Consider the following 55636-nt stretch of genomic DNA (forward strand, 5'->3'; position numbering starts at 1 on the left):
TCGACACCGGCGCGAAGCCCTCCCCCGGACCCCCACCCGGAAGCTGACCTTCACACCGTTGCGCACTATGGCCTGGCAGCAATCAGGCTGGCCTCCGCCAGCTCTTGGGTCAGCGCTACGGCCAGCCTGATTACTGCCTACCGTGGGCGTCCATCGCCGACCTTACTGCAAAGTTGCGAGCGGCGCAGACTGTCCAGATAAGGCGACCAGTTCTTCGAACGCATAGGCCTTGTCGCCGAAGCGCTTGCCGAAGGTCCGTGCGAGTCGGCTGGAATGGCCCGACCAGTGGGTCTTATGCCGATATCGGCATAAAGGGCATAATGCCGTAACCCTGATTATGCCGCATGGCGTTGGCTAGGACTTGTTTTTCGGCCATCCGCCATGCGGCACCTCGGCATAATCAGAGCCCTTCGAGGAACGCGAGGAGCTGATCGTCGGGTTTGAACCGACCTGTCGGCACGTCCGGAGCAGCGACGCGCGCCAGTGCCTTTTCCTTTAAGCGCATGTCGGCGTGGATGTAGACCTGCGTGGTCTCGACCGATTCATGACCCAGCCACAGTGCGATCACGGCCTGATCGACACCATGGTGGAGCAAGTCCATCGCGGTGCTGTGGCGCAAGGTATGCGGCGTGACCCGCTTTGCGCCGATGCTCGGACAGGTGCGCGCTGCCGCCAGGCAATGCTTGCGTACCAAATGTTCGAGCGCATCGCGGCTTAGCCGTTCGCCACGGATCGACGGGAACAGTGGTCGATCGCTGTTGCCATGCTCCCCAATCCATACCTTCAGGATCTTGGCGGTTTCCCGCCTGATCGGTGTGGACCGTTCTTTTCGTCCCTTTCCTACGCATCGGACGTGGGCGCCGGTGCCGAGCACAACATCCCGGTATCGCAAGCTGATCAGCTCTGATGCCCTGAGGCCCGTTTGCAGCGCGAGCAGCAACAAGGCGTGATCGCGCTTTCCGGCCCATGTCGAGCGATCCGGCACGGCCAGCAGTGCCGCGATTTCGTCTGCGGTCAGGAACGTGACCGCGCGCTTAACATAGCGTTTGTTAGGCATGGCAAGGATGCGCTGGCAGTTCAGCATCCATGTTGGATCGGCCATCGCCACATAGCGGAAGAACGAACGGATCGCCGCGAGCCTGGTGTTACGGCTACGTGCACAGTTGCCCCGTGCTGTTTCGGTGTGGACCAGAAAGTCGGCAACCAGATCGACGTCGATATCTTCGACCGTGATAGCGACTGGTCGTTTGCCAAGGCGCGAACCGGCATAGCGCAGCAACAGGCGGAACGTGTCGCGATAGCTCGCGATGGTATGATGGCTTGCTTCCATCTGGACGCACAGTCTGTCGGTGAAGAAGCGTTGGATCAGCGCTGGCAAAGTCATGGAGGTCATCGCTGCGCCTCCCAACCAATGCGCGTGGCGCGTGCCATCGCCAGCTCGAGCAGTTCGGGCACCGCCTCAATGTACCAGAACGTATGGTCGGGGCTGGCATGGCCAAGCCAGGTCGTCAGCCTGATCATCTCCCGCGCCGGATCCTTGCCCATACGATACCAGTCGATCATGGTGCGAACTGCGAAGGTGTGGCGAAGGTCGTGTATGCGTGGTCCTTTGCCGTGCCGCTTGAACCGTGAGTATTCCCGCAACCCGATCGCTCGACTTACTCGTGCGAAGCTGGCTCGTGCCGACCATTCGCTGAGCCGGTCCCCATTACATCTGACAAAGAGGGGGGTGGATGCTCGACCAAGCAGCCGATTACGTTCTGTGGTGTAGGTGATCAACCGGTCTACGACAGTCGGGTCGAGTGGCAGCAGGCGCTCCTTTCCCAGCTTTCCGTGCCTGACACTCAGCACACCGGTTGCAACATCGAGGTCGCTCGTGTCGAGCGCCAGCGCTTCGCTGATCCTGAGCCCCGTTACCGCGATGAGGCCGAAGAATGTCGAACACGTCAGCCCCCGCATTCCGTAGGTGGAAGGCAGTTCGCTGGCGGCTGCGATAATGTCACCGATTTCGACTTTGCTGTAGATGTATGGCCGTTTGCGGATTGTGCGATCCGGCAACAACCCGCGCGGCGGCGCTTCATGCGCCAAGTCGACACTGCTCAACCAAAGAGCGAACAACCGTACCATACCGAGCCGAGCGGACCGGGTGGACGACCCGGCAGCAGGCTGACTTGCGTCCCAGCGCAGGAACAGGTCAGCGTCGATATGCTGCGCACCCGCATCGTCGGCAAAGCGGATAAAGCGGCGTAGCACCCGTTCGGAAGTCCTGAGATCATAGCCGAGGCTACGGCGAACGGCGAGATAGCGGTCAAGCTGGCTGGCGAGGCTCATTGTGCACCTCCCGCGACGGGCCAGGGCTGGGCAATGGATCGCAAGCCTTCGATCTCAAGCCGGGCGTAGATCATGGTGGAACCGCGCGACCGGTGGCGCAGCATGTCGCCGACCTCGTCGAGTGAAGCGCCACGATTTATGAGTTGCGTGGCAAGGCTGTGGCGTAGAACATGCGATCCCACATAGGGCGTAGCGGGCTTCTGACCGGTCGCATCGAGCGCATCCTTGATGATAGCGTTGACGATCTGGCTATCCTTGAATGGTCGATGCGGAGCGCGCTGGGTGACGAACAGGGTCCGGCAGTCAGTCGGTCCGCGCTCCTCCCTCAGATACCGGCTTAGGGCTTCACCGACCTCGGCGGTGATGGGCACACGGTCATGCACTTTGCCTTTGCCGCGCACAGTCAGTTCGCCTGAACGCCAGTCGATATCGTCGAGTTCGATCCTGGTGATTTCCGGCGCGCGAAGCCCAAGCCGTGCCATGATCAGGAGCATCGCATAATCGCGAACGCCGTGCCGGGGATTTCGGCGAACCCAGTCAAGCACGGCTTCGACGCCTTCGGGCGACAGATGTCGGGGAAGGCGCTTGTCGCGAGCCATCGCTGCTTTGGGCACGCTTAGGGCAAGGTTGGTCGCGGTGACGCCTCGTGCGAACAGGTACTGGAAGAACGTGCGCAGATGCGTCACTGCACTCTTGTCTCGGTATGGCCGCCCCCGCGACAGCAAGTGTTGAACGAACCCGACGGCGTCAACGGGTCGTAAACTGGTCAGGTCGAACATGTCCGCACCAAAGCGGTGGTCCATGAAGCGGTTGGCAAAGCGGAGCGTATGGTGGATGCTGCGCGGACTGAGGCCGCGCTGTTTGGTGAGATAGGTTTCGAAGTCGGCCAGCAGTTCGGCGCGGGCGACCTCAGCGGGAGTCGGTGCAACCGGCTTGGCAACGCATATCTCGATCAGGTGCGCAGCGAATTTGCGCCCCAGGCTGTAAAGGCGGATCGTTCCTGTTCTCTGCGGCTCTGCTGCCCGACCCAGCTTTTCCGCAAGATCGGGCGTCAATGCCGATGGTGCAATGCCAGCCTCATCCATTGCCAGTCCAAATCTGCGGATCAGATTTCGGTATTCTTTGATCGTGGCGTGTTTGTAGTTCGCCTCGGCAAAGCAGCGCATGAAGCTGTCGATGTACGGCTCAATGCAGGTTTTGGTGATTATCGTCATGGTTTTCGTGCTCCATAGGGTTGGAGCGCGATCCGGGCCTTGTCGTCGCCCTGACTGCAAGATTATCAGTTGTGTTGGTTTCAGATATGCGGAGTGGGCATGAAGCAGAAGACCAAGGTTTTGGGTGATGCAGCCGTAAAGGCGTTGATCGAGAAGTACGACTGCCCGGTGCCATTCCACGAAGTGCGCACCCGGCTTCTGGGCAATATCGCAACCCCGGAGCTATCGGCCTCGCCCTTGCAGATGATTCAGGATTTATGGGGCGGTGAGTTGCCCGTGTTCGACAGCGTGGACGAAGCCAACGAATTGATTGGTGCTCTGATCGACGGCCTTTGGAATGGGCTGACCCGGCACCAGAAGCGTAGTCAGCCATTCAGGCTGACACGTGTGTCGATGGACCCAACTGCTGCAAATCTCGGACACTACGGGCTGATCCGTCTTGAGGAACTGGATGGCTTCATCGAAGGTCTGTTCAACGGTCATGATATCATCGATCTACCCGAACGTGCTCATGGCGCGATCGGCCAACTTGCCGAGCTCCGTGCGATGATGGGCGGTATCTGCGAACTCGTGGAACGTGACCCCAATGCGGATGATCGCACCCAGCTTGACACGACATTCAAGCACCTGCGCGAACTGACCAAAATCATGGAGACCGAAATCCACGAGACTGTGCTGGCTTGCACTCGTGCACGGCGACAGATGCTTGAAGGCATTCTCACCGAGAAGCCGACGGTGCATTGATCCAATGTCCGAGGAACGTCTCCGCGAGAAGCTGCGCAAGATCGAAGCTCTCTATGCCGGCGCCACGACCGCCGGCGAGCAAGCCGCCGCAGGTGCCGCTGCGGAACGCATTCGCCGCCAGTTCGCAACGGCCAGCAAACAAGAACGTGCCGAGGAGTTCAAGTTTTCAATTTCTGACCCCTGGTCACGACAGCTCTTCATCGCTCTGTGCCGCCGCTATGGCATCAAGCCATTTCGCTATGCGCGCATGCATCGTCAGACGGTGATTGTTCGCGCGCCAGCGAGTTTCGTTCGGATGACGCTATGGCCAGAGTTCGAGGAACTGAGCCAAGCCCTGACCTCGCATCTGGATGAAATCACGCAGAAGATCATCAGAGAAGAAGTGCACGAAGCCACGCAGGATGCGGAAGAAGTGAGCGAACCGCGTCAGTTGCGCTGAACGTTCCCACATTCCAGCGGATTACCTCCCAGGCACCAGGAATATGCCGAAGCGGCACGTCACCAAATCGCGGAAACACGAGATCCTACGATGCCATGCGGCATAATCCGGGTTACGGCATTATGAACCGTCTCGTGGCAACGCGTGGACGCATAGTGATCCATGCTGCGGAAGGCCGTTCGGTTCGGCAGCTGGATATGATCGAAGGTCGGTGTGAAGTAGGCTTGGTTTCCGCCATGGCGAACGTCGGCAGGGATTCCCGTGAAGAAGGCGTCGATCGCCGCCTGCCGCTCGGACGGGATCAGAGGCTGCTCCGGTTCGTCAGAGGGGTAGAAATAGGCTGGAAGACCGTCGATCTGATCGGCGTTGAACACGATGTAATGGCGCAGGAACCGGATGCTCCGCTCCACTTGCTTGCCGGTTTCGGGGTGCTCCTCACGCTTCTTGAACGAGGAATAATAAACCGAAAGCGCGCCGGTTTGACCCTTGCGGACGTGCCCGCCTAGCGTTTCCGCCTGGCGCCAGGTCATCCAGTAACGCGAACGATAACCCTGGGCATCGCCGAGCGCCCAGAGATAAAGCGTATTGATGCCCTGATACGGCGTGCCGCAATGACGCAGCGGGCGTCCGCCCGCCCCGTTCAGCCGCCAGGGCCTCGACCAGGGCGGAACACCCTCCTCGAGCTTGCGGATGATGAGGTCGGTGATTTCGGCGGCGACATCGCGGCTCGTGCGTTTCGCAAGGGACATGGCGCTTCTCCGTGCGGAAGGGGAAAAGGCCGCCGGCACGGGACCACGCGCCGGCGGCAAGGCATCCAGGAGAAAGCGGCGTCAGGCCGCGAGAGCGTCCTGATCGGGCGATTCCGCTTCGATTTCGCAGGCACCGGACACTGTCTCGTCGACGCCAGCCACGCCAACCTCTTCGGCATCCTCGGGCTCGACGATCGCCTGCTCTTCAGGATCGCCTTCGGCGGGTTCGAGATCGTCCGCCTCGGTCTTGTCGAGGAAGCGCATGGCGTCGGGCACCCAGGCAAGCGCCGCGTCCCGGACCTCGGGCTCGACGATCGCTTCGCCCGCGAAGAGCTTCGCGCACGATTCCGAGATCTCCGACTTCTTCATCGTCGCGTGGCGCGCGGTCAGCGCCGCGCCGCCGACATCGGCGAGCAGCGTCAGGATCGAGCCCTTGCTGATGCGGTCGAAGAAGTTCTCGGATGTCGGCCGCCACCAGCTTGCGACATCGACATCCATGATCGTCGCCAACCGGTTGTGGAGCGGACACTGCTCGGCGCGGTAGCTCGCCTTCGCTTCGAGCGACATCGCCACGATGTAGGCGAGCCAGGCCGCCTTGCTGTCGTCGTCGAGCGCCCGGAACGCCTCGAACCGGTCGACCTCGGACTTGTGCTCCAGCCAACTCGCATCGAGCCCGTCATGGGCTTCGGCGAGATAGCCCCGCGCGCGGGTCGTCGGCTGGTCGCCACTCACCGGATCCTGCGGCGAGCGAGCGCGAATGGTCGAGCCATAGGCGCTGAACGTGCTGGCGCGATCGTCAATCATGACGAAGAGCGCATAGTCGAGCGCCAGGGCCGGATGGCTGAGCAGGGTCGCTGCGAGCACGTCGCGCCGCTGCATCGCCAGCTCATCGTAGAGCCGGGCGCTGAGCGGCTTGCCGCCCGGGGCGATCGCTTCGGGCGGCGGAGCAGGCGGCGTGTAGCTGCCGCCCGGGCCGGTCGAACCGCCACCGCCGGCACCATCGCCGTGGTCGTCCTCGCCGTTTTCATCAGCGCCGCCGATGCTGACCGGTTCCTCGCTATAATATTCGGTGTCGAGGACCATCTCGCCTCTGGGCGTCAGCTTGAGAAACGCGCCGACGAGCGGCTTGATCTCGTCAGGCAGCACCGGCGGGATGTTGTGGAGCGCGTGTTCTTCCTCGGACAGGGCATCATATTCCTGGTCGAGCGCCTTGTAGGCATCCTCATCGATGGTCTCGTCATCCATCTCCTCGGCGATGGCTTCCTGCCGCTGTGCAATCGCATCGAGGCGGGCCAGCTGCGCCTCGGTGAAATCAGGCTGCGGCAGGATCACCCGGTAGAGGCCGGTCGCCGCGCTATGCGTGTAGTTCGACGCAATCGGCCGGATCCAGGCGAGACCGAGTTCCTCGCCGATCCGCTTGGCTTCCGCTTCCATGATGTCCGCGGCGAGCCGCTGCGCGATCTCGGGGTTCACCCACTTGTCGCCGCTGTCGCTGAAAAGGTCGCGGTCGATCTTGCCGCCAGCCTCGGCATAGCGGTCCTCGCCGACCAGGATCGCGACCGGATCGGTCGACTTCATCGTTTCGTTGGCGATGACGCGGCGGATAGTGTCGGCATTGGCATAGCTGGTGCCGTAGCTGTTCCAGACGAGAAGCTGCTTCTCCTGGTTTTCGGTCGAGGCATAGGCCTTGGCGACGTCCAGCGTGATGGTGCCTTCGCTCAGCGCCTCGAAGATGGGCTCGGCCAGGGTCGCGAGCCGCAGGCGGCCCTCGACGAACCGACGGGTGAGGCCGAAGCGCTTGGCGACACCGTCGATATCATTATTGAGACCGATGAAATACTGGAACGCGCGGCATTCCTCGGCAGGCGTCATCTTGAGCTGATGGAAGTTGGCCGCGGTCGAGGTCTCGGACAGGGTCGCCTCGTCGCCGACGAGAACCTTGACGGGAACATCGTAGGTTTCAGGGTCGATGGTGCCGCGCTCGGCGAGCATGAGCAGACCGCGCAGGCGGCGACCGCCATCGAAGACCTCGAAAGTGCCGCGCGGCTTTTTCACAGGCGTGACGAGCAGGTTCTGGAGTACGCCGCGAGCTTCGAGATCGGCGGCCATCTGCGGTATTTCCAGCAGGTCGTCGGGCCGCCTGCGGACATTGATGGGAGAAAGCGTAAGCTTCGAGAGCTTAACGGTCGTGGTCATCGGAGGAACTCCTTCTGGCATCCGGATCAGCCCGGACACCAGCATCACTCCCCCTTCCCTCTCGAACCCCGGGGCGCCCCGTGGGCGTGGCTTTTTTCCGCCGGACAACCTACATTGTCTTCTCTTCCGGCCTCGAAAGAATATGATCTGCGGTGACCTCCACGACGCTCCGTTTGAACATGCCGCAATGGCAGGGTGGCGATGAACCCGCCTATAGCTTTGGTTCCGAATTGTTGCGCTGGCTTGCCCCGCCGCATGACGGCCCCGAGGAAACCGTGGCGGTTCCGGAACCGGACGGAAGCTCCCCGCCGGTTAGCCGTGGCATCAAGTGGTGCGCCGCCCTCTTGTCTCAAGCAAGAGCGGCGCGCGAAGCCATCGAGCGGCATGCGCCCGATCGGATCGTGACGCTTGGCGGCGACTGCCTGGTCGATCTTGCGCCGATGGCGTATCTAAGCCGCAGATATGGTGAAAAGCTGGGCGTTCTCTGGCTCGATGCCCATCCCGACGTGATGAGCGCTGCCGAGTTTTCGCACGCCCATGCCCATGTGCTTGCCCTGCTGCTTGGCCGGGGCGACGAGGCTTTCACGGCAGAAGTGCCCCGCAAGCTGGACGCCCGGCGTGTGATGATCGCCGGCATGCAGGGATGGAACGCGGATGAAGACCTGATCCTGAAGGAACTGGGCATCCGGCATATCCCGCCAGCCGTCCTTGCTGACAGCAGCCGGCCGATCCTCGACTGGATCGAGACCGAGGGAATCACGCATCTTGCGGTACATTTCGACCTCGATGTCCTCGATCCGGCTCATTTTTCTCCGCTGCTGTTCAACAGGCCGGGCATGCCGGAGGGGGCCTTCGATGGAATAGAGCAAGGCCGTATGCAGCTGGACCAGGTGGTGCGCCTGTTGAAAGAGATCGGCGCGGCAGTGGATATGGTTGGCCTTGCCATCGCCGAACATCTGCCATGGGACATGCTGCGCCTGAGAAACAGCCTTGCCGAGTTACCCATCATGAAATCATGAAACTCACTGTGGGCTGAAACCGCCCCGAGTTTCGGAATACCAATGGCGCACCACTCGCGAAGCTATCCTCGCCGCTTTGGACACGCCCTCCCCCCGATCTCGAGGTAAACGTCGTCACCGCTACGCGATGCTTCACAATCTGAATGTGACGGACTTCTCCTGTGAGAGCGGCGCTGACCGCCGATGAGACGTCATTAGAGGGTGTCAATGACCAACGAAACCCGCAGTGCCGACTGTTTCGGTGACATCTCGTGCTTGATGCAGAATGCACACCAGCTGCGCTTCGTCATTCAGGATCGGAACGGACACCGTCTGCCAATAGCGCTCGAGAAACCGGCCATCGGAACCCCGCAGGTCATAGCGCTGTGCTTTCATGGCATGCTGGCGCCGTCCCTGTGCCGCGATGCGGATGGAATCAAACAAGCCTGCGACGCCGGTTGCATCCTCAAGATCCGGATTATCCGGAAAGACGTCAAAGAGCCTTTCTCCGGCCACTCTGCTGCGCTCGGTATAGGTGATGGCAGTATGCGCATCGTTGACGTCGAGGATTCGCATACCAGCCCTCGGATCGATGATCATCGTAGGCTGGGTAGAGGTCTCCGTCAGGCGTTGAAAAAGGCTCCGATCACATGATGATAGCGCGCCAAATTCAATAGGATATCTCTGCACGCCAAGTGCGGCGGCGTTGAGCAATGCAAGCTCGCGTTGAATTGAACGGATCTGCTGCAGCAGATAGCTGCGCTCGGTGTCGGCAACGTCTGCGCCCAGGCAGGCCCTGAATTTCTTCAAGTTTTCGTGCAGGATGAAGCGTTGCACATTACCCCCTAAGGTTTCAATTGTGCCTCGGATCTATGAACTTCTCCGGTCCCGAGAAGTTTCCCCGACTCGCTGGCATCTGCAACGCAATAAATACACTGAATGACCTCTGAGCACAGGAACGTCTCCGAGCCATAGTGGGTAAAGGATGACCACATGATTCGCCCAGCGAATGTCTGTCTGGGCCTTGTGAATGGCGGCGGCGGGCGCATTGTCCCGCCACTCCCCGGCCGATCGCAAGATAGGGAAATCAAGTTCTGCAATCTCGATCCGGCGCACTTCATGGCCTGCCGCCTCGCCGCCCGCCGCATAGGCATCCGCAAGCGCATGAACGTACCGGGTCCCGTTTGGGTCGGGATGCCCATCGATAATCGTGATGCGGGTCATGACATCTCCTGAATCCGCCATCCACGCATCGTCGTGCAATTGGGATTATCCCGGAGTGTCGGTGGCGACAGGCACCGGCCAGCCGAGATGAAATCACTTGAGCTATGAGGGGGAGCGTTTCTTCCTCGCAAGAGTCGGGAAACTGGCGGAGGAACCCTGATTACAATACATGCGACTGTGCGGAACGCATGGCCAATAGCTCTGCGGCCATGTTGGGGGTGTTCTCCCATGGGGCACTACACAAACGGAGGATCGCGGTGACCCAGAGAATATCGCCGCTTTCGAGGGGGGAAGAGTTTTGAGCGATTTTCGTTTCCTGCATGCCGCCGACATTCATCTCGACAGCCCGCTCCATGGCCTGTCGAGATATGAAGGTCTGCCCGAGGACGACATAAGAGGAGCCACCCGCGCGGCTTTCGACAATCTGGTACAACGCGCCATCGACGAAGATGTCGATTTCGTCGTGATCGCTGGCGACCTCTTCGACGGTGAGTGGAAGGACATGAGCACCGGCCTCTATTTCGCCCGCGCCATGGGCCGCCTGGATCGGGCCGAAATCCCGGTGTTCCTTCTCGCCGGCAACCATGATGCCGCCTCCGTCATCACCCGCAGCATTCCCTGGCCGCCCAATGTCCGCCTGTTCAGCGCGCGCCGACCGGAAACCCATCTGCTTGCCGAGCTCCAGGTCGCGGTCCACGGACAGAGCTTCTCGACACCGGCTGTCACCGACAATCTCGTTCCGTCCTATCCCGCCGCTGCGGAGCATCACTTCAATATCGGGATGCTGCACACCGCGCTGGCAGGCCGGAAGGGCCACGCCGATTACGCGCCCTGCAGCCTGGATGATCTCAAAGCCAAGCAATACGACTACTGGGCGCTCGGCCATGTCCATCAACACGAGATCGTGTGCGAGGCGCCTCATGTCGTCTTCCCGGGCAACATCCAGGGTCGCACGATCCGCGAGACGGGCCCCAAGGGCGCGGTGATCGTCACCGTGGAGGATGGTCAGGTTTCCTCCATCGATCGATTGGATCTGGATGTGATCCGCTGGCTCGCGGTCGATATCGACTGTACCGACGTGCCGGCCGATAGCATTGCGGAACGCATGCGCTCGGCGCTTCTTGAAGCGTGGCAGCACGGCGGCGATGGATTGCCGCTCGTTACGCGGCTTGTGCTGACGGGCGAGACCGACAGCGCCGGCGCGCTCATCGACAGCGCCGCGGACCTGCGCGACGTCGCGCGCGCCGTGGCCGCTTCGATCTCGCCCAATCTCTTCATCGAGAAAGTGAAGCTGCTCGTGACGAAGCCCGCCGCCGCCGGTGAGGTGATTGTCGGCGACGATCTCGCTGCCTTGATCGATCGGGCCGCCACCGATCCTCAACTGCACGAACTGCTGGCCGCGGACCTTGCGCCCTTCCTGCTCGCGGCGCAGAGCCTGCTCCCCGATGCCGACGAAGCGGACCTTCGCCGCTATGCCGGCGACGGCAAGTGGGACGCGGTCATCGGAACCGCCGCCCAGGCGCTCCGCTCGCGTTTGACGAAGGGGGACTGAGCGATGCGGTTCGCCACCCTGTCACTCGAGCGTTATGGTCGTTTCGAGGATTGCGAGCTTTCCTTTCGCCAAGGCGAGCCCGATCTTCACGTGGTGTACGGCGCCAACGAAGCGGGAAAATCGACCTCGCTTGCGGCGGTCTCCGATCTGTTGTTCGGTTTCCCGGCACGGTCTCCCTACAACTTCGTCTACGACTACGCCCTGCTGCGCGTTGGGGCCGTGCTCGAGGACGAGGGGCACAGCTTCGCTTGTCGCCGCAAGAAGGGGACGGCCGGGACACTGATCGATGCCGAGGATCGTCTCCTCGACGAAGCTATGCTGCTCGCCATGCTGCGGGGGCAGACGCGCGAGACATTCGCACTCTCCTTCAGCCTCGACCAGGATGGCCTGCGAGCGGGCGGGCGGGCCATGGTCGAGGCCCGCAACGACCTGGGCCGAGCCCTCTTTGCCGCAGGCTCCGGGCTCACGGGTGTTGCGGACGAATTGGCTCGCCTCGAGAGCGAAGCCGATGCGATCTGGGGACAACGCGCCGCGGCGAGGCGGAGCTTCACGCAGGCCCAACGCGATTTCGAAGCGCAGACCCGAGCAGTCCGGGACCAGGCCCTCAAGCCGAAGGCTTGGCTCGATGCCAAAGGCGCGGTCGCGGACGCCCAGCAGATGCTCGAAGAGGTTCAGCGGCGGCGCGACGAAGTTCTTGCCGAGGTCAGCCGCCTCGAGCGCATCCGCCGGATTGCGCCTGCCGTCCGTCTTCGCAGCGACCATCTCGCGGCGCTTGCCGCCCACATGGATACGATTGATATCGGGCCGCAGCGCGAGCACGCCGCCGAAGCGGCAATGGCCGAGATGGAGGCCGCTTCGCGTGCAAGGGCCGCCGCGCAGAATCTGGTGAACGAAGCCCGGGCACAGATCGAGGCGCTTTCTCCTGATCCGTCGGTCCTCGCCCACGACGCCGAAATCGACGCGCTGATCGCTTCGTCGGGCGCGGTGACAAAGGGTCAACAGGACTTAGCGCGTCTGAGCGAGGAGCGATCCGCATCGGGAGGTCTTGTCGCCCGGCTCCGCGCCGAAGCCGGCGCGCTCGCCTCCGATCCCCCCACCCGGATCGTAAGTTCCAGACTGCGCGAAATCGCGCTCGGTCATGCCGAGGATCTCGCGGCGCTCCGGCAGATCGACGAGAGTGAGCAGGACCTGGCTGAAAGGCGTGTCGCGATCGAGCGGAAGATTGCGGATCGCCCCCAAACAGGAAATCTGACCGCGATCGTAACGGCGATCGACCTTGCCAGGACCCTCGGGGCCGATGCGGACGCGCGCTGCGAACTGGCGCAGCGCAAAGCCGACCGGGCCGCGGCCAGCCTGGACGTGGCGCTCGCTCGGCTCACGCCCTGGAGCGGGGACGCATCGGCCCTGGCCGCGCTTCCCAGACTGGCACGGCACGAAATCGAAGACGTGCGATCCGTCCTTGCCGAGGCCGAGACCGATCTGCAGCGGGCAACAGACGCCGCTTCGCGCGCCCGCGAAGAGGCCGAGGCGCTCTCGCTCGAAATGGAGCAGCTCTCGTCGGGCGCTGCGGTGGCTGACGAGGAGATCACCGCGGTTCGAAGCGAGCGCGACGCGTTCTGGCGACCGCTGCGCGCGCACATGCGGCAAGGCATGGCCCTCCCCTCCCCTGATGAAGCTGTCGATGCTTATGAGACGGCAGTCGCTCGAGCAGATGAACGCGGAGATGCCCGCTACGCCGCCGCCGACGAGTCGAGCCGTCTGACGGTCATGGGTCAACGCCGGACCAGGCTCCTTCTGGCCGCTGACCAGGCGGACACGCGCGCGCAGGCGGCAAGCGATCGTCGCGAAAGCGCGCTGACGGGCTGGGCACGAAAGTTGGCGGAGGCGGGCTTTCCGGCGTTGGAGCCCAATCGGTTCCTCGGTTGGGTGTCCGAGCGGGAAACGGCTGAAGCAGCACATCAGGAGGCAATCGATGCCCACGACGATGCCAGGGCGATCGTTGCGCGGCGCAATGAATTGCGTGCCAGCCTGGTCGCCGCCCTCGCAGACGAGTCGGTGCCCAAGGGAGAAGACCTCCTGCCGCTGCTCGCCTTCGCCACACGGATTCGGCAAGCCGGCGAGGCGGCCGCCGAGCAGCACAGACTCGACGAGGCCGCACTCGTACAAATCGGGCAGGATGCGGAAGGTCTGCAGCGCCGCCGCACGCGTGTCGATGAGAGTATGGCGACGCGGATGGAGGCCTGGCGCGCGCTGCTGGTCGAAGCGGACATCGATCTCGACATAGCCAGCGCTCCGGCAACTCTCGACGTCCTGGACGAGCTCAGAGCCGCGATTGCCGCGCAGCGAGACCTGCAGACACGCATCGACGGCATAGCGAGAGACGCGCGTGAACATGACGAAAGCGTTGCGGCCCTAACCGAAAGGCTGGGGATTGCCGCCTCGGGCGGCGGAGTGACGCTACTCGAAGGGATGCGGGCCCGGCTCTCGGCGGCGCGCTCGACCGCAAGCGTCCTGGAGGCACTCGAGGAAAGCATTGCCGGCCGAAGCGCTGAGATGGCGGCCGAAGACGCACGGCATGCTGCGGCCTGGGCTTCGCTGACCGCGCTTCTGGAGGAGACGGGCGCTACCGACCTGCAGGGCCTGGGTGCGGCCATCGAGCGTTCGCGAGCAGCGCGCGCCCTGCGCCACGCGGTCAGCGAAGCGGAAGCCGCGATCGTCGCGGCGGGCGACGGCAAGGGACTGGATGAGCTTGTCGCGTCCCTGGAAGACGTCGATGCTGACGGTCTGGCTGTCCGAATCCAGTCGCTCTCGGGGCAGCTGACCCAGCTCAACGATGAGGTTGCCACTGCCGCAAGCGCCCACGGCGATGCCAGGAGAGTCTTTGCCGGTCTGGAGGCGCAAAGCGGCTCGTCCGCCGACGCGGCCTCGGATGCCGAGCAGGCCCGGGCCGAGCTCGCTGTTCTTGCCGAAGATTTTATCCTGAAGCGAACCGAGGCCGTCACGCTACGCTGGGCGATTGAACAATATCGCGAGCGCCATCAGGATCCCATGCTGCTGCGCGCAAGCGAGATCTTCCGCCGGCTGACGATCGGGCGGTATGCGGCGCTGCGGATCGACAGCGACGGACCCAATTCACGGCTCCTGGGGTTGCGCGACGATGGCAGGACCGTGGTGGACGTCGGGGCGATGAGCGAGGGAACCACGGACCAGCTCTTTCTCGCGCTTCGCCTCGCAGCTGTCGAGCAATCCATCGCGGCCGGTGTTCGCCTGCCCTTCCTCGCGGACGACTTGTTCGTCAATTTCGACGATGAGCGTTCCGAGGCCGGTTTCAGGGTGCTGGCGGAACTCGCGCGATCGACGCAGGTGCTGTTCTTCACCCATCACCCCCATCTGGCGGCGATCGCCCGATCTGTCGTCGGCGAAGACCTTCACTCGGAATGCTCCCTGGCCTGAGACAGCCGAGCGACCTTCAGATCAAGCCGCCCTGGACTGGCTGTTCGAATCCGGAACGCGCTGCTCCGACACTCTTTCGGCGCTTTGTGTACGCAACCTGCAGCGGCACCTGTCCTCGTCCCATTCGATGCGCGCCAGCGAATATCGGTGCCGCTGGCAATTGCCCGACGGCTTCGATCTAAGGCCGCATGACGTGGCGGAGGCTGCGGAAATGCGGCAGCGGGTCAAGGACGCCTTGAAGGACGGCAAATAGCGGAGCGCGGCCTCCAGCGCCTTCGCCCGGTTCTCGACTCCACGGCTCCCCAACTTGCGTTTTCTCGTCAGTATGATTATATTTTAATCGGACTGATAACAGGTGATAAACATGGCGACCGAGACGAAGGTATTGACCGCGCATGTCCCTCTGGGGCTCGCGGAAAAGGTTGAAGCAATGGCCTCGCGACTCGAACGCTCGCGCGGCTGGGTGGTGAAGCAAGCGCTCGCCGCCTGGGTCGATCAGGAGGAGGAGCGTCACCGGATGACGCTCGAAGCCCTGGAGGATGTCGATGCCGGACGGGTGATCGACCACCAGGCGATCACGGCATGGGCCGACAGCCTTGGGACGGACAAGCCGCTACCCTCGCCGGTCAAATGAAGATCCAGTGGACCAGCAAGGCGTCGTCGGACCTTGTGCGACTGCACGAGCATCTGGGTCCGGTCGCCCCCGAAGCGGCGGCGCGCGTGGTCCAGCAACTCGCCCACGCACCGGATCGGCTGATCGATTATCCGAGGATCGGCGAGAAGCTGGAAGCCTATGAGCCGCGCGAGGTCCGCCGGATCATCGTCGGCAACTACGAGATGCGCTACGAGATCGCGGCCGGAACGATCTTCATACTGCGCCTCTGGCATTGCCGCGAAAACCGCAACTTCGAATCGGAGCAGTAGCGAGGATGCGATCGACCACCGCCGCAGTCGCTTCTATCCTCAGACCAGACCGAAATCCTGAAATTCAACCTGCCGCAGTCGGCCGGACAGCCATTTCAGAGTAGCTCTCACGGGTTCCGCCAGTCCCGGTTGACCGACGATGGCACCAGGAATGTGGTCGGCTTCGATCCGCTGAAAAACTTGCACTTCGGCTTCACGGTCGGTGGGAAAATGGGGTGCGAGGTCTCGCCTCTCCTCTTCGCCGCCAGCGAACCTCGGCTCGCTCACGCACAAAATCGAAACAGAGACGGCGTCTTTGTTTCCGTCCAATCGGCCGTAATCACTGGCGTATGCCAAATGATCGGCTGCTGCCAGATCGCGGCGCGGCCATAAGCCATGCTTCACGACCCCAGTGAGATTCGCAGCTTGGGTGAAATGCAGCAGGAACCGCACGTCGCGGTCCAGGGCGATCGAGCGGATATGCGTCCTGCGGGCCTCGTTCATCGCAATGATCCCATAGACGCCTCCAATACCTCCGCCCAGTCTTTGACGCCGCGCGGCGCCATCCACGTTATCTCAAGACCGGGCCGAGCATATCGCAACGCCGCGCGTGCCGCCGCCAGTTCACCTTCGGCGTCATTGTCGACGGCGAGGATCAAGGATGTCAGACCTTGCGGCAGCAGGATCTGATCGAGACGCCGTGCACCCAAGCTCGCCCAGCAGGGAGCTCCTTGAATGAGGGTGAAGGCCCGCGCGGTTTCGAAGCCCTCGGCAAGCGCCAGGCAAGAAGCCGCCCGCCCTCCCCCTTGCCATGCCCCCTGCCCTGGCCGCCCCAGCATGAGCTTCATGCGGTACTTGCCGGTTTCCCGGTCGAGGAAGATGCGCTGGATGGCAGTCAGTCGCCGCCCTTCGCGCACGGCCACGAGCAAGGCGGGATGGAACGTGGTCCAGGGCTTGGGACGATAAGGACAGCGTGGATGAAATCGGAGATCATCGGTAGGCGGCTCGAGATGCCGCAGCGTCAGGTAACGCTCAGCGAGAGTGCCCGGGATCGGAAGCCCCTTCTCCCAGAGCCGTGCGGCATTGCCCGAAGCGCGCGCGGGCATGTCCCGGTAGGAGTAGTGTTGCCGGATCGGTATCCGGCGCAATTCGCGCAGGACATCTTCGCGATCACAACCGGCAAAGCAAGTGACAAGAATACCGCGATCGCCCTGACGGATCGAGAGGCTTGGTGTGCTATCAGCATGCGCCGGGCACAGGCACATGGCGGTGCGGCCATGCCAGGTGCCACCGAGAGCACCTACGAGATCGATGAGTTCCTGGGATGGTCGTCGGGCTGTAAGCGGCATGGCATTCCTCCTGCTTGCATGCCCCTGCCCCTCTCCCTCTTTCTCCCGGCCATCAGATCGCGGTCTATCTGTGCTCCGGGCTGCGTGCGCGGATCGAGGAAGCGCGAATAGCCACCGGGGTGCACGGCCGGTTTGCGGATGGGATTTCCTGCGAGCGGAATGAATGCCTCGATGGCGGTGGGCCTTGTCGCCGCCTATTCGAGCGCCAGGAGAACATCGTCAGCGGCAGTTCTGGCCCTGTCCGATTCGTGGACCACCGCCAACTCGGATGCCGCCGGGAAGGAATTTGAGTTCCATTCTCGAAGCGGCGACAAGACCGATCTATGCTTGCCGCCAATTCTGGCGATCACTTGATTCGCATGGAAACCGGAGCTTGTCCGTTCGCCCGGAATGATCCCGGACTCTCCATCTGAGAGCAGCGTTGTCCTTGCATGATGGCGCCAGCTGCTACCAATTTGACTAACCACCATCCTTTTGGCATAGCTGTCCGGGATAAGGGGTCTTTTTTCGACCTTTTTCACGAACCAAGGCCAATTTGGGTTGAGAAGGGGGACAACGCCCATGCTGTCGGGTCAGATTCTCGATGCGATGATCACCTCGTGCGAGAATGCAAAAACCGTTCTGCGGCAAGCGGCGATAGATCCATCCGACAGGAAAACCCTCAATATTTCAATGGGGGCCTCGGTCGCCGCGGAGTTTCTGGGGAGGACGCCCGAAGCCCTGTCCAAGGCGGAAGCGCGTGGACGCCTTCCTGCGCCGAAGACGTCCGCCAACGGGCGCAGATATTACACGGTCGAGGATTTGATCGCGATTCGCGAAGCGCTCGGTATCAAGATGGGCAAATTGCCGTCCGAGCGAGCGGTCGTCGTGGCCGTGCAGAATTTCAAGGGCGGTGTCAGCAAATCGACCACGGGCAAGCACCTTGCCGATTATCTTGCCCTGCGGGGTTACCGGGTTCTTGTCGTGGACTGCGATCCCCAGGCTTCGATGAGCGTGATGTTCGACGTCAATCTCGAGGCCTTGGTCGACGAGACCCATACGCTGTCGAATTTCCTGTCGCCGCGCATCGACGAAGCGGATTCGCTGCGCAAGACGATCCAGAAGACAGCCTGGCCCAATATCGACATCTGCCCGGCGAACCTCGGCCTGCAGGACACCGAATGGGAACTGACCGCGACGATCGAGGAAGGACCGACAGCGATCGCGGGCGCGTTCCGCATGCTGCGGATCGGACTGGAGGAAGTTCGTCACGACTATGACGTCGTCATTCTCGACCCTCCCCCGGCCATGGGGTTTCTCGGCGTGAACACGCTGACTGCGGCCGATGGCCTGTTGATCCCCGTCCCTGCCCGGCAGCTCGACTATCTGTCGACCATTCATTTCATGCAGACCTGCCGCGAGGCGATGGATCTCGTCTCCAAGTTCGACACGTCGATCGACTATGGCTTCATTCGGGTCGTCTGCACGATGTTCCAGCCCAGTCGCACGAACGAGGCGCAGATGCTCCAGGTCATGGAGAAGACCTACGCCGGACAAATGCTCTCGACACCGATTCTGCTCTCGGAAGAGATCAAGAATGCGGGACTTTCGATGTCTTCGATTTACGAGATCAACAAACCCTACGGCTCGCATCAGACCTATGTTCGCTGCCGCGACAATCTCAACATGGTCTTCCGCGAGGTAGAGAAAGACATCTGCAAGCAGTGGCCATCGCGGATGGCGCAGCTTGGCACCGATCGGTTGACGGAGGCCGCATGAGCAGCGCGGGGGGCAGACGGCGGAGTCTCTTGGCGAACGCCATCGAAAGCATCGGCACGACACCGCCCCCGACACGCGCGGCCGATGGTCCCGTCGCCGGGGATCACGCGGATCGAGAAAAGCCCGCCGAAGAACCGGCGACACCGTCCTTCCTCGAACGGCGCGGGGTTGCGTTCGATGAGATCGCGCGCACCGTCAAGCGCCTCACCATTCGCCTGAAGCCGTCGGAATGCTCGATCTGGCCAGGCAATGCGCGCGACTATGCGGCGCTTAGCTATGACCGCTGCGCCTCCCTGATTGAATCGATCAGGGAGGAAGGAACCAATCGCGAACCGGTGGTCGTCAGGCGAACCCCCAATGCCGAACAGCCCTATGAGCTGATCGTCGGCACACGTCGTCATTTTTCGATCTCCTGGCTCCATGCGAACAACCATAGCGAGATCGAACTCGTAGCCCGGATCGAAACGCTCGATGACGAAGGCGCCTTCCGTCTCGCGGACCTGGAAAACCGGGAGCGCGAGGACGTCACCGATCTCGAGCGGGCCCGAAATTATCGGCACGCGGTGGAAGCCTATTATAAGGGCGTCAGGGCGCAGATGGCCGAGCGCCTGGCGATCCCCAAGCAGAATCTTCACAATCTGCTGCAACTCGCCGAACTCCCCGACGAGGTGGTGAGCGCATTTGCGGAACCAGGCGACCTGAAGGTCCGTCACGGCATGCGCCTGTCGCCGCTCATCAAGGATGAGCGCTATCGCGACGCCATTCTCGGTGAGGCGGCCATAATCGCCGCCGAGCAGAAAGAGCTGCTGGCCGCCGGCGCGGAAAAGATCGAGGGCAGCAAAGTCTGCGAACGCCTGGCCGCGGCCGTGACACCTTCCAGGCCTGCGCCTTCGCCAAAGGCGAAGCCGGCTCTGACGGCAGCTTCGGGCAAGGAGATCGGACAAGTTCTCGCCGATACCAAGGCGAAGGGCATCACGATCAACATCAATCCAAAAGGCCGCGCATCGGTCGATGAGATTCTGGACGCACTGCGTCCGGTCATCGAGAGCGCGAGATTTGCGCGATAATGAGAATCCACAATAAATCTTTTATTTTCAAATCGTTATGATGGAGTAAAACGCGTTTTACGCGTGTTGCAGGACATGAGATGCCACAGGACTACCGCGAAGACGGTCAAGTAGACCTCTTTCTGCCGCAACTGACGGCACTGCCGCTTCGCGACCAGCGCGAAACGATGGAACGCCCATTCTTTTCCCTGTCCAAGCGCAAGCGCCTGAAGCCGATCGACTATGTCAGTCCGGACCGAAAAGTTACCGTCCATGTTTCGGCCAACTCGGAATATGGCCTCGCCACGATCTACGATCTCGACATCCTGATCTACTGCGCCTCGGTGCTCATCGAACATAAGCGCCGCGGTGCGAACGACATTCCGCAAACCTTGAACGTCGTGCCCTACGACATGCTCAGGACACTCAAACGCGAGGTCGGCGGCCGAGCCTATGACTTGCTGGGCAATGCGCTTGACCGTCTGCAGTCAACCACGGTGAAGACCAATATCCGCTCGGGCGACGCTGTCGAAACCACTTTCTCCTGGATCGACAGCTACAGTCAGCTCAAGGACCGCACGGGCAACGTGCGAGGTATGCGCATCACCCTCGCCAAGTGGTTTTACGACGGCGTGCTGATGGAAGGCGGCGTCCTCGCGATCGATCCCGCCTATTTCTCGCTCACCGGGGGGAGAGAACGCTGGCTGTACCGGGTTGCGCGCAAGCACGCCGGCGGCGCCGGAACGGACGGCTTCGCGATCTCCATGCCGACGCTGTTCGAAAAATCGGGCGCGGAAGGTGACTATCGTCGCTTCAAATTCGAGATGACCAAGATCGTCCGGGAAAACGCGCTGCCGGGTTACGCGCTCGAACTGGAATTGCGCGCAGAGGCCGAACCGTTCCTGCGCATGGTCAGGCGCAACCTCACGAGCGAACCCGGAGCCCCCTCCCCTGCCCTGGTCCAGACTGCACCCACGCCTGGCCGGGCTACTCCTTCCGCACAAGACAAGGCGATCGACGAACCGCCGATCGCCTTCCCGGAATATGGACATATCGCCCATAGCGCCTTTGGCGCCATCGCACGGGCCAACCTGCCCGAACCGCAGCGTGACCACGGCATGGTCGCCGACGACTTTCGGTCATTCCTGAGGCAGCGCGAAATCGCATACGACGCCAGGAACATCACGCAGATCTTCGCAACATTCTGTTCGAAGCAACGCGCGGCGCTGTAGCGCGCTACAGCGCCGCTTCGAACAGCGCGGCCTTTCAGGAACAACCTTCCGCTACCCGAGTTGCGCATAGTTCTTGCGTTCCTGAAGTACCGACGGACAAGGGCCGGCAGTTGCGCGGCCCCTCCCCACCGAGCACCCCGTCCTACCGGGACGCTATCCCATAGAATATGAGATCTCAGCCATGACGCGGGGCTCAGCGGCCGGGCGTTGCCGCCATTATTTTCGCCTATTACGCTGTGCGGGCCGAAGTCACAGCCACCTTGGCCAAGCCGTTACGTCCTTCCGGGCCAGGCTCGGGCATCGATCATCCCACCAGTTGACCGGCGCCGGGTACATCAGGAACGCGGACACCCTTTCGATCATCGCACGTCGTTTCCAAGCAACCAGGATATAAGCCGGATAAAGCAGATGGCGGGTCAATCTCGTGCCGGCGCTTCCTGGAACGAGAGGGAAGGGAAGGGGGGAACGCTGCGATCGTTTATCGAGATCGGCTCCGCGGCAATCGATCAGGCGTTCCTGAAATACCGTGCGGAGGAAAACTCCGCCGCCTCGGTCCGCCATGGCAGACGAGATCAAACGGCCGAGCCCAATAGGCGGCCGTTCCCAAAGTACCGCGCCATCGACGTGTATTCACGCCTCGCCAGGCCCGGAGATGATGGCCCGGCGACCGCCGTTTCAAGCGCCCGGCAGCCAGTCATTGAAGTTCAAACCAGAGCGAAACTCCGCTCCAGAGGCTGGCCGCCTGTCTCGATCGGCCCTTCGTTCCTAATATACCGTGGGAGAGTCGGGAGGCCTTGCCGATTTCCCGGCCAGCAAGTGCCCGAGTGTCATGATCGCGGCTACAAGAGTGGCTATCAACTGTGTCCGCCTGTGTCGTCAGGAAGCTCAAAACTCCGGGAAATCAGGGATGTAGCATCGAGTAAAACGCGTTTTACCGCCCTTTCCGCCCCGATCTCCAATGACCCGCCCACACGGTATTTCAGGAACGGCGCACGGTACATTGGGAACCGAATCACGGTCCAATGGGAACACCGCACAGGGTATTTCAGGAACGGTCAGACGGTATTACGGGAACGCGCTGAATTCCCCGACTCGTGATGAATCCATGAGTCGCGTCCGGCGCATCCACAGCCTAACTTTCTATCTTTATTTCTAAAGGAATTAACGGCGCCTGCGGCGCTTCTCCCTTTCTTTGAAAAGATTGAAGGGGGAGGGGACGCCATCGGCAAGCACCGAACACAATGACAAGGCCCAGTGCCCGATCTCGCACGAGCATAGAGCATCCAGAGGATGGCGTTCAACATCCGCTGCCGAACCGTGCATCGCCCGCCTCCCGATCAATCAGCGCGACAACACTCGACGATGCGCACTCGAAGCTGGTCCCATCATCTTGGCTACCCTGCCTTGATTCCCGCGGACGATGGCGGACGAGATCCCGGTTCACCTCATCCTGTCGCCTGACCTACCTCATCACCGGGTCTGCCTCGACGCCTTCGAAAGAATCGAATGTCGGCGAGCCCAGATCGAAGTCCAAACTCTCGAGGGCCTGTTGGAAGCCTGGATCTACCTCGATGCTGAACGTCTGCCATCGAACGGGCATCCAGCTGGCGTAGCGCTCACGCGACATCACCTCGTTCGATCAGCTTGTGAAATGTTAGGGTACATACCGCCGAAGCCAGGGTGCTTCATATCCAGCGCACCCCTCAAAATCGGAACAAACCGAGAAATAGTCCTAAAACGCCGCCAGAGCCTTACCAGGCGCTTTTGGGCCTTCTGGCATCCACGGCCTCATGAATAGCGTCAAATCGCTCTGTGCGGGCGTCTGGCTGGGCCGTATTTTGGGCCAGTTGTCACAAGTTTGTGATCAAAATCAGAGCGCACATGATTGTGAACCCCACTTGCTCCCACCGCAAATTCGCATTTGATTCGCAACACCTGTCATGGCGACGAAAGCTTTGGCCCGCGCGCGCTTGTAAGCAGCTTGTCGATGGCGGCCATTTCCTGATCAAATGCATCGAAAGCCACGGTGAGGTCGCGGCTCGCGGGCAGGGGAGGGGGCTCCTTCGCCGGACGGCCGCGCTTCGGTGCTGCATAACCGAATTCGACCGCAAGGTCCGGTGGCAGAAACAGCCGCCAGCTGCGCCGCTGGGTAATCTCGACCAGAAGATCCGCGGCGACGGCCCGCTCCAGCAGCTTGCTCGCTCCGGCGACGCTGAGGGCCAGCGCATCGGCAACTCCCTGGGGCGATAGCAGCGGGCGATGATGCGTGAGCGCGAGCAGCCGGGGGAGGGCGCCCGGACGGAACGCTTCGACGATCGCGCGTTGGGCGTTGCGATGAAATTTCTCCAGATCGTGAAGCCGTTCCAGACCCTCGCGCGCCGATCGTTCGAGCGCCCGCAACACCGCCAGCCAATCATCGGCGTCGGGTTTGCGCTTCAGCCGGAACGCCTTGGCGCCGCCGGCGAGGCAGGGGAGGGTGCTCGCGGAGAGGCCGCTATCGCGTAGCGCGAACGGCAGGCCGAGCCAGGGCAGGATGCCGCCATCCGCCAGCGCGTGTTGGCGGACCTGATCGAGCGCGCGGACGAGGGCAGGGTGCTGCGTGGCAACCGCCGGCGCGCTGATGGCGGTGGGCAGCGTATCGCGCCAGGCGAGCGGGTCGGGATCGGCGAGCGCCGCGGCCCACGCATCGAAGCGGTCGAACAGGTCGAGGGTGGTCGAGCGCAGCGGCCGGCCGGGGATCTGGAGCCCGCAACCCCAGGAAAATACGTCGATTTCGTCGACCTCGGCCGATTGCAGTTGCAGCGCCCGCGCATAGCCTGACCAGGTAGCCCGCCGGTTCCATGCCGAGGCGGCGGAACTGACGGAAATTCGGGCATCCAGGCGAGAAATGGACGCGGTGCAAGACGCTATGGCTGCCGCCATTTGTGGGGTATAATCGGGGCCATAAGAGGCGGGCGAGGGCATGTCAGCCATGCCCAATAGTGAACTGAAAGCAAAGTTCAGTAAAGTATGCCCGGATGCCTAGTGTTGATAATGGATCGTTATCAACATTAGATGAACCGTGCTTGCGCTGTAGCAGCACGGCCACTATAATCAGGGGCCGATCAAATCTGAACCGTAGGAGTGCCGTCGTGGCTACTGCCGCCCATCATCCGCCGCGCCGCAAACAGCGCGCCATCACCATCCGCTCCGATCATGCGCTCAAGCGCCTCGAACTGCTCGCCCGCGACGGCCGCAGCCAGGTTGAAATTATCGAAGAGGCGCTGGACCGGATGCCGCTGCCAAAGGAAAAGGACCGAGACGCGTTCCTTGCGGAGATTAGGGCGATCCAAGCGCGCGTCCCCAAGCGAACATATCCGACCATGGCGGAGATTGACGCCGAGCTTTGGGACGAGGACGGGTTGCCCCGATGATCATTGATACTTCGGCGCTGATCGCGGTGCTGACGGGCGAGGAGGGCAGTGAGGCGCTGGTCGAGGCGATCGTCGCCGAACGAGGCGGAATTCCGGCACCCGCCATGGTTGAGTTTGTGCGTGTCGCGAGCAACCAGCGATTTGGTCTGCGGGCCGAAGCTGAGGATATGCTTGCCAAGTTCGAACGCCGCGGCTGCGCGACACTGGCGTTCACGCATGACCACGCGAGGATCGCAAACGAAGCCGAACCGCTTTACGGTTCTGGGAACGGCAATGGCGGACCGCTCAACCTGCTCGACCTTATGGTCTATGCTGTGGCCAGAGAACGCGGCGAGCCGCTGCTGTGCACGGGCAAGGATTTCGCGGTGACGGATATCGCGCTTCACAAGGCCAGTCGGCCTTGGTGAAAGTGGACCAAGAAGCCTGAATGCGCTCGCGGCCAACGGCTAGAGCACGGAGAAGTCAATGGACGAACATGCCGCAGAAGGTAAGCTCACCGCGCTGGTAACGGATTATGCGCGAAGCCGGGCAGTTGCCGTATCGCGCGGAGAAGAAACGCCGGGGTTGGCGGCATTGCTCGTCGGCCGCTACGGCCGCGGCATCTACGACGCGGCGGACGTGCTGCTCGGGAGGCCAGCCGCGCAGCGCATCGTCGAGATCCTCGATCGCGAGGTGATGGCGATCGACCCCGAATGGCGGCGCCACGATCAGGATCGTTGGAGGGCGCGTCCTGCCGATCTGACAGGGGGCGCGTGACGAGACGCTCCCGATGACGCTTTCGGCAGCCATGGACGTGCGCGATGGCGCTGTGCTCGACTTGGTGGTGCGCGACGTGCGCGACCTGGTCGGTGCATCTGCGCCGATCGATGCGGAACTTGTGTCTGCTGCCGTCCGGGGCTGGTCGCATAATACACGCCGCGCGTTCCGATCGGACCTGACCATCTGGGGACAATGGTGCCGCCGCAATCGCCTCGACCCGCCGTCGGCCAAGCCACACGACGTCTCCCGCTGGGTTCGATCGCTTGCTGGGCTCGAGCTGTCCGACGAAACGATTCGGGCGATGGCGACGATTGAACGCTACATCGTAAACGTCGGTTGGGCATACCGAATGGCGGGCATTGCCGATCCCACCGCCGCACCGCTGGTCAAGCTCGAGATGAAAGCGGCGCGCAAATCGCTCGGCGTCCGCCAGCGCCAGGCGCGCGCGCTGCGCTTCAAGGGTGACATCGCGGATCTCGACAGCCCGCCGTCGGGCGTTTGCCTTGTCCATCTCCTGAAGGCATGCCGTCGGGACGAGCTGGGCTTGCGGGACGCCGCCCTGCTGCGCGTGGCCTATGACGCCGGGGCGCGCCGGTCCGAGTTGGTGGCGATCGAGGTCGGACATATCGAAGGGCCGGACAGCGATGGCGCGGGCACGCTGTTCATTCCGTCGAGCAAGACCGACCGGGAAGGGGAGGGGGCCTATGCCTATCTTTCGCCTGCGACGATGGATGCGATCGCGAGATGGCGCGAGAAGGCAGGCATCCGCAAAGGACCGCTGTTCCGCCGGGTCGAAACGCATTTTGATGGGTCGGTCGCGGCGATCGGCACCGAACGGCTGCACCCCAACAGCATCACGCTCATCTACAGGCGGGTCATTCGGGCCGCCTGGGCAAAGAAGCTGCTCGGGCCGATCTCGGAAGCGGAGCTGGAACGCTGGGTATCGGCGGTATCGTCGCATTCGATCCGGGTCGGGGTCGCGCAGGACAATTTCGCGGCGGGGGAGGCTCTGCCTGCAATCATGCAGGCGTACCGCTGGCGCGATCCCAAGACCGTGATGCGGTATGGCGCCAGGCTCGCGACCAGGAGCGGGGCAAGTGCACGGCTCGCCGCGCGCTTTTCAAAGGAGCACGCCTGACCAAGCGCCGCATTGCGCCGTAGGCGTATCGCGGTTGCCGCATCCGCTGCGAAATGCAGCTTGGGGTCACTACACGAAAGTGACGTATCTGCACGCTAAGGGAGAACGGAGGGCGAACATCACGCGGCGAGCAGGGAACTGACGGCGCGCAGGGGGCGCAGGGCATCCGGATCAGGCCGATCTTCGACATTCCAGCTATAGTCGCCGGTCAGCGAGATATGCTCCCAGCCCAATGGCGCGATGTGGCGTGCAATCTCGTCGGGCGTTGCGATGTCAGCCAACGCCATTTCGAGATAGCGGGTGTTCCACAGGATGATGGCGGCGACGAGCAGGTTGAGGCCGGATGCGCGATAGGTCTGGTTCTCGAACCGCCGATCGCGCAGTTCGCCGAGCTGGTTGAAGAAGAGCGCGCGAGCGAGCGCGTTGCGGGCTTCACCCTTGTTGAGGCCCGCCTGGGTGCGCCGGCGCAGATCGATGTCGCGCAGCCAGTCGAGCATGAAGATCGAGCGTTCGAGGCGGCCAAGCTCGCGCAGCGCGAGGGCCAGTCCATTCTGTCGCGGATAGGCGGACAGGCGGCGCAGCATCGCCGAAGCGGTGACGGTGCCGGTACGGATCGATGTGGCGAACCGCAGCAGTTCGTCCCAATGCGCGGCGACATGACCCAATGCGATCGGCTCGGCCGTCATGCCGCCGAGCAAGGGGCCAGATTCCTGGCCAGGCAGGAGGTGCAAGCGACGCTCCTTGATGTCGCGCAGGCGCGGGGCGAAGCGGTAGCCGAAGAAGGGCATGAGGCCGAACACATGGTCCGATGCTCCACCCGTATCGGTGTAGTGCTCCTCGATCGTCAGGCCCGTCTGGTGATACAGCAAGCCATCCAGCACATAGGGCGCTTCGCCGGCAGTCGCCGCAATCACCCGGCTCGCAAAGGGATCATATCGATCCGAGACATGGGTGTAGAAGGCGACGCCCGGTTCGTTGCCGCTGCGCGCGTTGATGTCGCCGATCGCGGCCCCACGACCCCCGGCATGAAATTGTTGTCCGTCGCTCGACGAGGTGGTGCCGTCTCCCCACAGCGCGGCGAGCGGCATGGTGCGATGGGCGTCGATCAGTCTTCCCAGCGCTTCACCATAGGCGGCCTCGCTGATGTGCCAGTCGTGAAGATGGGCGAGCTGGCGCAAACTTGCGCCCCGACAGGTTTCCGCCATGCGCGTGAGGCCGAGATTGATGCCATCGGCAAGGATGACGGTGAGCAAAGCATTGCGATCGTCGACCTGCCGGCCCGAACGCCGATGGATGAAACATTCGCTGAACCCGGTCCAGGCATCGACCTCAAGCAGGAGATCGGTGATCTTCACGCGCGGCAGCCGATCATAGGCGGCGCGACGGGCCATCTCGGTGGCGGGCGGCGTTGCCGCCTTCAGCGGCGAGATGATGAGGCCGTTTTCGTCAAGTCTGACCTGGGGCAGTTCGCCCTGTCGCGCGAGGACCGTTACCTGTTCGATCGCCGTATCGAGCCTGGTGCGCCTTTCCTCGATATGGCGCTCAAAGTCCGTTTCGATGGCGAGCGGCAGCGGCCCCTTCTCGCGAAGCGCCGCGTAGGTGGCCGGTGGTATGAGGTAGCTGTCGAAATCACGAAACTGGCGGCTTCCCGCGACCCATATGTCTCCCGCTCGCAGCCGCTCGCGTAGCTGGGACAAGGCGCATAGTTCATATGCGGCACGGTCGATGATGCCATCCCGCAGGACGAACGGCCGCCATGCTGATGGTACAAAGCGCAGCGGCACGCGATCAGGCAAGCGCCGTTTGCCGGTCCGGTATAGCTCCGCGATAATGGCCAGCGCCGACAGGAGTCCCTGCACCGCGCCGGCGCCGCGAAATTCAAAGGTGTTGAGAAGGGGGCCGGCAAAGAGCTTTACCGTGCGATGCCGATCAATCAATTCAGCGGTGCGATCGACGGTTTCCGGTCGCCCGAGCACTTCGGCTTGCTCGACCGCCATGGCGAAGCGCTGCCAGTCCAGCGCCTCGATCTGCGCCAGCGAGTCCACGCCGTTGGTATGCGCGTCGATGAGGATACGGCAAGACCCTGTGAGCGTCCGGAGATGGCCCTGCAGCTCGCGCACCGTCTTGAGGGCTTTGTCGCGGGTCCGGTTTTCGGCGCGGCGCACCATGCTGCCCAACAGCTTGTCGAACATCGTCAGGGCCGCGTCGGTCAGGCTTTCCTCAAGGCGGATGCCGGTTGCCGCCAGCGTCGCATGTCGGCGCAGGGCATTGAGTTCGCCAAAATGCTGGGGCGTGATGCGGCTGCCCTCGTCCGCCAGCCTGTCAAAAGTCGAAGCCGGGATCATGTCGGCCCGACCGCGATCGAGGCCCAGTGCGCGGACATAGGCGAGCCGTTCGATCAGGCGCAGGATGTTGCGCGCTGCCGGCGACTGTGGCGCATTGCGTAGCCAGGATAGCCATGTGGTGGCCTGCCCCGACCGTCGCGCCAGCAAATCGTCCAGGCCCTGTAGTGTGTCGGGCAGCAGGCCATTTGTGAGCACTTCATAGGTAAGCTGTTCAGCTTGCTGGCGAGCCCGTCGCAGTACCGCTTCGAGAATCGACGAAGAAGGCAGGAGGATCTGCCGACGGCGGAGTTCATCGACGATGACCCCTGCCATCTGGCCGGGATGGATGATGGTCTGCGCGATCGGGATCGAGAAGGCGACAACTTCACGGAAGGCGTCGCGGTCGAAGATCCTGAACCCGTGCGATCGTCGGATTTCAACGAGATACTCGCGACGGGTCTGGTCCCGATGAGCATAGGCCGCAAAGGCTTCGGGCGCGACACCAAGTTGGCGGGCCACATAAGCGAGCACGGGTGCGGGCGGGACTTCGCCCGCTTCCAGCGCACGGCCAGGCCATCTCATGGTGAGCAGGAGCATCGCGAAACCGAGCCGGGTGGCATCGCCGCGACGGCGGCCGACAAATTCCAGATCGTCGCTGGTCAGCGTATAGTGACGTGCAATCTCGCGCTCATCGAGCGGCGCGTCATAATGCCCCGCCCAGATTTCCGGGCTCACCAGTCGCCGCCTCGCCAACATCATCTCCTTCTCTGTGCCTGTCCGTCAGACGGTCCTCTGGCGGCCAACAGGAATATGTCCGTTAACTCTGGACCTGTAACGGCGATTCGGACAAGATCGCATAATGACGGGAAAACGGACAGGATCGGGCATCATGTGGCGCTGATCGGCTATGCGCGCGTCTCGACCGCAGACCAGAAGCTGTCGCTCCAGCTTGACGCGCTGAACACTGCCGGGTGCGACCGTATATTCGACGATCACGCATCCGGGGCAAAAGCCGATCGGCCTGGCCTAACCGAAGCGCTCGCCTATTTGCGCCCCGGCGACACGCTGGTGGTCTGGAAACTCGACCGCCTCGGCCGCTCGATGAGCCACCTGATCGAGAAGGTCGGCGAGCTTGCGGCGCGCGGCATCGGGTTCCGCTCACTCACCGAGAATATCGACACCACCACTTCGGGCGGCATGCTGGTGTTCAACATCTTCGGCTCGCTGGCCCAATTCGAGCGCGATCTGATCCGGGAACGCACCCATGCTGGCCTGCGAGCCGCGCGCGAGCGCGGTAGTCAGGGCGGCCGCCGCCCTGTCGTCACTCCCGACAAGCTGCGCAAGGCGCGGACGTACATCGCAGCGGGCCTAACTGTTCGTGAGGCGGCGGCTCGGCTCAAGATCGGGAAAACCGCCCTGTACAAGGCTCTGGAAAGCGCATGAAACCGCTGCCGATCCAGAACTCGTGGGTGCTGGTTACAGGGGCCTCAACCGGTTTGGGCAGGGCGTCAGCCCTCCGTTTGGCGGCATCGTACCAGGCCAAGCCCCTGATTGTTGGGCGAAGGCTCGACAACTTGCGGGAGCTACAATCTGAAATTGACGAGCGGTTTAATGTCCCGTGCGAGATCATAGTGGCCGATCAACGTGAAATTGAGGGCAGGGAGAAGATCGCGGCCAAGGTTATAGAATTGAAAGTCAATGCGGCTTTCTTGGCTGCCGGGCTGACGAGCGCCGGTCCGTTTGATGCTAGCCGTGCCGACGCCTATGCCGAGGTGATTGGAACAAACGTAGCCGGCTTCACGGATTTGCTGGCCCGCCTGATTGCGATCTTCCGGCAGCAGCCGTTTGAATCCTCAATAATCGCAGTGTCGAGCCTGGCGGGCGAAACATCCGTACCCTTCCAAGCGGTCTACGGCGCGTCGAAAGCCTATGTGAGTACCCTCATGCGGGCACTTTCCGTCGAGCTTGCCGGGACGGGTGTGAGCGTTGGGTCTTTTGCACCCGGTGGCATTGACACCGATATGGCTGCCCTCAGCGATTTGAAGTGGGGGAAGTTTGGCTTGATGGACGTTGATCGCTGCGCGACCCTTGCCGTCGATGCTCTGGTTCATCGGCGATCCTTCGCCATACCGGGGATGGGCAACCGGCTCACATACTTGGCCAGCAGGGCTCTACCTCGATCGTTGATGAGCCGGCTTGCGGCCCTCCCATATCGGCGCCCGCAATGATCGACACATGCTCAAAGGATAGGTTGAACACGCCGTTGAGTACCTACAGGTAGCTTCCGCTGGCATTGTACCGGATTTGTTCGCCCTTAGCGTGCAGATACGTTACTTTCGTGTAGTCACCCCATATAGCGCGCTTCGCGGATGCAATGACGAGCCATGCTCGATCCCCTCAAAAGGCGAACGCGGTCTGGCCGCTCGCCTCGGTGAAGCTGGCGCTATCGCCTGCGGCGTAACGATCGCGGCCCAGCGGCGTCCATTGCAGATGGCCGGAACGATCGTGCGCAAACCATCCATCCTCAATGCCGTGGATGAAGGCCCACGCCTGATCCTCTGCATTCATGCGGCCCGTATTGATGGGCCAATGCTCGCTGCCGCTATCCTGCTTGCACATGCTCGGCGCGGAAAACGTGCGGATGATAGAGCTGCGGTCTGCCGGTTCGGTCCCGCCCATTTCGCTCATGATCTGGCGCGCCTCGGCGGTGTTGATGTGGCCGCGACCGTTGCTGTCCCCATGGTTGGAATAGCGACAGCCGAAGACAACGGCCTGAAAGATGCAGCTCGGTTCGGTGAACTCCTGTGTGTCGAGCAATTCGCGCCATTTCCCGGCGCTGATTAGATCAACGGCATGATGCCAAAGCCCATTGGTGCGGTTGCTATAGCCGTAGCGGTTCGTCACGCCTTCGCGGGCGATCTCGACGCCTAGCACTCTTTCAACGTGCTGCACGAAAGGATGGGCGGCAAGCAAGGGATGGCGAAGGCCAATCTTGCGCGGTTCGTCCTGCTCGGCCCGGATTACCTCAATCGGGAATTGAAACAGGCGCGAGGGCAGATTCCAAGGGGCAGGAAGCGGAAAGTTGCGGGGCACATCAAGCGCCCCGTTTATGTCCAGCAGGAAGCCACTTGCGGCAAAACCTGCGGCAACGATCTGTTCGCCCAGCTCGTCGGCCTGCTCGGTGCGGATCGCGGCGGCGGCGCTCATGCGCTCAACTCCGCATAGGTGGCGCTGCACTCGTAACGGATAGCATCGCCATCCCACATAGGACCGGAAACGCCTGCGAACTTCGGCGCGCCCTGCAATTCAAAACGCTGGCGCGGGTTGCTGTTATAGTCGGTGCATTGGAAGCCCTCGACGGCGGCTCGGTTCACGATGATTTCAACTGTCCCGCCCTCGATCTCGATCCGGTCAAGTCCCTGCTCGGTCTGGCGGTAGATGCGGATTTTCATGTGTTTTCCCTTCTTAAATGGAGCCGAAGGCGATGAACGGTCATCGACTTCTGCCCGCTGGCGAAGCCGGGGGGGATGAACCGGCATTGAGGGCTGATCGCGGGGGAGGGGGATCACCCGCCCTGCACAAGCGAAGCGCGGAAGGGCGGGGAAACCGCCGCGATCACCAAGGGAGGCCGCTTGCGGCCGAGACGGCCAGGCCCTTGACGGGAAGGGGGGAGGCCGCCCCCCTTCGCCTGGACTAGATCCGCTTGCGATCTAAGGCCTGTGGACATTCAGGATTCCCACGCTGCCTGATTTCTGATTCAGGATTCCCAAGGGGAGTTCTGAATGGACGAGCAGCGATTTGTGGTGACGGATGGGATATGGGCGCGCGTTGAACCCCACCTTCCCGGCAAGAAGAGCGATAGCGGTGTGACGGGTAAGGACAATCGCATGTTTTTAGAGGCGGTTCTCTGGCGTGTGCGCACCGGTCTTCCATGGCGGGATCTGCCGCCGGAATTCGGCAATTGGAACAGCGTGTTCCGGCGCTTCCGACGATGGGCGAAGGGTGGTGTTTTCGAACGTCTTTTCAGAGAGATCCGCGGCGAGCCGGATTTTGAATACGCGCTGATCGACGGTACTATCGTTCAGGCTCACCAGAAGGCGAGCGGCGCAAGGGGGGGACTCACGCTCAGGCCATCGGGCGCTCGCGCGGCGGACTGACCACCAAGATCGTGGCGCTGGTCGATGCGCTTGGAAACCTGTTCAACCTTGTTCTCCTGCCGGGTCAGGCTCATGACCTGAAAGGCGTCGCACCGCTGATCGAGGACGTAGCATTCGATGCGCTTCTGGCCGACAAGGCCTTCGATGCTGACTGGCTGCTTGCCGAGTTGGATGTGCGCGGCGCGAGCGCAGTCATTCCGCCCAAAGCGAACCGCAAGATCAAGCGCAATTACGACCGGCATGCCTATAAGTGGCGACACCTGGTCGAGAACTTCTTCGCGAAGATCAAGGAGTTCCGAGCCATCGCTACGCGCTACGAGAAAACTGCCTGCAGTTACACCGCCAACTGGCACCTCGTCGCGACAATCCTCGCCGCGAAGTGAATGTCCACAGGCCTTAGTCGAAAACGGCGCGGCGGCTTTGTCGCCTCGATCTGCCAGCAAGGCAGGCGGTGGCAGCTGCCACCGCCTGCGCCAATCATCCCGGCTTTCGGATCGCCAGCAAAACGGTGTTCACGTTGGTTCCGGCGTGGGCGAAAGAGCCGAGAGGAAGGTCGATCCATTTCCGACCATGGAAATAGATAGCGCTGCACCCCTCGATCATGCGGTGCAGGGCCTTATGGCGCTGATCCTCGCCATATTCGGCGCGGGCGCTCATGATCGCCACCAGCACGCCACCGGGTTTCAGGAAGGCGAGCGCGTGGCGCACATGGTCACAGTCTCGGCCGCGATCGAACGGCGGATTCATTATCACCGCGTCAAACGGTGTGAAGTGCTGCGGGTCCAGGGCGAGAAAGTCCCCCTCGATCGCATCCGCAAAACCATGCACGACGCGCAATTCGTGAGCGAAGCCGGGTTGCAGCTCGACGCACGTAACATCGGCGCCGGCATCGCGCGCGGCAGTCGCGAGCGCGGCCTTGCCTGCGCTTGGTTCTAGAACGCGCTGGCCTTGGCCGATCCTCGCATGTTCGATCACTTGCGCCGCGATCTCTGGCGAGGTCATGAACGCGCCGAAATTCTTGGCAGGCGTGACGTGATAGGCGGGGGCGGTTTCGGCCTCGGTCGTATCGTAGCTGTCGCCAATGGCTTCGCCGTAATACTCCGCGAGCAAGAGATTGACGCTCTGCAACATATCGTCGCGCTCGAACCAAATGTGCAGATTGCCATTCTTGAAGATTCGGACGCGGAAATAATCGCCCTGCAGAACGGTCGGCAGTGACGCGCGGTCACGCGCGGCCTGGCCGACAAGACTAGCGATGCTTGCCGCCTCGGCGACGGGGGGCTTGCCGTCCAGTTCGAGAAAAACGCGCTCCACGTCGCGCAGCGTGTCGCGGCGCTCGTAGCGCTCCCATGATCCCCATGTGTTTATCGCGCCTTCGATGATGAGCCGCGCGCCGATCTTGAAACCGTTGTGCGAACGAAAGCGGCGGTCCAGCTTGGCGAAGACATTGGCGATCCCGCGCAAATAGAGGTCGCGGCGATTTGTCCAGATATGGCCGAAAGTGGCGGTGCAATTGTCGGGCGTGAACGGAACGGGGGCATCGCGTAGCCCGTCATGAAATTCCTTTCGGGCCTGCTGGTCTAGCAGCTGGTCAAAGCCCAGCTGCTCCATGAGAGCGGTCCAGCATCGCCGGTCCATCGTTTCGGTTAGGACGCGCGCGAAATTGTCGCGTGCCTCGATAGTCTCGCGCGATCCCGTCTCCTTGTCGCGCCGCTCGATAGGCTGCGACTGGATGAAAGCGCGCGTCAATGTGTCCTCGGTCCAGTCCCGTCCACATGAGAGCGAAAGCGCGCCGCCAACGGTAAGCCGCGCCGCCTCATCGCGGGTCGAATGGTAGGTGTCATACAGGTTCAGCCAAAGGGTTATGGCCTTGTCCCGGCCCTCGCAAATGTCGGCGATCTGCGCGGGCGTCATAAGCTCTTGCCCCATGCTCACGCCTCCCCGGCAATGAGAGCGCCAAAGCCGAAGCCCTCGGCGGCGTCCTCGATGGTGGTCACGAGGCCGTCAAAATCTTCCTCCGGCCCTAGCAGCTCGGCAATCTCGATGACGGCGGGAAGGTCAGCGCCATGGTTCTCGGCAAGGTCTTTGATGTAGCCGAAGCGATCAAAGTTGCCCTCTTCCTCATAGCGCGCGAGCGAAATGGTGCGGGCGGCGTTGATCCGAAGGATCGTTGCCAGCGGAATGTCGGTCATGTGCTGTTCCCTGCCTAGAATGGAGCCGAAGGCGATGACGGGTCATCGACTTCTGCCCAGCGGCGAGCGGGGTCGGGGAATGGCGCAAATGAGGGCCGAGCATGGGGAGGGGGATCACCCGGCCTGCACGGAGCGTAGCGAAGGAAGGGCGGGGAAACCCCCATGGTCGCCAAGCGAGGCCGTTTGCGGCCGAGACGGTCCAGCCCTTGCGCCAGGGGGCCGGAACAGGCCCCTAGATCGAATGAATGACGCGGCGGCTCGTCCGCCTCAATACTGCATGTCGCTTGTGACATGCCAACAAACAGCACCGGAAGAATCCGAGTAATCGGATCCTCCGTCATTTAGTTGCCGGCGCGGTATCGCGTCACGTCCGCATGAGGCTTGCGCCGGCACTGGCTGCACCGGAGCCGCGCGATCAGCTCGTATATACGCGTATCGAAGGAAATGCGCCGGGAGCGGGCAAACTCGCCCAGGGGCACGGCGACATGCCGCCCGCAAGCGCAATGGATGCGCAGATAGCAGCTTTGCCGATACCAGATCGGATCAACGGGCTTGGGGCGGTTGTAGTTCGCGGCCATGCCGCGCTTATGCGCCAAAGAGAACAAGAGCGGAACATTCTCGCGATAGACCGCTTATTGGAACGGCAAGGATTTTGCGCTATATAGGGGATGGCTTCATTGACGGTCAGTCAATGCACCTACCTGAGCCCGCCATGCTGCGAACGTGGCGGGCTCAAACTTTCCGCCCCGCCAAGCGTTAGATAGATGGGCGGAGACCCTGCGAAGGCCCCCGCCCGCTGGGTCAGTCTTTACGCTGCCCCAGCTTTACAATCGCGATCACGAGCGCAACGGCTGCGATCGTCAATTGCATGGCTTCATATGTAGTCAATCAAATGCACCTCCTTTGAGCGGTAGGATTTGCGCCGGAGACTGCGAACCTCCGATGCCACCGCCCAAAGCTATGATACACAAAATCGCCGCGCGTGTGTGGCGACGGGCTTCACAATTTCGTGATGCCGGTGGCAGCTGCCACCGCCAACCCACGCCATCATTCCATGATTGCACCCTCGAAGCGCGCGATCAGCTGCTCGGCAAGGGAGTTGATTTCGGCGGGATCGGAGGTTTCGGTGCAATCGCTCCCCACAACAGCGTCAAACGAACCGCCGTTGAGTTGGACGACGCGGACAAGCCAAACATCGCGGCGAATTTCGCATTGATCGGGTAGCGGCCTTCCCATGATCTCGTGGAATGTCAGGTCAACCCATTGGCGAATGTCCGGATCGGATGCCGCGTCAGCAAAGTCGGCGCGGCCCGCCATGACGCTGTATCGTTCGCCCAGCATGAATTGACGATCGCGCGCGCGTCGATCCTGTTCGATCCGCTTCACGCGATCTTTCTCCGCGCGCTTCGCGGCCTGTTTCATCCGAACATCGTCGGCGCTGCTCGCCAGCGCCGCAATCATGTTGGGGACGCGCGCGGGCATGTAATGCCCCGCGCGCTCGGCCGCCTCGATCACGAATTGCAACTCGCTGATCTCAGTTGGGGACAGGGTAGCGCGAACCGCGCTCGCCGTGTTGCTGACTTTCATGGCTGCGGCTCCGGGTCCGCCTTGGCCTTGTAGGGCGCAAGGCCGATCCATGATCCGGTGCCGCCGCGGAACTGGCGCACAACGTCGCCGCCATCCCAATGGCCGGTGAAGATGCCCCGGCGGTTGATACCGCCAACGGGCCGCGTCCGCGCGGCTAGGAGGCGCGCGCGGCGGGTGTCTCTATCAAGGTGGCGCATGGGCTCCATGGTCGATCCTTCCTATTCGCTGGCGGTGTCGAGGGTGTTGCCGATCTCGTCGGCGTCGAAGTCCTCAAGGGCTGAAATCGCGTTCTCGAGTTCGGATATTGCGGCGTCCATCTTCTCCGCGCCTTCGCCGTCAGCAAGGCTCGGGGGAAGATTGTCGCGGGCGGACTGCTCGTCGTCCTTGACGGTTTCGAGCATTTCGCGCGCCTCATCAAAGAGGGCTTTGCCCTGATCGATCAGGGCGCGCGCTGCGGCGATCTGCTTGCGGCGCTCGCGGTTCATGCTGCCCCCCTCACGTCGCCGCGAACGATCTGGAAACCTGCGCGGTCCAGCTCGTCACAAAGAGCGCGCTTCCTTTCCTCGCGGGAGCCGCTGCTTGCGATGTAGCTGCACCGGCCCTGATGGAAGGCGAAGCCTGCGCGTTTCAGGCATCCGCGAAACCGCTGGTGGGTGCGTTCGCTCCAATCGAAGGTGCCCGCATAGTTGCGGAAGGCGGCGACGGCATAGACGGAACCGTAATTCTCATCACGCCAGTTCAATTCGATCTCCGGACGGGCTTTGCTCATGACTGCCTCCTTCAATATTCGTTGGCGAGAAGGATCGTGAGCACGCGCGTCGTGGCGTCGGGATTCCAAGGTTCGGCGCTGCCAAACTCTAGCTCGCGGTCGTAATAGTCGATCTTCCACATGACGGAGAGGGCGGGCCGCGTGTCGTCGTCGGTCCAGCGGGTATGCCATTGGCCGGTCACGTCGCGATAAAGGAAACCGGCGTCATGCTCGCCCCTCGGGTCATTGTCCGGGGTGAAATCCTCGAAGCTCTCGATCAGCTTGAAAATGTCGGTCTGCGCGCTGGCATCGAGCGCCCCGATTCCCTGCGTAACCACGGTGCGGCAAGTGACGCCCATGGTCCGCCGCGCAAGGTCGTTAAGCGCCGCGATGGTCGCGATCTGCTCGGGGGTAATCTCCATTCTTCCTCACTCCTTCAGGCGAAGCCGCTGCCTGCGGCCTGCGGCTCTGACCCGCTGGCGAAGCGCGGGATGGGGAGGGGGGAGCAAAATCGATGGGAGTGGTGCGGGCGGCGCGGCTAGGGAGGCCCGGCGCGCGTGAGCGTGCCGATCTGGCCGAACTTGGCGCGCAACCCGGTCCTGTCGATTATGCTTCGGGAACGAAAGGGCGGGTGCCCTTGGTGTTCCCCGGTGGCAGCTGCCACCACTGACGGGGCGCGGCCCTGGGCCGCTCGATCCTATGTGGCAGCTGACAAACTATCAGCGCGCGGCCCTCGGCCGCTCGATTGACTAGCGCTCGCGATCCTTCGGCTTGTCGGCCTTCTGCGTAGGGATTTTACCTTCGCGCAACGCGGAGACGACATTGGATTTCGCGCTCTCGGTGATCGCCGCCAGCTGCTCCTTGGACGCGCCCTTTCCAACGGCGTCGGCAACCCGCTTGTCGATGGCGATCTGAAAGGGGGCAAGCCGCGCGTCGTCGCGGTTCTGCTCGGGCGAATTTTTCTGGAACTGCTCGGCAAGGCGCAAGTCCACTTGGCTGACGCCGGGAGGCATGACCTGCATCCGGAGCGCGCGATCGGCGGCTTGAACGTCGCGCGGGCTCATCTTGTCCAGGAAGGATGCAGCGCCGGCACTGATCGCGCGAACCCGTTGAAGGGGGTCCATCCCCTCGGCCCAATTGACCTCGATCTGGTGATAGCGGCGCTGCTCGATAATTTGCACATGGTGGAGCGGTCCTTTCGGATCGCGAAAGAATGCCAGCTCTTGCGCGGAACGCTCGGCGAGCTGGCGCATGTCGCCGGAAGTCGCTGCGAGGCGGTTCAGCTGCTCATACTGCCGCGCGGCCACGGCCTGCGCGGTCGGCAAGTAGCGATTGATCTGCTCCTTGGCCTGCTCGATGCTCATGGCGCGGCGCTCGCCCGCTGGCATAAGAGAATCCATGGCGGGCGGCATGGCGATGCCCGCGGGGCCTCGCGCCGGTTCCCGGCGCGATTGCTCCTGCGGCATCGCGTCCCGAATGACCTTGGCGAGCGAGGCATGATTGCCGGTATGGAAGCTGTCTCGGCTCGCCTCCATCCAATCCATCGGCCCCATTGCCTGAATCGAAACGAACTTCTCTGCCGCGAGGGAGTGAAGCTGCAAATGCAGGCGCATTGTGCGGCCGTTCCCTTCGCGGAACGGGTGAATGGCGTTCAGCTCGGAGATATGGCGCGCCATCGTGTCGGCGAAGCGATCACGGTCCATGGATTTGAGAGTTTGAAGATCCGGCAGCTGGCGGAACTCATGGTCCATGCTGCGCGCGATGAAGTGCGCCCGCGCAAAGGTGCTGCCCGGCTTGCTAATGTCCACGGTGCGGAATCGGCCCGCCCACTCATAGACGTCTTGGAACATATGCTTGTGGATGGCGCCATACTCGCGCGCCGTCATCGCCGGCGCGGCGCGCTGTAACGTCAGCTCACCATGCCGGACGACCGAGAAGAAGGCTTCTCGTTCCGAAAGAGTCTTATCGTCGCGTAAACCCAGCTTGTTCCTAAGAACGGTGCTGTCTCGCCAGGTATATGGATCACCCACCTGTCATGCAGCAATCTTCTGCCGCGACAGAACATCGCGGTTGTATTCCTGCGCTAGATTGATCGCCACATCGACGGGGATTTCAGTTTCTACCAATAACAAACAAAAGGCATGGTCATCGGCAAGCAATTCCAGCCCTTCAATTTTGGCATTTGCGAGTGCTTCGCAATAGACGTCCATGACGACAGGAACGTCTTCCTTGCGCCGAGGCTTGAAGCCCATCGCCTTTATGCGATTCTGATAGGTGTTGATGATATTTTCCATTTTGCACCTGATAACGACCTAGGCTGCAATATAGTTACCATATCGGGATATGTATATAAACCACTTGGGCAGACCGCAAAAATCCTAGTTCAAAATTGGGACGCCGCGATAACGCGGCGTCCGCCCGTTTTTTTGGCGCGGGGGACCGTTTCAGCCCCCTTGATCCAGCATCATCGCCAAGAGGTAATCGGCGGCATTCTGCGCTTCGCGCGCGGCCTCGAAAATGGCTCGCTTATCGTTGCGGAGCGCGGTCAACCAGTGTTCAAGGTAAGCTGCATGGTCTTCCCGTTCCTCGACCTTGAAACCGACGATGGCGCCGATGAAACAGGCTCCCAGCTCCGCCACTAACTCGTCCCTCGCATAGTCCGCGCGGCTTGTTGAAATCAGCGTCTTGCGGTTCAGACGGCTTTCATGGCCTGCAAGATGCACTGCCTCATGAGCGAGCGTGGCATAATAATCATCGGCGGAATGAAACACCTTGAAGGGCGGCATCTGAATGTAGTCGTCGCGGGTGTGATAGAAGGCTTGCGATCCGCCAACGCGATGATCTGCCCCCCGCTGAGTGGCCCAGAGACTATGATAGTCTGGACCACGAAAGGGACGACGAATGCCGAGCAAGAAGCACAAGCCGGAAGAGATTATCGGCAAGCTGCGTGAAGTTGAGATTGTGCTGGCGCAGGGCGCCTCGACCGCTGAAGCGTGCCGGCGGATCGCGGTCAGCGAACAGACCTATTATCGCTGGCGCAAGGAATATGGCGGCCTGAAGACCGACCAGGCGCGGCGCATGAAGGATCTGGAGAAGGAGAATCTGCGGCTCAGGCGGGCGATCTCTGATCTGACGCTCGACAAGCTGATTTTGCAGGAGGCGGCGCGGGGAAACTTCTGAGCCCCGCGCGGCGACGGCGCTGCATCGAACATGTGCGACGAGAGCTTCCGGTGTCCGAGCGACGGATCTGCCGGGTGTTGGGTCAGCATCGATCGACGCAGCGCAAAGTGCCGCGCGGGGCGGATGACGAACCGGCGCTGACGGAGGATATCATCGCGTTGGCGAAGCAATATGGTCGCTACGGCTATCGTCGGGTGACGGCATTGCTCTGTCATGCGGGATGGACGGTGAACCACAAACGCGTTGAGCGGATATGGCGGCGCGAGGGGCTCAAGGTCCCGCAACGCCAGCCAAAGCGCGGGCGTCTATGGCTCAACGACGGATCGTGCATCCGCCTGCGGCCTGAGTATCCAGGGCATGTATGGGCTTACGACTTCGTCGAGGGGCGCACGCATGATGGCCGCAAGTTCCGCATCCTGACCATCATCGATGAGGCTAGCAGGGAATGCCTGGCGCTCATCGTGGCACGTCAGCTGCGGCATGAGGACGTCCTTGCCGCGCTGGCGGAGCTGTTCGTCACTCGCGGCCCGCCTGCACATATACGGTCGGACAATGGCGCCGAGTTTATCGCCAATGCCGTCCAGCAATGGCTCGGCCAGATCGGCGTGAAGACGCTATACATCGCGCCGGGATCACCATGGGAGAATGGGTATAATGAGAGCTTCAACGGGTCGCTGCGCGACGAACTGCTCAATGGCGAGATCTTCTACAGCCTCGCCGAGGCCAAGGTGCTGATCGAAGCCTGGCGGCGGCATTACAACACCATCCGCCCGCACAGCAGTCTGGGCTACCGACCACCGGCCCCGGAAACGGCATCACCGCCATATCCGGCCTCCGGTTCCGCTTCGCTCCACCTCCGCCCAGATATGGCGGCGGCGAGTTTAATCCACTAACAAACCAGCCGGTCCACTCGGTGGGGGCAGGTCAACGCGTCCAGCGCAGTTGACTCGGCCTGTCGCGACTATCTCACGCATCAGCGAAACTCTCGATTTTAGGCGGATTTACGCGCCTTGGCGCGCGGTGCCGACGCCAGTCCATGCCCGAGGTGAGTGCTGCCATCTGCGCCGCCGTGATCGAAAAACTGCCATCGACCGCCGGCGGCCAGGCGAACCCTTCGGCGGCCTCGGCGCGCTTGGTCATCAGCCAGATGCCGGTGCCGTCGAACCACAGAATCTTCAGCCTGTCCTTCCGCTTGGAACGAAAAATATAGGCGACCCCGCGCCACGGGTCCTGGTCCAGCTCATGTTGTATCTTGGCCACCAGCGTGTCGATGCCGCAGCGAAAGTCGATCGGCTTGGTGTAGATCAGTACCTTGGCGTCGCTGCCCGGCCCGATCATAGCGCCCTCTGCAGCGCTGCGATCACCGCGGCAACCAGCGTCGCGCTCGCGCCATGGGCGATCATCACCGGCACGCCGTGGACCTCCATCGCGACCTGGACCAGAGTATCGGGCATCAGCCGGACGCCGGCTGCCTCCGGCTCGAGCAGCATCGCCGGCACCGACGCCGGCTCGATCACCGCCGGCAGGAACATCGGCCCGTCTTCGCGCGCCTTGGCTTCCGCTGTCTCGCGCAGCTCGCGGCGCCAGCCATATATCTGGGCCGGAAGGACGTCGAAGCACGACGCCACCTCCGCCATGCTGCACGTCGGATCGAGCGACAGCTCGACCACTGCGCGCTTCTCTTCCAGCGTCCAGCGCCGCCGGCGCCCGTTCTCCAGCCCGCCACTGCCGTCGATCTCCTGCTCCACAGACACCCCGCCGAATCAAATGATGCGATATGCGCGGCACACTCAGAGCTCATGGCCACTTCCGCCACGTGGGTCTGGGATGACGGATACGATCTACAAGATCGAGGCAACGCTCAGGGGCAAGTCGCCCGAACGGCGGTTCGAAGGCCGGCAGCTGATGCTGAAGCCGCTGTTCGACGACCTGCGCGACTATCTCTCGAAGAACCTCGGCCGGTTCAGCACCAAGGGCAAGATGGCCGAGGCGATCAACTACACGCTCAACCACTGGCAGCAGCTCACCTATTGCCTGCTCGACGGCCGCGTCGAGCTCGATACCAACACGGTCGAAAGAAGCATCCGCCCGATTGCCCTGTCGCGCCGCAACTCGTTGTTCGCCGGCAGCGATGCCGGAGCCGACAATTGGTCGGTGATCGCGAGTCTTCTCGAAACGTGCAAGCTCTCGGACGTCGATCCACTCGCCTGGCTCACCACCACCCTGCAAAAGCTTGCCGCCGGTCATAGCAACAAGGACCTCGATTCCCTCATGCCCTGGCACTTCCCCAAGATCGCCGGGCGCAACGCCCCCTCCTAAGACGCTTGACCGACACGGTTCCGCCACGTGGGTCTGGGATGACGGATACGCCTCAACGACATTCTCGACCAGTTAAAGCGCCACCGTTTCGGCCAGAGCGCCGAGCGGCTCGATCCCGACCAGTACCAGCTCGTGCTCGAAGAGCTCGAAGCTGCCTTGTCGCGCGCCGAGGCCGGGCTCGAGGCGCTGATCGACCAGGCTGACGCGACCAGCGAGACAAAGCGCCGCCGCCGCAACAACCGTGGAGCGCTGCCCGCCCATCTCGAGCGTATCGAGCAGGTCGTCGACATCGAAGACAAGCAGTGTGCCTGCTGCGGCGGCGATCTTCATGTCATCGGCGAGGACGTCACCGAGCGCCTCGACGTCGTGCCCACCATCTTCCGCGTGTTGGTCACCCGCCGTCCGCGCTATGGCTGCCGCGGCTGCGACGAGGGCGGCGTCACCCAGGCGCCGGCGCCAAGCTTCATCGTCGATCAGGGCCTGCCCACCGACGCGCTCGTCGCCCAGGTCATCGTCGCGCGCTACGCCGATCACCTTCCGCTTTACCGGCAAGCCCAGATCTACGCCCGCCAGGGGATCGATCTCGACCGGGCAACGCTCGCCGACTGGGTCGGGCGCGTCGGATGGTGGCTGACTCCACTGCGCGCGCATCTGCTCGCCGAACTCAGGAGTTCGGTGAAGCTGTTCGCCGACGAGACGCGCATGCCCGTGCTGGCTCCCGGGACCGGCAAGACCAAGACCGGCCAGCTGTGGGCCTATGCCCGCGATGATCGGCCTTGGGGCGGCACTGCGCCACCCGCCGTCGTCTACATGTACGCCACCGGCCGCGGCGGCGAGCATCCGATCGACCATCTCGGCGACTTCGCCGGGGTGCTGCAGGTGGACGGCTATGCCGGCTACAACGAGATCAAGCGTCGCAACGGTGCCACCCTCGCATTCTGCCTGCTTCACGCGCGGCGCAAATTCTACGATTTTCGCGAGAAGGAGCCCGTTGCGGCCGAAGTACTGCGCCGCTTCTCGGCGATCTACAAGATCGAGGCAACGCTCAGGGGCAAGTCGCCCGAACGGCGGTTCGAAGGCCGGCAGCTGATGCTGAAGCCGCTGTTCGACGACCTGCGCGACTATCTCTCGAAGAACCTCGGCCGGTTCAGCACCAAGGGCAAGATGGCCGAGGCGATCAACTACACGCTCAACCACTGGCAGCAGCTCACCTATTGCCTGCTCGACGGCCGCGTCGAGCTCGATACCAACACGGTCGAAAGAAGCATCCGCCCGATTGCCCTGTCGCGCCGCAACTCGTTGTTCGCCGGCAGCGATGCCGGAGCCGACAATTGGTCGGTGATCGCGAGTCTTCTCGAAACGTGCAAGCTCTCGGACGTCGATCCACTCGCCTGGCTCACCACCACCCTGCAAAAGCTTGCCGCCGGTCATAGCAACAAGGACCTCGATTCCCTCATGCCCTGGCACTTCCCCAAGATCGCCGGGCGCAACGCCCCCTCCTAAGACGCTTGACCGACACGGTTCCGCCACGTGGGTCTGGGATGACGGATACCCCACATCCGTCGCGAAGCGCCGTCCAAATCTTCCCGCAGCCGACTTTTTCAACACAATAAGGCCGGCAGCTGATTCTGAAGCCGCTGTTCGACGACCTGCGCGACGATCTCTCGAAGAACCTCGCCCGGTTCAGCGCCAAGGGCAAGATGGCCGAGGCGATCAACTACACGCTCAACCACTGGCCCCGGCTCACCTATTGCCTGCTCGACGGCCGCGTCGAGTTGGATACCAACACGGTCGAAAGAAGCATCCGCCCGATTGCCTTGTCGCGCCGCAATTCGTTATTCGCTGGCAGCGATGCCGGAGCCGACAATTGGTCGGTGATCGCGAGTCTTCTCGAAACGTGCAAGCTCTCGGACGTCGATCCACTCGCCTGGCTCACCACCACCCTGCAAAAGCTTGCCGCCGGTCATAGCAACAAGGACCTCGATTCCCTCATGCCTTGGAACTTCCCCAAAATTCGCAGGGCGCACCGCCCCCTCTTTAGACGCTTGACCGACACGGTTCCGCCACGTGGGTCTGGGATGACGGATACTGTTCAACCTGAAATCCACTTTTTCCGCCGTGCGAATCGTGTCGCCCCAAGAAGCTTAGATCGCACCGAACCGGATCGGATTGTTTCCGCCACCACGCGCGTCCGGTTTGGCGCCGACGGCTCGGCGCTCGCTTCGCACGTTAACCGTTGGAGTGAGCGGTTATCAATCACGCAGTAATCCATAACCGCTCTATTTTTTCCGCAGTGATTTTCGAACTGCCCTGTCATCACGGTTGCGCTGCGTCTTCCTAGAAGCTCAGTGGCTCTGTTGCAAAGATTGGCGGCAGTCAGAGGTAGGCTGTCGCTCTGCGCCGATCAGGCGGCTGCTGCGAAATGGTGGTTGAGCATGCCCATGGCCTCCGTCAGCGCCGAGGGCCCAATGCCAAAAGCTCTCTCCACAAGGCGCACCTCGCCCCTGATGCCGGGCTGCAGGCACCAGGGGCGAGCCTGTCCTTTGCGCAGGGCTCGCATGACTTCGAATCCCTTGATCGTGGCATAGGCCGTGGGGATCGATTTGAAACCGCGCACCGGCTTGATCAGTATCTTGAGCTTTCCGTGATCGGCCTCGATCACGTTATTGAGATACTTCACCTGCCGGTGGGCCGTCTCCCGGTCCAGCTTTCCTTCGCGCTTCAATTCGGTGATCGCTGCACCATAGCTCGGCGCTTTGTCGGTATTGAGCGTGGCAGGCTTTTCCCAGTGCTTCAGGCCTCGCAGGGCCTTGCCCAGGAACCGCTTCGCTGCCTTGGCGCTGCGGGTCGGCGACAGGTAGAAATCGATCGTGTCGCCCCGCTTGTCGACTGCCCGGTACAGGTAGGTCCACTTGCCCCGCACCTTGACGTAGGTTTCATCCAGGCGCCAGCTCGGATCAAAGCCACGCCGCCAGAACCAGCGCAGCCGCTTCTCCATCTCCGGGGCGTAGCACTGGACCCAGCGATAGATCGTCGTATGGTCGACCGAAATGCCGCGTTCCGCCAGCATTTCCTCAAGGTCGCGATAGCTGATCGGATAGCGACAATACCAGCGCACCGCCCACAGGATCACATCACCCTGGAAATGGCGCCACTTGAAATCCGTCATCGTTCCGTCCGTCCAATCTCCGCCAAGCATGCTCAAGCTTCACGATTTTTGCAACAGAGCCAGCGGGACCTCAATATGCTTCTCACCAAACTCGGTACTCCGGCATTTCTGTTCCCGGATCCGACAGACCTGTCGCAATTCTACCCGACAGGGGAGCAGAAGCTCTCGTTCAGCAATGTTTCGCCGCGCGTCGGCATCGAACTCCATCCGACCGAGCGGATAATGCTGTACGGATCATTCTCGAAGGGGTTCAAGTCGGGCGGCTGGACGACCCGCGTCTCCGCTCCGGTCCCGCCGGATCCGACCAAGCCTGCGGACAAGCAGGCGCCGAGCTTCAATCCGGAGAAAGCCGACACGTTCGAGATCGGCTTCAAGTCGCAGCTTTTCGATCGAATGCTGCAAGTCAATGCTGCGGCATTCTACACGGACTACAAGGGCATCCAGATCCAGATCCAGCGCGGCATCGGTGCCTCCTTCGAGAACGCCGGCAACGCCAGAATCAAGGGTTTCGAGGTCGAGACGATCTTCGCGCCGAGCCGCGTCTTCCGCGTGAGCGCGTCGGCGGGATACATTGACGCTTACTATCGGAGGATCAACGATCCGTCGGGCACGATCACGCTGGCGAGCCGGCTGCCGCGTGTCCCGAAGTGGACCGCGACGCTATCTCCCGAGTTCAACGTTTTCCTGGCCAATGAAGGTCGGGTCACACTGCGGGCGGATTATTCCTACAAGTCCACCATGGCGGCGGATGCGGAAAACACGCCCGAGTTGTTCAGTGGGAATGTCAGCCTCGTCAATGCCTCGCTCACGTACAGCGCGCCCGGCGACGACTGGTCTCTCGCAATTGGCGGGAACAATGTTTTCAACAAACGCTACATCGCAAATGGCGTCAATCAGCTCAATGGAACTGGCCTGCTGAGCGCGGTGCCGAACAGGCCGTCTGAATATTATGCGACTTTGAGGTTTAAATTCTGATCGACCCGGACTGATCCCACTCCGGATGCTCCTATCTGTCCGGCCCGGGTTTAACCTAGGCCGGGCTTTCTTTGCTAGGTCGATGGCAGCTTTCTCACATCCGCGCGGACAGCACCTTGTGCAGGAGCTGTCGCAACCAGCGGTGAGGCGGGTCGTCTTGGTTCCTCGCATGCCAATATTGCCTGACCTCAAATGCTTCCATAAGAATTGGCGGCCGCACGGCCCGGAGTCCGTAGACCTCGGCGAGCCGACCAATCACGCGAGCCGGAGCGGTAAGAATAAGGTCCGACTCGAAGCAAGCTGCCAACGCCACGAGAAAGCTGCTCGCGACGATCCTGATCCGATCGGGATGGATCTTGTCGAGGAGAGCGCGTTCGACGGCACGATGGGCATGGGCCATACCCTTGGTGCTGACCACGATATGATCTGCGGCCATGAAGTCATCGGTCTCACCGGACTTGATGAACGGATGACCTTCCTTTCCGAAGCACAGATATTCCTCCTGGTAGAGCCGTTGCGTCTTGATGCCGGCAACAAGGCTCGGATAGGCGCCGACGGCGATATCGACATGCCCGGTCTCGAGCGCGCTCACCATTTCATCGCCGCTCAGCGTGAGTGCGCGGTAGCTGGTGTGTGGTGCCTCGAACCGCGCCGCCGAATGCAACGCCGTCAAAACGACAAGATGGGCGATGTCCGATCCGGCAATGATGAATTCGCGCTTGAGACGGTCAGGTGAGAATGTCTGCCCGCCTTCAGCCAGGTCGCGACGCAGTTCCAGCAGTTGCTGAACAACCCCGGCGATCGCCTCGGCACGTGGTGTCGGCTCCATGCCGTCGCGCGCCCGGACGAGAAGCGGGTCGCCCAATGCTTTGCGCAGGCGCGCCAGCCCATGGCTGGCGGTGGGCTGCGGTAGGTCGAGTTCTCGTGCAGCGGCGCTGACGCTGTGCCGCTTTAACAGCGCATCCAAAAGCACCAAGTGCCGAAAATCCAGGTCATCTATATTCACAATCTGAATTGTATCTATGAAGGTCCGCCAATTGTCAAATACTCCCTGATCCCTCAAACAGGCTGCAGCAGCGATCGTTGTGCAGGTTTGAAGAGACGATCCGCAATCGCAGAAAATAGTGGAGAGCGATCATGATGCAACTGCCCGAACGCGTCGAAGGACTTCATCACATCACCGTCGCGACCGGATCCGCGCAAGGCGACGTGGATCTTCTCGTCAAGACGCTGGGACAGCGGCTCGTCAAGAAGACGATGTTCTACGACGGCGCACGGCCGGTCTATCATCTGTATTTCGGCAATGAGCTTGGCGAACCGGGCACGCTGTACACCACTTTCCCCGTTCGCCAGGCTGGCTACACCGGAAAGCGTGGTGCAGGGCAGATATCGGCGGTTTCCTATAACGCACCCGTCGGTACGCTTTCCTGGTGGCAGGAGCATCTCATAAAGCGCGCTGTGACCGTCTCGGAAGTGCGTGAGCGGTTCGGGCAGAAATATCTGTCGTTCGAGCACCCCGACTGCGGTGTCGGCTTCGAAATCATCGAGCAGGACACGGACGGCCAGTTCGAGCCCTGGGACTCTCCCTATGTGCCCAAGGAGGTCGCGCTGCGGGGCTTTCACAGCTGGACGGCCACCCTAAATCGCAATGAGGAGATGGACTCCTTCATGCGCAATGCCTGGAACCTGAAGCCCCAGGGACGCGACGGCAATTACCAGCGCTACGCTTTCGGCAATGGCGGTGCGGCCAAGGTGCTAGACGTCTATATCGATGAGGACGAAAGGCCCGGCACCTGGGCGCTTGGCGAAGGCCAAGTTCATCAGCCGCGTTTGAAGTCGCCGACCTCGACGTGCAGGCCGCGCTCAAATTTGACGTGGAAGGCCTCGGCTACACCGATTTCTCAGATCGCAAGCACCGCGGCTACTTCGAATCGATCTACGTTCGTACGCCGGGCGGCGTGTTGTTCGAAGCCTCGGTCACGCTTGGTTTCACCCATGACGAGAGCCCCGAGAAGCTCGGCAGCGAGGTCAAGGTCGCGCCGCAGCTCGAAGGTGTAAAGGACGAGCTCCTCCGGACGATGAACGATCCGATCGTCATTTGATCGCAAGGATGACTCCGCAGGCTGGGTGAAGAGAATGTGGCGACATCGGGCAGTCAATAGCCGAAATGGTGCGCGGATCGGTGTTCATACCACTGGCTTGCCGAGCGGTGAGCCGATCCTGCTCCTTTCTTCCCTGCTGGCCGACTGGCGGTCCTGGAATGACGTGGCCGGTCGTTTACCTTCAGGGGTATATGCGATCACGATGGACCTGCGGGGTCATGGAACGAGTTCGCCGAGTGCCGGCGACTACAGTCTAGCCGAACTGGCGGCCGACGTGCTTAATGTAATGGATAACCTCGCGTTTGCAAGAGTTCATCTTGTTGGCACGTCGGTCGGGTCGATGGTCGCGCAATATCTTGGCGCCACGGCGGGACACCGGCTTATCTCGCTGACACTCGTGGCAGCAGGTTCTCTCGTTCCAGAGCCAGCTTGGCCGATCTGGGACAAGCGGGTGGCCGCAGTGCGCAGCGGCGGGCTCATTACGCAGGTGCCGATCGTGTATCCGGCATGGTTTTCCGGAGCGGTCGACCAAGGTCTGCTGGATCTTGCTGAGTCGATGATCTTGGCCACGACAGTTGCCGGATTCACCGGCGCTGTCGCAGCGATCAAGGGCCATGACGCGAGAAGCCTTCTTCCGCAGGTCGAAACGCCAACGCTCGTCATAGCCGGTGCGAACGATGCCGCCGTGCCACCGGAGGCGGTCCGCGCGACCGCCGCTCTCATTCCAGGTGCCGCATTCGAAGTTGTGACGGGTGCCGCGCACCAGGTCGCGATGCAGCATCCTGTCGCCTTTGCGGACCGGCTATGCCGCCATATTGCTGGAGCGCCGCGATGACGTTTTCCCCTGAAGGACCCTATGGGACAATCGTGACCGGCCCGCCTGTCGAACAGGCAAATGCTGCGATCATTCTTCTGCACGGCCGTGGCCAGCGTGCGCAAGCGATGCTGGAACTTGCGAGACAGCTCGATCTGCCCTCTGTCGCCTGGCTTGCCCTGCAAGCGCCCGCCGGGGCGTGGTACTCGCCCAAATATGACGGGTTCGATCCAGACGGCGACAGGTCTGTGGCTGACGCCTGCACCGCCTTGGCTGAGATCTCCTCGCGGCTGGAAGCAGCCTGGGTCGCGCTAGACCGTCAGGGCATAGTCGGCTTCAGCCAGGGTGCCTGCCTCGCCAGTCACTTCATGTGGTGCGGCGCTGCGAAAATGGGGTTCCTGGGCTCGCTGACCGGAAGCCTCCCGGGTTTTGAGCTCCCAACCGCGCCAGTTGAGCCTCGGTTTACCGGTCTCAAGGCGATATTCACAGGTGGTCTGAACGACGATTGGGTCAAGGCAGAGCATGTGCGGGAGACAGCTGAGCGCTTTAGACTCTCTGGTGCTGATGTCGGCGAGTATATTCAACCGATCAAGGACCATGGAATTGGGGCGGACGAGATCGCGTTGTTGCGAGACACCCTGATCGCACGCTTCGAGCTGAACCCGCCGGTCCCTACGCGCGGGCCGCGACATCAGCCGCTCGTGCCGCAAAGCACGCCAAGTCTGACGGATTGAACGTCCCATGCTGTTCTCCGTCATAACCACCATCTCGCCTGAAAAGCTGGCAGAGCGCACAGCAGCCATACCGGCACACCGCGCCTATCTTGCGTCGCACACCGCAAGCATTTTGGCAGTGGGGACCACCTTCGCCGAAGGCGGCGATTTGGTCGGATCGACATATCTCGTTGATGTCGACGATTGGAACGCAGCCCGGGCCTTCATCGCCGAAGACCCCATGACCGTGTCCGGGGCACGTCAAAGCATCGACATTCTTGAATGGCGGATGGGCGGGTTCGATCGGCGATACCCCTGGCAAGGGGCGAACGTCGAGAGACAAGACGCAGCGCATCAAAGTCTGAATAAGGAAGGGGTGAGCGCTGCGCCCCAACCTTCGCTCCGCACACGCCATCTCAGAGTGTTGCTGCTGATCACCACGCTCGCGCCGCTAGTGGCCCTCGTCAACATTCTCTTGGGCGACACCATTGCCCATCTTCCCGTTTTGCTGCGCTCCTTCTTGGTCGTGGGGCTTGTCGTGCCCGCCGCGACCTATGTTGCACTGCCGCTGCTTACCGGCCTTGCGCGCTGCGTGGGGCAGGAGCGCCGGGAAAGTTCACCAGCCATCCGGCCGCCGGCGGAACACACTCATTCTACATGACGATTTAGCCCGCAAAAATCCCCGAACGTCTCAGTTCCAGGCAAAAGGATCATAAAAATATGAGCGCTGATACAGAAACCCTGGCGAGGAAAGTCCGTGAAGAGGTTATCAAGCCTGAGCAATCGACTCTGATTAGCCCGGATCGACAGTCACCGAGCCTCCTTCGCCGCGAAGCGACGGTCGAACCGCGGTTCGAACTGTTCCACTTCGTGTTCTCAGTCTGCTCGCAAAAGGTGCGCGGCACCCTAATGGAGAAGGGCGTGACCTTCGGCTCCAACGAGTTGACGATCCTTCCCCCGCAGAATGAGAATTATTGTCCGCAATATGTCCGGCTGCGGTTGCGATCGGAAGCCGCAGCCAAGCACCGTCCTGTCAGCTCGTTCACTGGGCAGTCGTCTGTTGATTCCGAAGGGTTCGACCCGCTCGTCGTACCGACCCTCGTCGACCATGAGACCGGCCGGATCCTCGCCGATTCCAAGGCAATCTGCCTCTACCTCTGCGACGCCTTGTCCGGCGGTACCGATCTTCTGCCCGCCGACATACGGGAGGCTGTGCTCAAGCAGGTCCAGCTCGCTGACACGACGCCCCATGTAGCCCTGCTCTACGGCGCCGATCCGGACGGTGATCGTCGGCCCGAAAGCATGCAGGCGGTCATGCCCGGCATCCACGCACACAAGATCGACGCCGTGCGCCGCAATATCCCGCTCGCGGACGGCGACCCGCTTCTCCTCGAAGCCTACCAACACAAGATTGTGAAGGAGGAAGCCGCCGCCTCGTTCGTCATCAACGAGCCGCAAATGCGGACCGCCATCTCGAAGGCGGAGCAGCTGGTTACCGATCTCGATCGCGACCTCGGGGCGTCCACCGGACCTTGGCTGTTCGGCGACCGCTTCACGCTCGCCGACCTGTTCTGGGCCGTCAGTCTCTACCGCTTCCTCTGGCTCGGCTATTCGGGTTTCTGGAAAGACGGTGCAGGCAAGCCCCGTGTCGAGGCCTATGCCAATCGGCTCTTCGCGCGGCCCTCCGTCAAGGATGCGATCATCCAGTGGCCCGGCCATCCGCCGAGCGAGAATGTCATCCATCTCCTGAGCAACGCCTAAAGGCAACCACCGCGCCGTCCGCAAGCGACGCGGTCCATGCCCTGAACGCGTCGTCCGGCAGGGCCGAGACCATTCAACAGCGCTCGAATCCAGGACGAGCATGGATTTCTTATATGGATCAAACACTTCTCGAAGTACGCGTAACAAAAAAGACCCTTGAGGCGGATGATATCGCGAGCTTCGAGCTGAAGAACTGCGACGGCTCATCGCTGCCCCATTTCAGCGCCGGCTCGCACGTCGACGTGAACATGGCCAACGGACTCGTGCGGCAATATTCGCTGTGCAACGTGCCCGGTGAGACGGACCGCTATCTCATCGCGGTACTCCGCGATCCAAACACCCGTGGTGGGTCGGCTTTCATGCATGATCGAGTACAGCAGGGCGACACCCTCACCATCAGCCAGCCGCGCAACTTGTTCGCGCTTGCGCGCGACGCGCGCCGAAGCATCTTGTTCGCCGGCGGCATAGGCGTCACGCCGATCCTCGCAATGGCCGAAAGACTGGCGCAAATCGATGCGCCGTTTGAACTCCATTATTGTGGGCGCTCAAGATCGCGGACGGCTTTCCTCGACCGGATTTCGTCCTCGCATTTCTCCAAACAGGCGCATTTTCATTTCGACGATGGGCCAGAGGAGCAACGCCTCGATGTGAACGCCATCTTGGCATCGCCCAGTGCCGATACCCATCTTTATGCGTGCGGTCCGTCGGGTTTCCTCGATTTCGTTTTGGGCGCTGCCAGTCAGCTCGGCTGGAGCGGTAGCTGCGTTCACCGGGAGTATTTTGCGGCCGCGGCGACCACGAGCGCCGAGGACCAAAGCTTTGAAGTCGAGCTCGCCAGCTCCGGCCAGACTTTTCACATACCGCCAGACAAGACGGTGCTTGAGATCCTTGCCGCGAACGGCATCGATATACCGGTGTCGTGCGAGCAAGGCATATGCGGGACGTGCGTCACACGCGTGCTGCGCGGCGAGCCGGACCACCGAGACCTCTTCATGACGGACCAGGAGCATGCCGCGAACGACCAGTTTACGCCATGCTGCTCGCGCGCGCGATCACTTCGGCTCGTTCTTGATCTTTAGCGGAGTGAAGGAACCTCGCGGGATGATGTTGCAGCGCTTGTTGCGATGGTCCGCAATGAGGTAGAAGAGAGAAAACGAAAAGGCAGGGCCATGGAGAGAGCAATCGAACCAGTCAAAAGGGGACATCCTCCGTTGCCGCTGCATGCGGCGAAGGTCTGAGCATGCTCGCGCCGCCCCCCGCGCCGTTGAGCCCTTTCACGCTCTGCGAGACCCACGGCATCTTTGAACTGCCGGGCTGCAGGGTGCGCCGCTCGAGCGCCGAACTGGAATGGTCAAGCCTCTTTCTCTCCGAGCAGGATGAAGCGCCGTTCAGTGCGGAGGTGAATGCGACCAATGATCATCTGATCGTCATGCATCTCAGCGATCCGGTGCGGGTCCAGCTCGAAGCCGACAACATGACGGCTTGCGCGGTCATTCCCCGCCGTAGCCTGTTCGTCTGGCCAGCCGGGCACGGGTTTCAGATCAGCGTCGATGCGCCGGTGGAAACTCTTCATCTCTATGTGCGGCGTTCGCTCGTCGAAGAGGTAGGGCTGCTGTTGCAAAGATTGGCGGCAGTCAGAGGTAGGCTGTCGCTCTGCGCCGATCAGGCGGCTGCTGCGAAATGGTGGTTGAGCATGCCCATGGCCTCCGTCAGCGCCGAGGGCCCAATGCCAAAAGCTCTCTCCACAAGGCGCACCTCGCCCCTGATGCCGGGCTGCAGGCACCAGGGGCGAGCCTGTCCTTTGCGCAGGGCTCGCATGACTTCGAATCCCTTGATCGTGGCATAGGCCGTGGGGATCGATTTGAAACCGCGCACCGGCTTGATCAGTATCTTGAGCTTTCCGTGATCGGCCTCGATCACGTTATTGAGATACTTCACCTGCCGGTGGGCCGTCTCCCGGTCCAGCTTTCCTTCGCGCTTCAATTCGGTGATCGCTGCACCATAGCTCGGCGCTTTGTCGGTATTGAGCGTGGCAGGCTTTTCCCAGTGCTTCAGGCCTCGCAGGGCCTTGCCCAGGAACCGCTTCGCTGCCTTGGCGCTGCGGGTCGGCGACAGGTAGAAATCGATCGTGTCGCCCCGCTTGTCGACTGCCCGGTACAGGTAGGTCCACTTGCCCCGCACCTTGACGTAGGTTTCATCCAGGCGCCAGCTCGGATCAAAGCCACGCCGCCAGAACCAGCGCAGCCGCTTCTCCATCTCCGGGGCGTAGCACTGGACCCAGCGATAGATCGTCGTATGGTCGACCGAAATGCCGCGTTCCGCCAGCATTTCCTCAAGGTCGCGATAGCTGATCGGATAGCGACAATACCAGCGCACCGCCCACAGGATCACATCACCCTGGAAATGGCGCCACTTGAAATCCGTCATCGTTCCGTCCGTCCAATCTCCGCCAAGCATGCTCAAGCTTCACGATTTTTGCAACAGAGCCGCCGTGATGACACGCTGGTCATATGGAAGCTCGACCGCCTCGGTCGCGACCTGCGCCACCTCGTTAACACAGTCGGCGACCTGACCAAGCGTGGCATCGGCCTCAAGGTGCTGGCCGGCGAAGGCGCGTCGATCGACACCACCACCGCCAACGGTCGGTTGATCTTTGCGATTTTTGCCGGCCTCGCCGAGTTTGAGCGCGAGTTGATCGTCGAGCGCACCCGCGCCGGTCTGGAATCGGCACGTGCGCGCGGCCGACATGGCGGTCGCCCGTTCAAGATGACGCCCGCCAAACTGCGGCTTGCCCAGGCGGCTATGGGCAAACCCGAAACCAAGGTCGCCGAGCTGTGCGCCGAGCTGGGCATCACGCGTCAGACGCTCTACCGGCATGTTACGCCGAACGGAGAGATCAGGACGGACGGACAGAAGCTTCTCGCTCGAAAAGCGCGCCCATCGATCAAGGCATGACGAATTTGAACAATCTCACGTTCGTATTCATCGGAGGGGAGCATCAGGTCCTGCATCTCGCGCCGGTCGCCGCAGAACTTAGCCTGAGCCATCCGGATATCACGGTCCGCTGCATCTGCGCCGACGACCGCACCGCCGCCGC

At 62.0% G+C, this 55636-nt stretch carries 60 protein-coding genes and 3 pseudogenes (2 of these 63 cut by a window edge); 31 read left to right on the forward strand and 32 right to left on the reverse strand.

The window, feature by feature from the left end:
* The 5 genes from K663_RS21600 to K663_RS21615 all read right to left on the reverse strand — a co-directional run.
* A protein-coding gene (locus tag K663_RS21600; protein WP_020818725.1) for a tyrosine-type recombinase/integrase crosses the window boundary here: on the reverse strand, positions 1-7 show its 5' portion. 1343 nt of this gene lie to the left of the window's left edge; the window shows 7 of its 1350 coding nt (coding positions 1-7); it begins with the start codon at positions 5-7; its stop codon lies off the left edge, out of view.
* A gap of 155 nt (positions 8-162) precedes the next feature.
* Entirely contained in the window at positions 163-339 is a 177-nt protein-coding gene (locus tag K663_RS24095) for a zincin-like metallopeptidase domain-containing protein (protein WP_335339122.1), read from the reverse strand.
* 61 nt (positions 340-400) lie between these two features.
* Positions 401-1393 (reverse strand): tyrosine-type recombinase/integrase, encoded by a 993-nt coding sequence (locus K663_RS21605; RefSeq protein WP_020818724.1) that lies wholly within the window; start codon positions 1391-1393, stop codon positions 401-403.
* A complete protein-coding gene (locus K663_RS21610) occupies positions 1390-2331 on the reverse strand; it encodes a tyrosine-type recombinase/integrase (RefSeq protein ID WP_020818723.1) in 942 nt (313 codons plus the stop codon). The genes K663_RS21605 and K663_RS21610 overlap by 4 nt, the downstream gene beginning before the upstream one ends.
* Positions 2328-3545, reverse strand: a complete 1218-nt coding sequence (locus K663_RS21615) for a tyrosine-type recombinase/integrase (protein WP_020818722.1) — start codon at positions 3543-3545, stop codon at positions 2328-2330. The genes K663_RS21610 and K663_RS21615 overlap by 4 nt, the downstream gene beginning before the upstream one ends.
* A gap of 99 nt (positions 3546-3644) precedes the next feature.
* Here K663_RS21615 and K663_RS21620 point away from each other — a divergent pair, with 99 nt between their 5' ends.
* Together K663_RS21620 and K663_RS21625 are read left to right on the forward strand one after the other, a co-directional pair.
* The gene (locus tag K663_RS21620) at positions 3645-4289 is read left to right on the forward strand and encodes a hypothetical protein (RefSeq protein ID WP_021222981.1); all 645 of its coding nucleotides are present in this window, start codon (positions 3645-3647) and stop codon (positions 4287-4289) included.
* A gap of 4 nt (positions 4290-4293) precedes the next feature.
* Positions 4294-4728, forward strand: coding sequence for a hypothetical protein (locus tag K663_RS21625; protein WP_020818720.1), 435 nt, complete (start codon positions 4294-4296; stop codon positions 4726-4728).
* Positions 4729-4850: 122 nt separating this feature from the next.
* Here the strand turns inward: K663_RS21625 and K663_RS21630 are convergent.
* Together K663_RS21630 and K663_RS21635 are read right to left on the reverse strand one after the other, a co-directional pair.
* Positions 4851-5477: pseudogene (locus K663_RS21630) on the reverse strand (ArdC family protein); the annotation flags it as partial.
* A gap of 81 nt (positions 5478-5558) precedes the next feature.
* Positions 5559-7673 (reverse strand): ParB/RepB/Spo0J family partition protein, encoded by a 2115-nt coding sequence (locus K663_RS21635; protein ID WP_020819396.1) that lies wholly within the window; start codon positions 7671-7673, stop codon positions 5559-5561.
* A 179-nt stretch (positions 7674-7852) separates the two neighbouring features.
* Between K663_RS21635 and K663_RS21640 the strand changes: the two genes are divergently transcribed.
* Entirely contained in the window at positions 7853-8692 is an 840-nt protein-coding gene (locus K663_RS21640) for an arginase family protein (protein WP_051146802.1), read from the forward strand.
* Between the two features lie 204 nt (positions 8693-8896).
* Here K663_RS21640 and K663_RS23610 read toward each other — a convergent pair whose 3' ends face one another.
* Positions 8897-9508, reverse strand: a complete 612-nt coding sequence (locus tag K663_RS23610) for a PAS domain-containing protein (protein WP_020819394.1) — start codon at positions 9506-9508, stop codon at positions 8897-8899.
* Positions 9509-9541: 33 nt separating this feature from the next.
* Complete coding sequence (locus K663_RS23615) at positions 9542-9916, reverse strand: NAD(P)H-dependent oxidoreductase (protein WP_328588205.1); 375 nt, start codon at positions 9914-9916, stop codon at positions 9542-9544.
* A 277-nt stretch (positions 9917-10193) separates the two neighbouring features.
* Here K663_RS23615 and K663_RS21655 point away from each other — a divergent pair, with 277 nt between their 5' ends.
* The 4 genes from K663_RS21655 to K663_RS21670 all read left to right on the forward strand — a co-directional run bounded on the left by K663_RS21655 (position 10194) and on the right by K663_RS21670 (position 15824).
* Positions 10194-11447: a metallophosphoesterase family protein gene (locus K663_RS21655; RefSeq protein WP_020819392.1), complete on the forward strand. Its 1254-nt coding sequence runs from the start codon at positions 10194-10196 to the stop codon at positions 11445-11447.
* A gap of 3 nt (positions 11448-11450) precedes the next feature.
* Positions 11451-14900 carry an ATP-binding protein gene (locus K663_RS21660; protein ID WP_020819391.1) on the forward strand — a complete coding sequence of 1150 codons (3450 nt, stop codon included), beginning with the start codon at positions 11451-11453 and terminating at the stop codon, positions 14898-14900.
* Between the two features lie 364 nt (positions 14901-15264).
* Entirely contained in the window at positions 15265-15534 is a 270-nt protein-coding gene (locus K663_RS21665; RefSeq protein ID WP_020819389.1) for a CopG family ribbon-helix-helix protein, read from the forward strand.
* On the forward strand, positions 15531-15824 hold the full coding sequence (locus K663_RS21670; RefSeq protein WP_020819388.1) for a type II toxin-antitoxin system RelE/ParE family toxin: 294 nt from the start codon (positions 15531-15533) through the stop codon (positions 15822-15824). Before K663_RS21665 ends, K663_RS21670 begins: the two co-directional genes overlap by 4 nt.
* Positions 15825-15863: 39 nt before the next feature.
* Here the strand turns inward: K663_RS21670 and K663_RS21675 are convergent, their stop codons facing one another.
* Together K663_RS21675 and K663_RS21680 are read right to left on the reverse strand one after the other, a co-directional pair.
* Positions 15864-16307, reverse strand: coding sequence for a hypothetical protein (locus K663_RS21675; protein ID WP_020819387.1), 444 nt, complete (start codon positions 16305-16307; stop codon positions 15864-15866).
* Entirely contained in the window at positions 16304-17152 is an 849-nt protein-coding gene (locus K663_RS21680; RefSeq protein WP_021224597.1) for a DUF7146 domain-containing protein, read from the reverse strand. Before K663_RS21680 ends, K663_RS21675 begins: the two co-directional genes overlap by 4 nt.
* Positions 17153-17323: 171 nt before the next feature.
* Between K663_RS21680 and K663_RS21685 the strand changes: the two genes are divergently transcribed.
* The 4 genes from K663_RS21685 to K663_RS21700 all read left to right on the forward strand — a co-directional run bounded on the left by K663_RS21685 (position 17324) and on the right by K663_RS21700 (position 21188).
* Complete coding sequence (locus tag K663_RS21685; RefSeq protein WP_020819384.1) at positions 17324-17506, forward strand: hypothetical protein; 183 nt, start codon at positions 17324-17326, stop codon at positions 17504-17506.
* A 207-nt stretch (positions 17507-17713) separates the two neighbouring features.
* A complete protein-coding gene (locus K663_RS21690) occupies positions 17714-18910 on the forward strand; it encodes an AAA family ATPase (protein ID WP_015460581.1) in 1197 nt (398 codons plus the stop codon).
* Positions 18907-19977: a ParB/RepB/Spo0J family partition protein gene (locus tag K663_RS21695; protein ID WP_025160828.1), complete on the forward strand. Its 1071-nt coding sequence runs from the start codon at positions 18907-18909 to the stop codon at positions 19975-19977. Before K663_RS21690 ends, K663_RS21695 begins: the two co-directional genes overlap by 4 nt.
* An 80-nt stretch (positions 19978-20057) precedes the next feature.
* Entirely contained in the window at positions 20058-21188 is a 1131-nt protein-coding gene (locus K663_RS21700; protein ID WP_020819382.1) for a replication initiator protein A, read from the forward strand.
* 1938 nt (positions 21189-23126) lie between these two features.
* On the opposite strand, the gene K663_RS21705 is transcribed toward K663_RS21700, so the two are convergent.
* Positions 23127-24161 (reverse strand): hypothetical protein, encoded by a 1035-nt coding sequence (locus K663_RS21705; protein WP_025160827.1) that lies wholly within the window; start codon positions 24159-24161, stop codon positions 23127-23129.
* 158 nt (positions 24162-24319) lie between these two features.
* Between K663_RS21705 and K663_RS21710 the strand changes: the two genes are divergently transcribed.
* From K663_RS21710 to K663_RS21725, 4 genes are read left to right on the forward strand one after another with little or no spacing between them, the layout of a single operon-like run.
* Positions 24320-24601, forward strand: a complete 282-nt coding sequence (locus K663_RS21710) for a hypothetical protein (RefSeq protein ID WP_020819380.1) — start codon at positions 24320-24322, stop codon at positions 24599-24601.
* Positions 24598-25008, forward strand: a complete 411-nt coding sequence (locus K663_RS21715; RefSeq protein ID WP_020819379.1) for a type II toxin-antitoxin system VapC family toxin — start codon at positions 24598-24600, stop codon at positions 25006-25008. The genes K663_RS21710 and K663_RS21715 overlap by 4 nt, the downstream gene beginning before the upstream one ends.
* Positions 25009-25066: 58 nt before the next feature.
* Entirely contained in the window at positions 25067-25357 is a 291-nt protein-coding gene (locus tag K663_RS21720) for a hypothetical protein (RefSeq protein WP_020819378.1), read from the forward strand.
* A 13-nt stretch (positions 25358-25370) separates the two neighbouring features.
* Positions 25371-26498 (forward strand): tyrosine-type recombinase/integrase, encoded by a 1128-nt coding sequence (locus K663_RS21725; protein ID WP_020819377.1) that lies wholly within the window; start codon positions 25371-25373, stop codon positions 26496-26498.
* A gap of 119 nt (positions 26499-26617) precedes the next feature.
* Here the strand turns inward: K663_RS21725 and K663_RS21730 are convergent, their stop codons facing one another.
* Positions 26618-29575 carry a Tn3 family transposase gene (locus K663_RS21730; RefSeq protein ID WP_031286075.1) on the reverse strand — a complete coding sequence of 986 codons (2958 nt, stop codon included), beginning with the start codon at positions 29573-29575 and terminating at the stop codon, positions 26618-26620.
* 138 nt (positions 29576-29713) lie between these two features.
* Between K663_RS21730 and K663_RS21735 the strand changes: the two genes are divergently transcribed.
* Together K663_RS21735 and K663_RS21740 are read left to right on the forward strand one after the other, a co-directional pair.
* Positions 29714-30265, forward strand: coding sequence for a recombinase family protein (locus K663_RS21735; protein WP_020817918.1), 552 nt, complete (start codon positions 29714-29716; stop codon positions 30263-30265).
* The gene (locus K663_RS21740; protein ID WP_020817919.1) at positions 30262-31050 is read left to right on the forward strand and encodes an SDR family NAD(P)-dependent oxidoreductase; all 789 of its coding nucleotides are present in this window, start codon (positions 30262-30264) and stop codon (positions 31048-31050) included. Before K663_RS21735 ends, K663_RS21740 begins: the two co-directional genes overlap by 4 nt.
* Before the next feature lie 169 nt (positions 31051-31219).
* Here K663_RS21740 and K663_RS21745 read toward each other — a convergent pair whose 3' ends face one another.
* Both K663_RS21745 and K663_RS21750 read right to left on the reverse strand, forming a co-directional pair.
* Complete coding sequence (locus K663_RS21745; RefSeq protein ID WP_020820238.1) at positions 31220-32029, reverse strand: hypothetical protein; 810 nt, start codon at positions 32027-32029, stop codon at positions 31220-31222.
* Complete coding sequence (locus K663_RS21750) at positions 32026-32274, reverse strand: hypothetical protein (protein WP_020820237.1); 249 nt, start codon at positions 32272-32274, stop codon at positions 32026-32028. The genes K663_RS21745 and K663_RS21750 overlap by 4 nt, the downstream gene beginning before the upstream one ends.
* A gap of 330 nt (positions 32275-32604) precedes the next feature.
* Here K663_RS21750 and K663_RS23620 point away from each other — a divergent pair.
* A pseudogene (locus K663_RS23620) lies at positions 32605-33362 on the forward strand (IS5 family transposase).
* Between the two features lie 94 nt (positions 33363-33456).
* On the opposite strand, the gene K663_RS21765 reads toward K663_RS23620, so the two are convergent.
* The 11 genes from K663_RS21765 to K663_RS21815 form a co-directional block, all read right to left on the reverse strand.
* Positions 33457-34908, reverse strand: a complete 1452-nt coding sequence (locus tag K663_RS21765) for a DUF4942 domain-containing protein (RefSeq protein ID WP_223811159.1) — start codon at positions 34906-34908, stop codon at positions 33457-33459.
* 2 nt (positions 34909-34910) lie between these two features.
* The gene (locus K663_RS21770) at positions 34911-35171 is read right to left on the reverse strand and encodes a hypothetical protein (RefSeq protein WP_020820235.1); all 261 of its coding nucleotides are present in this window, start codon (positions 35169-35171) and stop codon (positions 34911-34913) included.
* 341 nt (positions 35172-35512) lie between these two features.
* Positions 35513-35749 carry a hypothetical protein gene (locus K663_RS21775; RefSeq protein WP_020820234.1) on the reverse strand — a complete coding sequence of 79 codons (237 nt, stop codon included), beginning with the start codon at positions 35747-35749 and terminating at the stop codon, positions 35513-35515.
* Between the two features lie 469 nt (positions 35750-36218).
* Entirely contained in the window at positions 36219-36758 is a 540-nt protein-coding gene (locus K663_RS21780; RefSeq protein ID WP_020820233.1) for a hypothetical protein, read from the reverse strand.
* Positions 36755-36964 carry a hypothetical protein gene (locus tag K663_RS21785; protein WP_020820232.1) on the reverse strand — a complete coding sequence of 70 codons (210 nt, stop codon included), beginning with the start codon at positions 36962-36964 and terminating at the stop codon, positions 36755-36757. Before K663_RS21785 ends, K663_RS21780 begins: the two co-directional genes overlap by 4 nt.
* A gap of 12 nt (positions 36965-36976) precedes the next feature.
* Positions 36977-37243, reverse strand: coding sequence for a hypothetical protein (locus tag K663_RS21790; protein WP_020820231.1), 267 nt, complete (start codon positions 37241-37243; stop codon positions 36977-36979).
* On the reverse strand, positions 37240-37527 hold the full coding sequence (locus K663_RS21795; RefSeq protein WP_020820230.1) for a hypothetical protein: 288 nt from the start codon (positions 37525-37527) through the stop codon (positions 37240-37242). The genes K663_RS21790 and K663_RS21795 overlap by 4 nt, the downstream gene beginning before the upstream one ends.
* Before the next feature lie 11 nt (positions 37528-37538).
* Positions 37539-37928, reverse strand: a complete 390-nt coding sequence (locus tag K663_RS21800; protein WP_020820229.1) for a DUF3768 domain-containing protein — start codon at positions 37926-37928, stop codon at positions 37539-37541.
* Positions 37929-38255: 327 nt separating this feature from the next.
* Entirely contained in the window at positions 38256-39536 is a 1281-nt protein-coding gene (locus tag K663_RS21805) for a Fic/DOC family protein (protein WP_025160929.1), read from the reverse strand.
* A 3-nt stretch (positions 39537-39539) separates the two neighbouring features.
* Positions 39540-39800, reverse strand: coding sequence for a hypothetical protein (locus tag K663_RS21810; protein ID WP_020820227.1), 261 nt, complete (start codon positions 39798-39800; stop codon positions 39540-39542).
* A 150-nt stretch (positions 39801-39950) separates the two neighbouring features.
* Positions 39951-40418: a zincin-like metallopeptidase domain-containing protein gene (locus K663_RS21815; RefSeq protein WP_025160928.1), complete on the reverse strand. Its 468-nt coding sequence runs from the start codon at positions 40416-40418 to the stop codon at positions 39951-39953.
* Between K663_RS21815 and K663_RS21825 the strand changes: the two genes are divergently transcribed.
* Positions 40408-41579 (forward strand): IS3 family transposase gene (locus K663_RS21825; protein ID WP_139385176.1). Its coding sequence is split into 2 segments (ribosomal slippage): positions 40408-40672 and positions 40672-41579, totalling 1173 coding nucleotides; the frame shifts between segments, so codons are not numbered across the junction. The genes K663_RS21815 and K663_RS21825 overlap by 11 nt on opposite strands.
* Positions 41580-41652: 73 nt before the next feature.
* On the opposite strand, the gene tnpB is transcribed toward K663_RS21825, so the two are convergent.
* Both tnpB and tnpA read right to left on the reverse strand, forming a co-directional pair.
* Complete coding sequence (gene tnpB, locus K663_RS21830; RefSeq protein ID WP_020820224.1) at positions 41653-42024, reverse strand: IS66 family insertion sequence element accessory protein TnpB; 372 nt, start codon at positions 42022-42024, stop codon at positions 41653-41655.
* Positions 42021-42434 carry an IS66-like element accessory protein TnpA gene (gene tnpA / locus K663_RS21835; RefSeq protein ID WP_020820223.1) on the reverse strand — a complete coding sequence of 138 codons (414 nt, stop codon included), beginning with the start codon at positions 42432-42434 and terminating at the stop codon, positions 42021-42023. The genes tnpB and tnpA overlap by 4 nt, the downstream gene beginning before the upstream one ends.
* A gap of 79 nt (positions 42435-42513) precedes the next feature.
* On the opposite strand from tnpA, the gene K663_RS23625 reads away from it, so the two are divergent.
* The 3 genes from K663_RS23625 (at position 42514) to K663_RS21850 (ending at position 45272) form a co-directional block, all read left to right on the forward strand.
* Positions 42514-43005: an IS66 family transposase gene (locus K663_RS23625; protein WP_020820222.1), complete on the forward strand. Its 492-nt coding sequence runs from the start codon at positions 42514-42516 to the stop codon at positions 43003-43005.
* Between the two features lie 60 nt (positions 43006-43065).
* Complete coding sequence (gene tnpC / locus K663_RS21845) at positions 43066-44508, forward strand: IS66 family transposase (RefSeq protein WP_235589631.1); 1443 nt, start codon at positions 43066-43068, stop codon at positions 44506-44508.
* A 125-nt stretch (positions 44509-44633) separates the two neighbouring features.
* A complete protein-coding gene (locus K663_RS21850) occupies positions 44634-45272 on the forward strand; it encodes an IS66 family transposase (protein ID WP_335339123.1) in 639 nt (212 codons plus the stop codon).
* Positions 45273-45409: 137 nt separating this feature from the next.
* On the opposite strand, the gene K663_RS21855 is transcribed toward K663_RS21850, so the two are convergent.
* Complete coding sequence (locus K663_RS21855) at positions 45410-46174, reverse strand: IS6-like element IS6100 family transposase (protein ID WP_001389365.1); 765 nt, start codon at positions 46172-46174, stop codon at positions 45410-45412.
* A gap of 75 nt (positions 46175-46249) precedes the next feature.
* Here K663_RS21855 and K663_RS21860 point away from each other — a divergent pair, with 75 nt between their 5' ends.
* On the forward strand, positions 46250-47149 hold the full coding sequence (locus K663_RS21860; RefSeq protein ID WP_235589625.1) for a TonB-dependent receptor: 900 nt from the start codon (positions 46250-46252) through the stop codon (positions 47147-47149).
* Between the two features lie 94 nt (positions 47150-47243).
* On the opposite strand, the gene K663_RS21865 is transcribed toward K663_RS21860, so the two are convergent.
* On the reverse strand, positions 47244-48122 hold the full coding sequence (locus K663_RS21865) for a LysR family transcriptional regulator (RefSeq protein WP_233431924.1): 879 nt from the start codon (positions 48120-48122) through the stop codon (positions 47244-47246).
* Between the two features lie 164 nt (positions 48123-48286).
* On the opposite strand from K663_RS21865, the pseudogene linE reads away from it, so the two are divergent.
* From linE to K663_RS21895, 6 genes and pseudogenes are all read left to right on the forward strand, one after another.
* Positions 48287-49251: pseudogene (gene linE, locus K663_RS21870) on the forward strand (chlorohydroquinone/hydroquinone 1,2-dioxygenase).
* A 34-nt stretch (positions 49252-49285) separates the two neighbouring features.
* The gene (locus tag K663_RS21875) at positions 49286-50086 is read left to right on the forward strand and encodes an alpha/beta fold hydrolase (RefSeq protein ID WP_218847786.1); all 801 of its coding nucleotides are present in this window, start codon (positions 49286-49288) and stop codon (positions 50084-50086) included.
* Positions 50083-50799 (forward strand): alpha/beta hydrolase, encoded by a 717-nt coding sequence (locus K663_RS21880; protein ID WP_007686010.1) that lies wholly within the window; start codon positions 50083-50085, stop codon positions 50797-50799. Before K663_RS21875 ends, K663_RS21880 begins: the two co-directional genes overlap by 4 nt.
* A 7-nt stretch (positions 50800-50806) precedes the next feature.
* Positions 50807-51439 carry a YciI family protein gene (locus tag K663_RS21885; RefSeq protein ID WP_007686013.1) on the forward strand — a complete coding sequence of 211 codons (633 nt, stop codon included), beginning with the start codon at positions 50807-50809 and terminating at the stop codon, positions 51437-51439.
* Between the two features lie 59 nt (positions 51440-51498).
* Positions 51499-52539: a 2,5-dichlorohydroquinone reductive dechlorinase gene (linD, locus tag K663_RS21890; RefSeq protein WP_013035740.1), complete on the forward strand. Its 1041-nt coding sequence runs from the start codon at positions 51499-51501 to the stop codon at positions 52537-52539.
* A 113-nt stretch (positions 52540-52652) separates the two neighbouring features.
* Entirely contained in the window at positions 52653-53618 is a 966-nt protein-coding gene (locus tag K663_RS21895) for a PDR/VanB family oxidoreductase (RefSeq protein WP_013041681.1), read from the forward strand.
* 272 nt (positions 53619-53890) lie between these two features.
* Here K663_RS21895 and K663_RS21900 read toward each other — a convergent pair whose 3' ends face one another.
* Positions 53891-54160: a hypothetical protein gene (locus tag K663_RS21900; RefSeq protein ID WP_145902396.1), complete on the reverse strand. Its 270-nt coding sequence runs from the start codon at positions 54158-54160 to the stop codon at positions 53891-53893.
* Positions 54161-54201: 41 nt separating this feature from the next.
* Complete coding sequence (locus K663_RS21905) at positions 54202-54966, reverse strand: IS6-like element IS6100 family transposase (RefSeq protein WP_001389365.1); 765 nt, start codon at positions 54964-54966, stop codon at positions 54202-54204.
* Here K663_RS21905 and K663_RS21910 point away from each other — a divergent pair.
* Complete coding sequence (locus K663_RS21910) at positions 54943-55494, forward strand: recombinase family protein (RefSeq protein ID WP_443019041.1); 552 nt, start codon at positions 54943-54945, stop codon at positions 55492-55494. The genes K663_RS21905 and K663_RS21910 overlap by 24 nt on opposite strands.
* A protein-coding gene (locus tag K663_RS21915) for a hypothetical protein (RefSeq protein WP_020817427.1) crosses the window boundary here: on the forward strand, positions 55491-55636 show its start. 976 nt of this gene lie beyond the right edge of the window; the window shows 146 of its 1122 coding nt (coding positions 1-146); the start codon lies at positions 55491-55493; the stop codon falls past the right edge of the window. Before K663_RS21910 ends, K663_RS21915 begins: the two co-directional genes overlap by 4 nt.

The organism is Sphingobium sp. MI1205 (genome assembly GCF_001563285.1).
Classification (GTDB): Bacteria; Pseudomonadota; Alphaproteobacteria; order Sphingomonadales; family Sphingomonadaceae; genus Sphingobium.

Bases quoted from the DNA above. Each gene is read 5' to 3' on its own strand.
- K663_RS21605 (WP_020818724.1), bottom strand. From the start codon at position 1,393: ATGACCTCCATGACTTTGCCAGCGCTGATCCAACGCTTCTTCACCGAC.
- K663_RS21610 (WP_020818723.1), bottom strand. From the start codon at position 2,331: ATGAGCCTCGCCAGCCAGCTTGACCGCTATCTCGCCGTTCGCCGTAGC.
- K663_RS21615 (WP_020818722.1), bottom strand. From the start codon at position 3,545: ATGACGATAATCACCAAAACCTGCATTGAGCCGTACATCGACAGCTTC.
- K663_RS21620 (WP_021222981.1), top strand. From the start codon at position 3,645: ATGAAGCAGAAGACCAAGGTTTTGGGTGATGCAGCCGTAAAGGCGTTG.
- K663_RS21625 (WP_020818720.1), top strand. From the start codon at position 4,294: ATGTCCGAGGAACGTCTCCGCGAGAAGCTGCGCAAGATCGAAGCTCTC.
- K663_RS21635 (WP_020819396.1), bottom strand. From the start codon at position 7,673: ATGACCACGACCGTTAAGCTCTCGAAGCTTACGCTTTCTCCCATCAAT.
- K663_RS21640 (WP_051146802.1), top strand. From the start codon at position 7,853: ATGCCGCAATGGCAGGGTGGCGATGAACCCGCCTATAGCTTTGGTTCC.
- K663_RS23615 (WP_328588205.1), bottom strand. From the start codon at position 9,916: ATGGCGGATTCAGGAGATGTCATGACCCGCATCACGATTATCGATGGG.
- K663_RS21660 (WP_020819391.1), top strand. From the start codon at position 11,451: ATGCGGTTCGCCACCCTGTCACTCGAGCGTTATGGTCGTTTCGAGGAT.
- K663_RS21665 (WP_020819389.1), top strand. From the start codon at position 15,265: ATGGCGACCGAGACGAAGGTATTGACCGCGCATGTCCCTCTGGGGCTC.
- K663_RS21670 (WP_020819388.1), top strand. From the start codon at position 15,531: ATGAAGATCCAGTGGACCAGCAAGGCGTCGTCGGACCTTGTGCGACTG.
- K663_RS21675 (WP_020819387.1), bottom strand. From the start codon at position 16,307: ATGAACGAGGCCCGCAGGACGCATATCCGCTCGATCGCCCTGGACCGC.
- K663_RS21680 (WP_021224597.1), bottom strand. From the start codon at position 17,152: ATGCCGCTTACAGCCCGACGACCATCCCAGGAACTCATCGATCTCGTA.
- K663_RS21685 (WP_020819384.1), top strand. From the start codon at position 17,324: ATGGCGGTGGGCCTTGTCGCCGCCTATTCGAGCGCCAGGAGAACATCG.
- K663_RS21690 (WP_015460581.1), top strand. From the start codon at position 17,714: ATGCTGTCGGGTCAGATTCTCGATGCGATGATCACCTCGTGCGAGAAT.
- K663_RS21695 (WP_025160828.1), top strand. From the start codon at position 18,907: ATGAGCAGCGCGGGGGGCAGACGGCGGAGTCTCTTGGCGAACGCCATC.
- K663_RS21700 (WP_020819382.1), top strand. From the start codon at position 20,058: ATGCCACAGGACTACCGCGAAGACGGTCAAGTAGACCTCTTTCTGCCG.
- K663_RS21705 (WP_025160827.1), bottom strand. From the start codon at position 24,161: ATGGCTGACATGCCCTCGCCCGCCTCTTATGGCCCCGATTATACCCCA.
- K663_RS21715 (WP_020819379.1), top strand. From the start codon at position 24,598: ATGATCATTGATACTTCGGCGCTGATCGCGGTGCTGACGGGCGAGGAG.
- K663_RS21720 (WP_020819378.1), top strand. From the start codon at position 25,067: ATGGACGAACATGCCGCAGAAGGTAAGCTCACCGCGCTGGTAACGGAT.
- K663_RS21725 (WP_020819377.1), top strand. From the start codon at position 25,371: ATGACGCTTTCGGCAGCCATGGACGTGCGCGATGGCGCTGTGCTCGAC.
- K663_RS21740 (WP_020817919.1), top strand. From the start codon at position 30,262: ATGAAACCGCTGCCGATCCAGAACTCGTGGGTGCTGGTTACAGGGGCC.
- K663_RS21745 (WP_020820238.1), bottom strand. From the start codon at position 32,029: ATGAGCGCCGCCGCCGCGATCCGCACCGAGCAGGCCGACGAGCTGGGC.
- K663_RS21750 (WP_020820237.1), bottom strand. From the start codon at position 32,274: ATGAAAATCCGCATCTACCGCCAGACCGAGCAGGGACTTGACCGGATC.
- K663_RS21765 (WP_223811159.1), bottom strand. From the start codon at position 34,908: ATGGGGCAAGAGCTTATGACGCCCGCGCAGATCGCCGACATTTGCGAG.
- K663_RS21770 (WP_020820235.1), bottom strand. From the start codon at position 35,171: ATGACCGACATTCCGCTGGCAACGATCCTTCGGATCAACGCCGCCCGC.
- K663_RS21775 (WP_020820234.1), bottom strand. From the start codon at position 35,749: ATGGCCGCGAACTACAACCGCCCCAAGCCCGTTGATCCGATCTGGTAT.
- K663_RS21780 (WP_020820233.1), bottom strand. From the start codon at position 36,758: ATGAAAGTCAGCAACACGGCGAGCGCGGTTCGCGCTACCCTGTCCCCA.
- K663_RS21785 (WP_020820232.1), bottom strand. From the start codon at position 36,964: ATGGAGCCCATGCGCCACCTTGATAGAGACACCCGCCGCGCGCGCCTC.
- K663_RS21790 (WP_020820231.1), bottom strand. From the start codon at position 37,243: ATGAACCGCGAGCGCCGCAAGCAGATCGCCGCAGCGCGCGCCCTGATC.
- K663_RS21795 (WP_020820230.1), bottom strand. From the start codon at position 37,527: ATGAGCAAAGCCCGTCCGGAGATCGAATTGAACTGGCGTGATGAGAAT.
- K663_RS21800 (WP_020820229.1), bottom strand. From the start codon at position 37,928: ATGGAGATTACCCCCGAGCAGATCGCGACCATCGCGGCGCTTAACGAC.
- K663_RS21810 (WP_020820227.1), bottom strand. From the start codon at position 39,800: ATGGAAAATATCATCAACACCTATCAGAATCGCATAAAGGCGATGGGC.
- tnpB (WP_020820224.1), bottom strand. From the start codon at position 42,024: ATGATCGGGCCGGGCAGCGACGCCAAGGTACTGATCTACACCAAGCCG.
- K663_RS23625 (WP_020820222.1), top strand. From the start codon at position 42,514: ATGACGGATACGATCTACAAGATCGAGGCAACGCTCAGGGGCAAGTCG.
- K663_RS21855 (WP_001389365.1), bottom strand. From the start codon at position 46,174: ATGACGGATTTCAAGTGGCGCCATTTCCAGGGTGATGTGATCCTGTGG.
- K663_RS21860 (WP_235589625.1), top strand. From the start codon at position 46,250: ATGCTTCTCACCAAACTCGGTACTCCGGCATTTCTGTTCCCGGATCCG.
- K663_RS21875 (WP_218847786.1), top strand. From the start codon at position 49,286: ATGTGGCGACATCGGGCAGTCAATAGCCGAAATGGTGCGCGGATCGGT.
- K663_RS21880 (WP_007686010.1), top strand. From the start codon at position 50,083: ATGACGTTTTCCCCTGAAGGACCCTATGGGACAATCGTGACCGGCCCG.
- K663_RS21885 (WP_007686013.1), top strand. From the start codon at position 50,807: ATGCTGTTCTCCGTCATAACCACCATCTCGCCTGAAAAGCTGGCAGAG.
- linD (WP_013035740.1), top strand. From the start codon at position 51,499: ATGAGCGCTGATACAGAAACCCTGGCGAGGAAAGTCCGTGAAGAGGTT.
- K663_RS21895 (WP_013041681.1), top strand. From the start codon at position 52,653: ATGGATCAAACACTTCTCGAAGTACGCGTAACAAAAAAGACCCTTGAG.
- K663_RS21910 (WP_443019041.1), top strand. From the start codon at position 54,943: ATGGCGCCACTTGAAATCCGTCATCGTTCCGTCCGTCCAATCTCCGCC.
- K663_RS21905 (WP_001389365.1), bottom strand. From the start codon at position 54,966: ATGACGGATTTCAAGTGGCGCCATTTCCAGGGTGATGTGATCCTGTGG.